Source organism: Pseudomonas sp. PSB18 (assembly GCF_014596565.1).
Lineage (GTDB): Bacteria > Pseudomonadota > Gammaproteobacteria > Pseudomonadales > Pseudomonadaceae > Aquipseudomonas.
The window spans coordinates 57,672-115,342 of sequence record NZ_NOIN01000010.1; the positions used below are offsets into that span (position 1 = coordinate 57,672).

Genomic DNA, 57,671 nt, shown 5'->3' on the forward strand with positions numbered 1-57,671 from the left:
CACCGCGCTGGAGTTGAAGATATTGAGGCCCTTGTTCTCCATGGCGCCCATGTTGAAGTCGTTGACCGCGACAATCATGAAGATGTCCAGGTCGTATTCACGGCCGTACACCTCCTCGTCCCAACGCATGGACTTCTTCAGGCTGGTCATGGCGTGCTGGCATTTGTCGATGTTTTCCGGCTCGACGTAGATGCGCAGCGCCACGGTGCGTTCGGTCATGGTGGTGAAAGTGTCTTCGACGCACCACAGGTCACCGGCCACCAGGGCGAACAGGTAGGCGGGCTTCTTGAACGGGTCTTCCCAGGTCACCCAGTGCCGGCCGTCTTCGCCGGGGCCGCTGGCAATCGGATTGCCGTTGGACAGCAGCACCGGATAGCTGTGCTGCTCGGCCACCACGGTGGTGGTGAACTTGCTCATGACGTCCGGGCGGTCGAGGTAGTAGGTGATCTTGCGGAAACCTTCGGCCTCGCACTGGGTGCAGAACATGCCGCCGGATTTGTACAGGCCCTCCAGGGCCGTGTTGGTTTCCGGGTGGATCCGCACGGTGGTGTCGACCGTGAACGCCTGGGACTTGGGCTGCACGGTCAGGTGGCTGTCGTCCAACTGGTAATCGCCCGACGCCAGGTCGGTGTCGTCGAGCTTGATGGAGACCAGCTCCAGATGCTGCCCGTCGAGCACCAGCGGCGGCAGCCCGGCACCGCGCTCGGGGTTGCGACGCATCACCAGTTGCGCATGGACCAGGCTGTGGTCCTCGAACAACTCGAAGGTCAGGTGTGTCTCGTCGATCAGGTACTCGGGGGCCTGATAGTCCTTCAGGTAGATCATCTTCGGTTGTTCGGTGCGCATGGGTCGAATCCTTCTACTGATGCACGGCGAGCTGGTAAGCCGTGTATTTACGAATGTTGATCACGCCGGTGTCGAAAATCAGGTACTGGCCCTTGATCCCCAGCAGCGTGCCTTCGGCAATCGGGTCCTTGTCCAGGTTGAAGCTGACGATCTTGGCCGGATATTGCTCCACCGGATAACGGATCTCGAGCGGTTCGACGTCCGCTATGGTCTGGATCGCCTGCAGGCCGAATCGTTCCTGCAAGCCCTGCAATCCCGGGGCGCAACTTTCAAACAACGAATCGCGGATCCGCGGCAGATCCACCGCAACCGCATCGCCCTTGAGCAAGGCGCGCCAGTTGGTCTTGTCCGCCACCTGGCTGCGGAACAGGTCTTCGACGAACCCCGACTGCTGACGCGTGGCCACCCGCAGGATCGGCAACGCCTGGCTCGCGCCCTGGTCCAGCCAGCGGGTCGGCAGTTGCGTGGCGCGGGTAATCCCGACCTTCACGCCCGAGGAGTTGGCCAGGTACACCACGTGATCGGTCATGCAGAACTGCTCGCCCCACGCAGGCTCGCGGCAGGTGCCCGCCTCGAAATGACAGCGCTCGGGGCTCATGATGCAAATATCGCATTGCGCCAGTTTGGTCATGCAGGGGTAGCAATAACCCTGGCTGAAGCTGGTCTTGGTCCGGCGCCCGCAGTGGCTGCAGTGGATCGCGCCGAGAAACTCCAGGCGCACCGTACTGCCGATCAACGGGTTGACCGGCACCTCGACATCGCCCAGGCGAAAGGCATATTGAACGGTCGGCCCATCCAGGCGCGCCGACATCTTGCTGATTGCACCGCGGCCAATCTCGATCAATGGATGGCATCCGACTTGAACAGGATGTTCGGCACCTCGATCGACTTCGACTGGCACTCCTGCGGGCCCATGTAGCCGGTGCGCTCTTCTTCGGGCAGGTTCTGGATTTCCCAGGCGATCATCGCCTGCAACGACAACTCGCGTTGCTCGGCGGTGAGCTTGTTGCCATCGGCCCATTTACCGATTTCCACGGCCAGCTTAAGGCTCTTGTAGATATCGGGGGTGATGTTCTGGATCATTTCATTGAACGAGGACATGGGGTCTCCGCGCGTTCGTTTAAGTGCCAATAATAAAAAAGGTAAAGCTGACTATTGGGGCATTCGAATCATTGCCGGGGCATTTTACGACGGGCGAAGAGCCCGCCCAACAAGCCAGTGAGGCAACCGACGAGCAGGCCGCCGACATGAGCCCCGTTGGCGATTTCGCCGAAGCCGATCATCGAGACCAGCCCGGAAAGGCACAGCGCCAGCCACACCAGCATCATCACCAGGACCCCACGGGGCAAGTGATAAGCCGGGTTCGGCGCCAGCAGTTGATAGATCCAGCAGTGGCCCAGCAGACCGTACAACACCCCGGACAAGCCACCGAACAGCGTCGCCCCGCTGACAGCATACTGGACGAAATTGGACACGAGGCTGAACAGCAGCGTCAGCCCGAGCAGATTGATACTGCCCTGGCGCGCTTCGATCCGCCGCCCCAGCTCCCAGTACCACATGCCATTCATGGCGATGTGCAGGAAGCCGAAGTGAATCAGCATCGGTGTCACCAGGCGCCACCACTGCCCCGCCGCCAGGCTGTCGGCCAGGGGCGAGAACTGGATGTAGTCGCCGACGACGCGAAACTCCAGGAAGGTCAGCCACCGCAGTGCCTGGAGATTCTCCCCCAGCAGGGTCACCGCGCTGACAATCAGACTCAGCAACAGCACCAGGGTGGTGACGGGGCTGCGGGTCAGTTGTTCGACGATTCCAGGCCGCCGCGAACCAGTGCCCATGGCTGGGAGCTCCAACAGCTGCTCCGGATCGCCCACCGGAAAGCGTGCGTACAGGGAGCGCACGTCTTCACCGATCTCGTCCGGCACCCAGAGCACCTGCTCGCCCGCCTCTTCGCTGACGCGGTGAGGCACCTGCATGCGCTGCAACAGCTTGACGAAACCGCTCAGGTCCACCGCCAACGGCAGGCGCAACACCGCGACGAGGCTCATTTCACCATCTCCGGACGTTCCACATCGACCCAGACGAACTTGTGCGGGTCCAGCTGGGTTTCCTGGTCCAGGCGATAGGCGGCCAACTTGCCGTAGAGCACCGCGCTGTAGTCCAGGCACGCCAGGTTCGCGCGGATCGGCGCGGGTTTGCCGCTGCGCCAGTAGTGACCGACAAACAGCAGTGGCTCATCGGCGCCGTAGCGCAGCAGGTTGTTCTTTTCATCCGGGGACAGTGGCCTGCGTGCCACCGGCTCGGGCAAGGCATCGGGTTGGAACACGATGTCCCCGTAGGTTTTCGGATCGTCCTCCCAGAACTTGGTGCGGAAGAAGGAACGGGTCAGGCCATCGCCCCCGGTCAGGGTCATGCCGTGGGGCAGGCGCATGTCGGTGCCTCGCAGCAGGCGATCGAACACCGTGCAGGCGAAACTGCCCGCCTGCGCCGAAGCCTGGAGAAACGGTTCGTCGATCCGACCGTCCGGGAACAGGCCCCGCAACGGTTCGATCAGGCCGGCATCCCAGCAGGCATGCACCACCCGGAAACGACCGGCGTCGACAAACAGCGGCAGCTCGTAGAACCACTGGAGGAAGTCGTGCCATTCGTCGGGGTATTGCTCGAACTGGGTCAGGGTTTCCTTGAGCAGACGGGCATGGCGCGGCGTGTGTTCACGCACATGGCGCTGGCCGCTGCCGGGCGGTGCCGGCGTGCTCCAACCCAGGGCGTTGAACTCGTGGTTGCCCATGATGCACAACGCCTGGCCGGCCACCACCATGTCGTGGACGATGTGCAACGCCTCGCGGATCCGCGGCCCACGGTCGATGATATCGCCCAGGAACACGGCCATGCGCGACGGATGCCGCCAGACCCCGCCCTGCTTGTGGTAACCGAGTCGGTCCAGCAGGTGTTCCAGGGTCAGGGCGCATCCGTGCACGTCACCGATCAGATCGTAACTGCGCGCAGGATCGAGCATCAGTCGCCTCTACCTCCCAATCGACTGCCCCAGCCGAGCTTGGTCCGGCAGACTTCATAATAATTGTGATCCAGCGGATGGATCAGGCGCAGCTTCTGCGCCTTCTTGCTGACGGTGATGGTGTCGCCCGGCGCGCAGGTGAAATGGTTCTGGCCATCGCAGGACACTTGCGGGTAGATCTGCATATCCTTGGACACTACGATTTTCAGCTCACTGTTGCCATCGACCACGATGGGTCGCCCAGACAAGGTATGGGGGTACATGGGCACAATCACAATAGCGTCGAGCTTGGGGTGCATGATCGGGCCACCGGCGGACAGCGCGTAGGCGGTGGAACCGGTGGGCGTGGCGACGATCAGGCCGTCGGCCTTCTGGCTGCAGACGAACTGGCCGTCGATGTACAGCTCGAATTCGATCATGCGCGTGGATTTGCCGGGGTGCAGCACCACGTCGTTGAGGGCGTCGCCCTGGCCGATGGCCTCGGCGTGACGGCGGACCTCGGCTTGCAGCAGGAAGCGGTTTTCCACCAGATAATGGCCGTCGAGCACCTCGGCCACTTTGGTTTCCAGCTCGTCTGGGCGGATATCGGTGAGGAAACCGAGGCTGCCGCGGTTGATCCCCAACACCGGAATGTTGTGCCGCGCCAGGGCCCGTGCGGCTCCCAGCAGGCTGCCGTCGCCGCCGACCACGATAACCATGTCGCAGACCTCGCCGAGCATCTTGCGCGACGAGGTCTGCAGGCCATGGCCCGGCAGCACTTCGGCGATGGTATCTTCGAGGATCACATGCAGGTGCCGCTCCAGGAGAAAACGTTTGAGGCGGCGAACGGTGTCCAGGACCTGCGAACTGCCCAGGCGACCGATGATGCCGATATTACGAAATTGCTCCATGGGGCTCCTGCAAGGGTCTGCGGCGGGCGAAAAACCCGATTATGGGCGAAAGCGGCCCATAGACAAAATTCTTTAAGCCTTCCCTACAGGCTATGCTCGCAAAATGATCCTGTTTCCCGAATTGCTGGACCTGCCCCGCCGCTTGCGCCATCCCGAGGTGCGCGATCTTGCGTGGGTGATACTCGCCCCGCCGATGCTCATCGACACGCCCTGGCCCCAACGTCATCCCCTGACCGGCAGCGACTGGGTGCAACACCCCCATCGGCTGGAACATTGGCTGCAGCAGCTGGACCGCGACAGCTACCCGTTGCTGCACTGGCTGTCCCAGGGACGAACCCAGCGCCTGGGCCTCTATTACGAACGGTTATGGCAATTTGCTGTGCAACATGCGCCGGGCATCGAACTGATCGCCGCGAACCTGCCGATCCGCCGCGAAGGCCAGACCCTGGGTGAACTCGACCTGCTGCTGCGCGACAAGGACGGCATCCATCACCTGGAACTGGCGATCAAGTTGTACCTCGGACCGCAACAGGGTGATGGCCGGGACCCTGCGCAATGGCTTGGCCCGGGCTGCCATGACCGGCTCGACCGTAAACTGACCCATCTGCGGGAACACCAGCTACCGATCTCGGCACGCCCGGAGAGCCGTGAAGCCCTGGCGGCACTGGGCATTGAACCCTCGGGCCTCGAGCGGTTCCGCTCCGAACTCTGGCTGGGAGGCTACCTGCTCTATCCCTGGCCCGGACAGGCCGAACCGCCAAGTGGCGCGCACCCCAGACACCTGCGGGGCAGCTGGCTGCGCCACCGGGACTGGCCGGCGTTCATCGCCCAGCGTCCGCCGGGTCGCTGGCAACCCCTGCCCCGCGCCGCCTGGCTGGCCCCGGCCCACTATCCAGCGGAGCAGACCTGGAGCACCGCTCAACTGGACGCCTGGCGAACGGCCCTGGACCCGATGGCGCCTGCACAGTTGATGGTGCGCCTGAATGAAAACGCCGGAGGTGAGTGGGAAGAGGCCGAGCGGGTGTTCCTGGTGGCGGATCCGTGGCCGGATGTGCCGGGCAATGGTTGAATTCAGCGGTGCCTGAGCGGGCCCCATCGCGAGCAGGCTCGCTCCCACAATGGATCTCCAGTGAACACAAATTTTGTGATTGCCCTGGATCCCCTGTGGGAGCGAGCCTGCTCGCGATAGCGTCGCTACGGTCTAGAACGACAAGCGCAACGCCAACGCAGCCAACGTCACCAGCAACACCGGCACCGTCAACACCACCCCGACCTTGAAGTAATAGCCCCAGCCAATCCGGATATCCTTGCGCGCCAGCACATGCAGCCATAGCAGCGTTGCCAAGCTACCGATCGGCGTGATCTTCGGCCCCAGGTCGCTGCCGATGACATTGGCGTAGACCATCGCCTCCTTCACGGCACCGGTGGCATGGCTGGCGTCAATGGATAACGCACCGACCAGCACCGTTGGCAGGTTGTTCATGACCGACGAGAGCAACGCCGTCAACACCCCAGTGCCCATGGCCGCGCCCCACACGCCGTAACCGGCGAACACGTCGAGCCAGCGGGCCAGGGAGTCGGTCAGTCCGGCATTGCGCAAGCCGTAAACCACCAGGTACATCCCCAGGGAAAAGATCACGATCTGCCACGGCGCTTCCTTCATGGCTTTGCGGGTGGAGATCTTGTGACCGCGAGCGGCGACGGCCAGCAGCAACGCGGCGCAGACGGCCGAAATGGCACTGATGGGAATGCCCAGGGGCTCCAGGGCAAAGCACCCCAGCAACAGAATCACCAACACGACCCAGCCGGCATAGAACGTGGCGGTGTCGTGGATGGCACTTGCTGGATCGTCCAGTTGATGCGGGTCGTAGTCCCGCGGGATATCGCCGCGGAAAAACCACATCAGGATCGCCAGGCTGGCCGCCACGGCCACCAGGTTCACCGGCACCATCACCGCCGCGTAGCGGTTGAAGCCGATGCCGAAGAAGTCCGCCGAGACGATATTCACCAGGTTCGACACCACCAGCGGCAGGCTCGCGGTGTCGGCTATAAAGCCAGCTCCCATCACGAAAGCCAGAGTCGCCGCCGGGGAAAACCGTAGGGCCAGCAGCATGGAAATCACGATAGGCGTGAGAATCAGCGCCGCGCCGTCGTTGGCGAACAACGCCGACACCAGGGCACCGAGCAGCACCATGTACGCGAACAGCTTGCGTCCACTGCCCCGCCCCCATCGAGCCACGTGCAGCGCCGCCCAGGCGAAGAACCCCGCCTCGTCCAGCAGCAGGCTGATGATGATCAGCGCGACGAAGGTGCCGGTGGCATTCCAGATGATCTGCCACACCAGCGGGATGTCAGAGATCTGCACCACCCCGCTCAACAACGCCAGCAGCGCGCCGAACGTCGCGCTCCAGCCGACGCCAAGCCCTTTGGGCTGCCAGATCACCAGGGTAATGGTCAGCAGGAAAATCAATGACGCGACTAGCATGCGCTACAGCCTTGGAAAGAGAGATTGATAAGAAGCGTCAGCAGCAACGCGCCACCGGACGATCGGCCATCACCGCCAGGCGCTCGACATCCGCCGCCAGCCAGGCCGCATTAGCCGCCAACGCCTGCTCCAGCAAGGTGCTGATCCAGGCGGGCAATTGTGGATGCAGACGGTAGTAGACCCACTGCCCCTGCCGTCGGTCACTGAGCAAGTCGGCATGACGCAACTGCGCCAGGTGCCGGGAGATTTTCGGCTGGCTCAGGTCCAGCGCGGCGGTGAGCTCACAGACACACAACTCCCCCTCGCGAGCCAGCAGCAACGCAATGCGCGTACGGGTGTCATCGGCCAGTGCCTTGAAAACCTCGACGGGATTGTGGGGATTGGACATGACGGAAAAAAGTCTGGGGAAGCGAAGGACGAATATATGGAAATGCGAATATTCAGTAAAGCGGCGATTGGTGTTGGAAGCCCCCCCTGTGGCGAAGAGATAAATCCCCTCGCCACAAGTGTTTGTCTGCCTGAGTGCCGGGGACATCAAACCTTTTTATGCTGCTCCACCCACTGACCATAGGCATTGATGAATTTCTGCAGGAACGGCTTCACCGACTCCGACACATGCCCTGCCTCGTCGAACGCCGTGCCGGCATTGCTCAGGTAGCCTTCCGGTTGTTGCATGCACGGCACGTCGAGGAACACCAGGGACTGACGCAAATGATGGTTGGCGCCAAAACCGCCGATGGCACCCGGCGAGGCGCTGATCACTGCGCCCGGCTTGCCGCTCAGGCAGCTCTGGCCGTAGGGGCGCGAACCGACGTCGATGGCGTTCTTCAACGGTGCCGGCACGGAACGGTTGTACTCCGGAGTGACGAACAACAAGGCGTCGGCGGCGCCTACCCGCTGGCGGAAGGTGCTGTAGGCAGCGGGAGGCGAGACATCAATGTCTTCGTTGTAGAGCGGCAAGTCGCCTATCTCGACGATCTCCAGCTTCAGGTTGGCCGGCGCCAGGTCCGCCAGCGCCAGTGCCAACTTGCGATTGATCGACGCCTTGCGCAGGCTTCCCACTAAAACGGCCACTGTATAGACATTACTCATTGGAGGTTCTCGCTAGGGATCAAAGGGACTCTACTTATAGATGATCGGGCGGATTATTGGACCAGCGGAAAGCCGAAAACCTGCCGCCTGGACTATTTTTTTCTTGTAGGAAAACTTCCCGCGCGTGGGCAGGGTCTACAGAACCGTAAATCGAGTGATCTATTTCCAGAGGTTCTAAGCAATGGCAGCAGTACTTGTCGGACAATTTCATGCGCGGGACGCCGAAGGTCGCGTCTATTCGGTGCATGAGTTTCAGGAATCGACCCCGTCGCCGGACGGAAACGGCAAGGAGCCTGTCACCACTTACAAACTGGCCATCGGTGATCGCGTCAGCAAGCTCGATGAAGAAAGGTTTCTGCTGGTGCAGTCCGGTATTGAATTGGTGCGCGAACCCGAAACACAAATAGCTTTATGACATAAGCAGAAGTCATGCCCGGACTTGGGTTAGGATTCAGCCATTGAATGGCTCCCCCGCCGCACATGGACTTCTTGCATGCGACTACGCCACATCGAAGTGATCCAGGCGCTGCTGCAGACCGGCCACCTGGGCACGGCGGCCGAATGGCTGCAACTGCCGGTCGCTGAAGTCGAGTCGACCCTGCGCGATGCCGAAGCTCAACTGGGCTTCATGTTGTTCGCCAGCGTGCGCGGACGCTTGCAGGCCACTCGGGAAGCCCTTGAACTGCGCGACGGCATTACCGGCGTGTACGACGCCCTTGAGCCGGTGCAGCGCTTGGCCAGCAGTTTGAAACACTACCAGGCGCCGCCCCTGCGGATCATCTGCACCCCGCCACTGGCCCAGCAATTATTGCCCCGCAGCATGGCTGCCCTGCGCCGCCGCTACCCGGATGCGCCCTGCACGCTGCTGAGCCAACCGACCCGCGAGGTCGTCCGCAGCCTGCTGCTGCGCGACAGCGACCTGGGTCTGAGCCTGCACGACCCCGAGCACCCCGACATCCATTGCCAGATGATCGCCCAGGGCAAACTACAATTGCTGGCCCCTCACGGCTGGCTGCAGCCACGGCAAAAATACATTTCGCTTCAGGATCTGGCGGGGCAATCGCTGGTAGGGCTCGATGGGCAGGACCCACTGAGCCCCGCGTTCGACAATAAACTCGGAGCGCTGCGCCCGGCACCGGTGATCCAGATCCGCGTCCAGACCCACCAGATGATGCGCGCCATGGTCGAGGCCGGCGAAGGCCTGGCCATCGTCGATCCCTTTACCGCCTCGGGCGCCAAGGATGGCGGGTTGGACATATGCCCGGTGTCGCCCGCCATTCCCATCTGCCTCTACGCCCTGCGCCTGACCGGCGCGCCCGCGTCACCCACGATTCAATCGCTGCTGGAGCTGGTTACGGAACAAGCCGAGGCGTTGCTGAACCATTAACCGACATACCCAGCGGATCGTCGAACAACCGGTACCAGAACAACGCCACTTCGGCGGTATGCCGGTCAATGCCGCGATAGCGCAGCTGATCGATCCCGCCGAGCACATAACCGCAGCGCTCGTAGAGCCGACAGGCCCCCAGGTTGTTGTTCTGGGTTTCCAGCATGATCCCCGGCAGTTTTTTCTTGCGGCTCCAGAATTGCGCCACGTCGAGCAAGGCCTTGGCCACTCCATGACGCCGGGCCGGGGCATGCACCGCCAGTTCGTCGATGTGGGCAAAGCCGTTCCAGTTGGTGCTGATCACCAGATGCCCCACCGGCTGGTCGTCCAGGTAGGCCATGAAGATTTCGCTGTCCGGCGCGTCGTGGAAGCTGCTGAACTCTTCCGGGTCGATGCCATAGCACTTTCGATAGGGAACAATGGGCGTGACTGGCCATTGGCTCACGGGACGACCGATCTGCGCCGTGCCATAGGCGCTGACTTCGAAACTGAAATCACTGCCCCATATGTACGCAGCGAAGCCGTCATCGACGACCCGCACCGACAGGCCGGGGTGTTTGGGATTCATGACCGATTGCATACTGGGAAAGGTCCTCATTCCTTGAGCCAACCAACGGCACGTTGCAATCCATTGCCCTTGCCTCTCGAAACTGTGTACATCAAGCGGCTACCCATGGACTGCCGTTACCTCAGGTTAGAAGGTACTGGCGATTGTGGCGAGAAATGAACAATAAACAATGACACTACTACTCCCACAGGGATTCACATCAATTCCTCACTGACCGGCTTCAGCCAACTGAGTCCACAGTGCCGGGGCGCCGGCGGACTTGGCGATGGCTTCCAGGCGTGCGGCATGTTCGACCAGGTCGGTTTCGCTGGCACGGATGATCCGGGCGGGCCGACGGTCGGCGGGCAAACGCCGAATTTCGCTGGCCTGGGCGCCCGAGCCTTCGCCGGTCCCATTGCCGTCCGACGCGTTGCCGGCCAGGGACAGGCTGGTCTGGCCACCGGTCATCGTCAGGTAGACGTCGGCAAGAATCTCGGAGTCGAGCAAGGCGCCGTGCAGTTCACGGCCGGAGTTGTCGACACCATAGCGCTTGCACAAGGCGTCGAGGCTGTTGCGCTGTCCCGGATGCCGCTCGCGGGCCATCATCAGGGTGTCGAGGATCGTGCAATGCCGGGTGATGTCGGCCCGGTCGTGCTGGCCCATCAAGGCGAATTCGTTGTTGATGAAGCCAACGTCGAACGCCGCGTTATGAATGATCAGTTGCGCACCCTGGATGAACTCGAAAAATTCATCGGCCACTTCGGCGAAACGCGGCTTGCCCACCAGGAATTCGTTGGTGATGCCGTGGACGCCGATGGCGCCCTCGTCACTTTCGCGGTCCGGTTGCAGGTAGACATGGAAATGGCGACCGGTCAGCCGCCGACCGATCAGCTCGACACAGCCGATCTCGATAATCCGGTGACCATCGGTCACCGGCATGCCGGTGGTTTCGGTATCCAGTACAACAGATCTGTTGGCCATCAGTGTTCAGCTCTCAACGGGCGTGCTTGCAAAAGCGGGGATGGTAACACGCCCGAGGAGAACTGCCGCAGTCAGACCTGTGGGAGCAAGGCTTGCCCGCGATGCAGTCGATGCGGTCTTTGAAATAGAGGCGTCTGTTTCGCGAGCAAGCTTTGCTCCCACAGAGCCCCCCACCACAGAGCGCTTCGCTGAAGCATCAGGCCTGCTTGTAACCCCGCACCTCATCTACCCCACGGTTGGCCAACTGGTCGGCCCGTTCGTTGCCGTGGTGGCCGATGTGTCCGCGTACCCACTTCCAGGTCACGTTATGGCGACTGACCTGCTCGTCCAGCAGCTTCCAGAGGTCGGCATTCTTCACCGGTTCCTTCGCGGCCGTCTTCCAACCGCGCTTCTTCCAGTTGGCCATCCACTCGTTGATGCCTTTCATCACATACTGCGAGTCGGTCACCAGCAGTACGTCGCAGGGGCGCTTGAGCTCTTCCAGGCCGCGGATGGCGCCCATCAGCTCCATGCGGTTGTTGGTGGTATTGGCTTCGCCCCCCCAGAGCTCTTTTTCCACGCCCTTGCAGACCAACAGCGCGCCCCAGCCGCCCGGACCGGGATTGCCCTTGCAGGCGCCGTCAGTGAAGAGTTCTACGCTATCGCTCATGCCCATCCATCCAGAAAAAATGCAAAGGCCTGCTCGTCGGGACCGCCAACCTCCAGGTTGACAGTGCCGGGCAGGCCATCAGAAACGGTTATGGCTCGATATGGCGACGATTGACCTTGGCCATCGGCAAGGGAATCAGCTTGCCCATCGGCTCGCGTCGCACCTGGCGCACCGGGCGCAGCCCGACTGCGATCTTGCGCGCCACCAGCAGATAGAAGCCGCCACCGGACAGTTGCCAGTCGCCGGCCTTGCGTTCCCACCCGGCCAGGCGGGCTTGCCACTTGGGCGACGCAAGCGGCGGACGATAGCACCCGAAGCGGCGTTTCTCCAGCGCGAAGCCCAGCAGGTTGAGCCAGTCGCCCACTCTCGATGCCGAGATGCAACGGGCCTGGCGCAAGGCGTCATGGGCGAAGACATGGCGCAGTCCCCAACTGCTCCAGGGGTTGAGGCCGATGATCAACAGATGCCCACCCGGACGCACGCTGCTGGCGGCTTCACGCAGCAGGCCGTGGGGGGACAGGCAGAAATCCAGGCCGTGCTGCATCACCACCACATCGGCGGCGTGCTCGCTCAACGGCCAGGCCTGCTCCTCGCAGACGATCTCCACCCCGGGCAGTGGCGCGCCCAGGCGCACGTTGCGCTGGACCTGGGGTGCCGACGGCGGCGTCTGCGCCGACGGGCCGTAATGCACCAGGTAACCACCGAAAAAACGACCCAGCTCGTCTTCGAGCATGCGCCGTTCCTCTTCCAGCAAAAATTGCCCGACGGGGCCGGACAGCCATTCACGGGCTGCGCTGATCAATGCCAGCCAGTCGGGATCAGCCTGAGCGAACGCTTCGTCAGTCATTGCATTCTCCAACGCGTCAGGAAGTTCTAAGATGCGCCTTTGTTTTCCGCTTGGCGAATTCCGCGATGATACAGATCAGTGCCCTGCCCGCCTTCACCGATAACTACATCTGGTTGTTACAGGATCACTCCAGCCGCCGCTGCGCTGTGGTCGACCCCGGTGACGCCGCGCCAGTCCAGGCCTGGCTCGATGCCCATCCGGACTGGATCCTGAGCGACATCCTGATCACCCACCATCACCATGATCATGTCGGCGGCGTCCAGGCGCTGAAAAATGCGACGAACGCCACCGTCCACGGCCCCGCCAGCGAGAACATCCCGGCGCGGGACGTGGCGCTCGAGGACAACGACCAGGTCAAGGTGCTCGGCCTGGACTTCGATGTCTACGCCGTGCCCGGTCATACATTGGGGCATATCGCCTATTACCACCATGGTCTGTTGTTCTGCGGCGATACCCTGTTCGCCGCCGGTTGCGGACGGCTCTTCGAAGGCACGCCGGAACAGATGCACCATTCCCTTGGCCGCCTCGCTGCCCTGCCGGACGATACGCTGGTCTATTGCACCCATGAATACACCCTCAGCAACCTCAAGTTCGCCGCGGCGGTGGAGCCGGGCAACCCGGACATCGCCGCCCGCCTGGAAAAAGTCGGCCGGCAACGCAACGAGGGCATCATGACCCTGCCGTCGACCCTGGCCCTGGAAAAACTCACCAATCCGTTCCTGCGCACCGCTGAAACATCCGTTAAACAAAAAGCAGACGAACGGAACGGCCAGCGAAACGGGACGCCGAGTGAGGTTTTTGCGGCCTTGAGGGCTTGGAAAGATAAGTTCTAAGGCCCCCATCGACTGATACAAAAATTCTGAATGGTTGACCTGTTGGGGTGCGCTTTCTAGAATCGGCCGACATTTTTGCCCGGAACTTACTTCCAGCCAATGTCGTCATCCATACGCAGGTCCGTCCCGTCAGCTACATTGACCCGCCTGGCTCAAGCCATCGCGGTGGCTGTGTCCGCCATCCTGGCGGGCTGCCAGAGCACGGGCCAGATGCCCCAGAGCGACACGGCCAAGCCGAAGAATGTGGCGGCCCGCGCCAAGCAGAAGCCGGTCTGGCTCAGCGAGAAACCCACCCCCCAGGTGCCCCAGGACATCTGGGAGCGCATGCGCCAGGGCTTCCAGTTGCAGGAGACCGCCGGAGTCAACCCGCGTATCGAGCAACAGCGCCTGTGGTTCGCCAGCAACCCGTCGTTCCTCGAGGGCGCCGGTGAGCGCGGCAGTCTGTACATGCACTACATCGTCGAACGCCTCGAAGAGCGCAACATGCCGCTGGAGCTGGCGCTGCTGCCGGTGATCGAAAGCGCCTACAACCCCATGGCCTATTCCCGGGCCAACGCCGTGGGGCTCTGGCAGTTCATCCCGTCCACGGGGCGTTACTTCAACCTGCGCCAGACCCGCTTCTATGACGGGCGTCGCGACATCACCGCCTCCACCACCGCGGCCATGGATTACCTGACGCGCCTGCACGACATGTTCAACGGTGACTGGCTGCTGGCGCTCGCCGCCTACAACGCCGGCGAAGGCACAGTCAGCCGCGCCATCGAGCGTAACGAAAAGCTTGGCCTGCCCACCGACTACTGGAACCTGCCGCTGCCCGCCGAGACCCAGGCCTATGTGCCCAAGCTGCTGGCATTGTCCCAGGTGGTGCTCGCCCCCGATGCCTATGGCGTGAACCTCAACCCGATCGCCAACGAGCCCTATTTCCAGGTCGTCGAGATCAACCAGCGCATGGACCTGTCCAAGGTCGCGGCGGTGGCCAACATCGACGAGGACGAGCTGTTCCAGCTCAACCCGGCCTTCAAGCAGCGCACCACCATCGACGGCCCGCAGCACCTGCTGGTGCCCACGTCCAAGGCCCAGTTGCTGACCGCCAGCCTGTCGACCATGCGTCCAGAAGAACTGATCAGCCAGCACTCGCTCAAACCGGTTTTCGAAACCGCCGATGACAGCGAAGTGGAAGGGATCAGGCGCAGCTACCGGGTCAAGCGCGGTGACAACCTGGCCCAGATCGCCAAGGCCAACAACGTCCAGACCAAGGACCTGCAACGCTGGAACAAGCTCAGCGGCAACAAGCTCAAGGTCGGCCAGACCCTGGTGATGCAGGACGCCAAGGCGACCAAGGCCACCGGCAAGCGCATCAATACCGTAGTGGCCGCCAACAGCAAGGGCCAGAAGCAGCAACAGACCCAGTACAAGGTCCAGCAGGGCGACTCGTTGTACGTGGTCGCCAAGCGCTTCAATGTCGAAATGCAACACCTCAAGCGCTGGAATCCACGCATGGGCAAGGCCCTCAAGCCTGGACAGATGCTGACGGTCTATTCCCCTCACTGACCCACAGACCTGTGGAGCAAAGCCCTGTGGGAGCAAAGCTTGCTCGCGATAGCGGTGCACCAGCCAGAACAGTTGTCGACTGACACCCTCAATCGCGAGCAAGCTTCGCTCCCACAGGTTCGCGGCTTAACTGACCGGCATTCACCCCAGGCCTCCTTTTTCCTGCCGATACAAGCTGTTACTGTACAGGCCATAAAAGCCCAAGCCGCCTGGATCGGATACCAGACTTGATACGTCCCCTCCTCCTGCTCCTGATCAGCCTGGCCCTGAGCTTCCCCGCCAGCGCAACCATCAGCGAAAGCCATGGCTACGCACAATTCGGCACGCTCAAGTACCCGGCCAGATTCACCCACTTCGACTGGGTCAACCCGCAAGCGCCCAAGGGCGGTACCTTGCGGGTCATGGCGTTCGGCACTTTCGATACGCTCAATCCCTACACCTTCAAGGGCAGCAGCCCGGTTTCCACGCCCAATTTCCTGCAATACGGCATCAACGAGCTGAACGAGCCGCTGATGGTCGGCACGGGCCAGTACGCGCCCTCCGGCGATGAGCCCACGTCGAGCTATGGCCTGATCGCCCAGAGCGTGGAATACAGCGAAAACCGCAGTTGGGTGGTCTTCAACCTGCGGCCCGAGGCGCGGTTCCATGATGGCGTGCCGATCACCGCCTATGATGTGGCGTTCTCCTACCGAACGCTGCTCAAGGAGGGCCACCCGCAATACCGCACCAGCCTGCAGGAGGTGCTGCGGGTCGACATCCTCAATCCACTGAAAATCCGTTTTGTCTTCAAGCGCGCGGGCAATCCGTTGTTGATCCTGCGCCTGGGCGAGCTGCCTGTGCTGCCCCAGCATTACTGGGAGAATCGCGACTTCAAGGCCACCACGTTCGAGCCGCCCCTGGGCAGCGGCCCTTACCGGATCACCAAGGTCCAGCCTGGCCGCCAACTGGTGTTCGAGCGGGTCAAGGATTACTGGGGCAAGGACCTGCCGGTCAATCGCGGCAAGTACAACTTCGACCGGATGGAAGTGGAGTTCTACCGCGACAGCGACGTGGCCTTCGAAGCCTTCAAGGCGGGCGAGTTCGACATCTACATCGAGCACCAGGCCAAGAACTGGTCCAACGGCTACGATTTTCCGGCGGTCAACCGCGGCGATGTGATCAAGGCGCAGATTCCCCACCAGATCCCGACCCAGACCCAGGGCCTGTTCATGAACACCCGGCGCAGCACGTTTGCCGAGGTCAAGGTGCGCGAGGCCCTGGGGTTGATGTTCGACTTCGAGTGGACCAACCGCACGCTGTTCAGCAGCGCCTACAAGCGCACCCTCAGTTACTACCCCAACAGCGAATTCTCCGCCAGCGGCCTGCCGGTGGGGCACGAATGGCTGCTGCTCAAGCCGTACCGCGAACAACTGCCGCCCCGGCTGTTCACCGAACCCTTCAGCCTGCCCCATACCGATGGACGCGGCATTCCCCGGGAAACCCTGCGCAAGGCCCTCGGCTTGCTGAAAGAAGCTGGATGGACCCTCAACGGCCAGCGCCTGTTGAACGCCGACGGCAAGCCCCTGAGTTTCGAGATCCTGCTGGTGAACCCGAACCTGGAGCGCATCCTGCAGCCCTATATCGAGAACCTCACCAACATCGGCATCCAGGCCCGCCTGCGTACGGTGGATCGCGCCCAGTACAAACAGCGCCTGGACCAGTTCGACTTCGACATGGTCCTGCTGACCCTGAACCAGACGCTCAGCCCGGGTCTGGAGCAGTGGCAGTACTTCCACTCCAGCCAGGTCGGGGTCAAGGGCAGCAAGAACTACGCCGGCATCGCCAACCCCGTGGTCGACCACCTGCTGGAAAAGCTGCTCGCCGCCCAGACCCGCGATGAACAGGTCGCCGCCGGCAAAGCCCTGGACCGTGTACTGTTGTGGCAGCACTACTGCATTCCCAACTGGTATCTGAATTATCATCGCCTGGCCTACCGTAACCGGTTCGCCTTTGTCACCACGCCGCCCTACACCCTGGGCCTGAGCGCGTGGTGGCTGAAATCTTCGGAGAAAGATCAATGAAACCTTTACGCGCCCTGCTCCTGCAGGCTGGCGGCCTGCTTTTCGCCGGGCTCGCCTGTGCCGCGCCGCAGCACGCCGTGACCTTGTACAACGAGCCGCCGAAATACCCGGCCGACTTCAAGCATTTCGACTACGTGAACCCGGACGCGCCCAAAGGCGGGATATTCCGCCAGGGTGGCTTTGGTGGTTTCGACAGCCTCAACCCGTTCATCAGCAAAGGCGTGCCGGCCGATGACATCGGCCTGATCTACGACACCCTGGCCAAGCAAGGCCTCGACGAGCCCTTCACCGAATACGGCCTGATCGCCGAAAAGATCGAGAAAGCCCCGGACAATGCCTGGGTGCGCTTCTACCTGCGCCCCGAAGCCCGGTTCAACGACGGCCATCCGGTACGCGCCGAGGACGTGGTCTTCAGCTTCCAGACCCTGACCAAGGACGGCGCGCCGATGTTCCGCGGCTATTACAACGATGTCGCCGACGTCGTCGCCGAAGACCCGCTCAAGGTGCTGTTCAAGTTCAAGCACACGAACAACCGTGAACTGCCGCTGATCCTCGGCCAATTGCCGGTCTTGCCCAAGCATTGGTGGGCCGATCGCGATTTCAACAAGGGCAACCTGGAGATCCCCCTGGGCAGCGGGCCCTACCGGGTCACCGAGGTGAAAGCCGGGCGCTCGGTCCGCTATGAACGGGTCAAGGACTATTGGGGCAAGGACCTGCCGGTCAATCGCGGCTTCTACAATTTCGATGTACTGACCACCGACTACTACCGCGACAACACCGTCGCGGTCGAGGCGCTGAAAGCCGGGCAGTTCGATTTCTGGCTGGAAATGACCGCCAAGAACTGGGCCAACGCCTACAACATTCCGGCCGTCACCGAAGGGCGGCTGATCAAGGAACAGATTCCCAACGGCAACCCCACCGGCATGCAGGGCTTTGTCTACAATCTCCGTCGCCCGGTGTTCCAGGACGTGCGGGTGCGCAAGGCCCTGAGCCTGCTGTTGGACTTCGAATGGACCAATAAACAACTGTTCAACGGCGCCTATGCCCGCACCCGCAGTTATTTCGAGAACTCGGAAATGGCTGCCACTGGCCTGCCCGGCGAGGACGAACTGAAGATTCTCGAGCCCCTGCGCGGCAAGATTCCCGAGCAGGTCTTCACCGAAGCGTTCCAGCCTTCGATATGCGATGGCAGCGGCATGATCCGCGACCACCAGCGCCAGGCCTATCAATTGCTGCAGGAAGCCGGCTGGCGCATCGTCGACGACAGGATGGTCGATGCCCAGGGCAAACCGGTGGTGCTGGAGTTCCTGCTGGCCCAGACCGAGTTCGAACGGGTACTGCTACCGTTCAAGCGCAACCTGAGCGACCTGGGCATCGAGCTGGTGATCCGGCGGGTCGACGTTTCCCAGTACATCAACCGCGTGCGCTCCCGGGATTTCGACCTGGTGGTGGGGAGCTTCCCGCAGTCCAGCTCGCCGGGCAACGAACAGCGCGAGTTCTGGATGTCGGCCGCCGCCGACAAGCCCGGCAGCCGCAACACCATGGGTTTGAAGGATCCGGCCGTTGATCAGTTGGTGGAACAACTGATCAACGCCGATTCACGCAAGAGCCTGGTCGCCCACGCCCGGGCCCTGGATCGCGTGCTGCAATGGGGCTACTACGTGATTCCCAACTGGCACATCAAGACCTGGCGCGTGGCCTACTGGAACCACATCGGCCACCCGAAAGTCACGCCGACCTATGACATCGGCACGACCACCTGGTGGGTCAAGCCGGACACCAAGCCTGCCGATGAAGTAAAGCAAGTGATCGAACAACAGAACAACGCTGCCCCGGCGAGCGTGGAGTAACCCGATGCTGGCTTATATTTTCCGGCGGCTGCTGCTGATTATCCCGACCCTGTTCGGCATCCTGCTGATCAACTTCGTCATCATCCAGGCCGCGCCCGGCGGGCCGGTAGAGCAGATGATCGCCAAGCTCGAAGGCTTCGAAGGCGCCACCAGCCGCATCGCCGGCGGCGGCGCGGAGGTATCGGTGGCCGGCTCTTCCTATCGCGGCGCCCAAGGCCTGGACCCGGCACTGGTCAAGGAAATCGAGCGCATGTACGGCTTCGACAAGTCGGCGCCCGAACGCCTGTGGATCATGATCAAGAACTACGCCCACCTGGATTTCGGCGACAGTTTCTTCCGCGACGCCAAGGTCATTGACCTGATCAAGGAAAAGATGCCGGTGTCCATCTCCCTCGGACTGTGGAGCACGCTGATCATGTACCTGGTGTCGATCCCGCTGGGGATCGCCAAGGCCACGCGGCATGGCAGCCATTTTGACGTGTGGACCAGTTCGGCGATCATCGTCGGCTATGCGATTCCGTCATTTCTGTTTGCCATCCTGCTGATCGTGGTGTTCGCCGGAGGCAGCTATTTCGACTGGTTCCCGTTGCGCGGGCTGACCTCGAACAATTTCGACCAGTTGAGCTGGGGCGGCAAGATCCTCGATTATTTCTGGCACCTGGCCCTGCCGGTGACCGCCCTGGTGATCGGCAACTTCGCCACCATGACCCTGCTGACCAAGAACAGCTTCCTCGATGAGATCAACAAGCAATACGTGGTCACCGCCAAGGCCAAGGGCCTGACCCGCAACCGGGTGCTCTACGGCCACGTGTTCCGCAACGCCATGCTGCTGGTGATCGCCGGTTTTCCTTCGGCGTTCATCGGCATCTTCTTCACCGGCTCCTTGCTGGTGGAGGTGATCTTCTCCCTCGACGGGCTCGGGCTGATGAGTTTCGAAGCGGCCATCAACCGCGATTACCCGGTGGTCTTCGGCACCCTGTTCATCTTCACTCTGCTGGGGTTGGTGGTGAAACTGATCGGTGACCTGACCTATACCTTCGTCGATCCACGCATCGACTTCGAAAGCCGGGAGCATTGAGATGAACCTGTCCCCTCTCAATCGCCGCCGGTTCGAACTGTTCAAGGCGAACAAACGTGGCTGGTGGTCGCTGTGGTTGTTCATGATCCTGTTCGTGCTCAGCCTGGGCGCCGAACTGATCGCCAACGACAAGCCCCTGGTGGTGCATTACGACGGCGGCTGGTATTTCCCGGCCCTCAAGCGCTACCCGGAAACCACTTTCGGCGGCGAATTCCCGCTGGAAGCCAACTACAAGAGCCCGTATATCCGCGAATTGCTGGCGGCCAAGGATGCCTGGGTACTGTGGGCACCGATTCCGTTCAGCTACCAGAGCATCAACTACGACCTGAAGGTCCCGGCCCCCGCACCGCCCTCCGCGGTGAACTGGCTGGGCACCGACGACCAGGGGCGTGACGTGCTGGCCCGGGTCATCTATGGCTTCCGCATTTCAGTGCTGTTCGCCCTGACCCTGACACTGCTCAGCTCGATCGTCGGCGTCATCGCCGGCGCCTTGCAGGGGTTCTATGGCGGTTGGGTCGACCTGGCCGGCCAGCGGTTCCTGGAGATCTGGTCCGGCCTGCCGGTGCTTTACCTGCTGATCATCCTGGCCAGTTTCGTCCAGCCCAATTTCTGGTGGCTGCTGGGGATCATGCTGCTGTTCTCCTGGATGAGCCTGGTGGACGTGGTACGCGCCGAGTTCCTGCGCGGGCGCAACCTCGAATACGTGCGGGCCGCCCGGGCCCTGGGCATGCAGAACGGCGCGATCATGTTCCGGCATATCCTGCCCAACGCCATGGTTTCGACCATGACCTTCATGCCGTTCATCCTCACCGGCGCCATCGGCACCCTCACAGCCCTGGACTTCCTCGGCTTCGGCCTGCCGGCCGGCGCGCCGTCCCTGGGCGAGCTGGTGGCCCAGGGCAAATCCAACCTCCAGGCGCCCTGGCTGGGCATGAGCGCGTTCGCGGTACTCGCGATCATGCTGAGCCTGCTGGTGTTCATCGGCGAGTCCGCTCGCGATGCCTTCGATCCGAGGAAGTGACATGAACCAGGACAATCTGATCGAAGTCCGCGACCTGGCGGTGGAATTCGTTGTCGGGCAACACCGCCAGCGCGTGGTCGAGGGTGTCAGTTTCGACATCAAGCGCGGCGAAACCCTGGCCCTGGTGGGGGAAAGCGGCTCGGGCAAATCGGTGACCGCCCACTCGATCCTGCGATTGCTGCCCTACCCGCTGGCCCATCATCCCACCGGCGTCATCCAGTATGCCGGGCAGAACATGCTGGGGCTGAAGGAAAAAACCATCCGTCACATCCGCGGCAACCGGATCGCGATGATCTTTCAGGAGCCGATGACGTCCCTCAATCCGCTGCACTCCATCGGCAAGCAGATCAATGAAGTCCTCGGCCTGCACAAGGGCCTGACCGGCAAGGTCGCGACCCGTCGAACCCTGGAATTGCTGGAACTGGTGGGCATTCCCGAGCCGCACAAGCGCCTCAAGGCCCTGCCCCACGAACTGTCCGGCGGCCAGCGCCAGCGGGTGATGATCGCCATGGCCCTGGCCAACGAGCCGGAACTGCTGATCGCCGACGAGCCGACCACCGCCCTGGACGTCACCGTCCAGCTGAAAATCCTCGATCTGCTCAAGGATCTGCAGGCACGATTGGGCATGTCGCTGCTGCTGATCAGCCACGATTTGAACCTGGTCAGAAGAATTGCGCATCGCGTATGTGTCATGCAGCGCGGTTGCATCGTCGAACAGGCATCGTGCGCAGAGTTGTTCCGCGCGCCGCAGCATCCGTACACTCGGGAACTGCTGGCCGCCGAGCCCAGCGGCAACCCGGCAAACAACGTGGTCGGCCCGCCGCTGTTGCAGGTCGAGGACCTGAAAGTCTGGTTCCCGATCAAAAAAGGCCTGTTCAAGCGCACGGTGGATTACATCAAGGCCGTGGATGGCATTCGCTTCAGCCTGCCCCAGGGCCAGACCCTGGGCATTGTTGGCGAGAGCGGCTCCGGCAAGTCGACCCTGGGGCTGGCGATCCTGAGGCTGATCGGCAGTCAGGGCGGGATCCGCTTCGAAGGCAAGCAGTTGGACAGCCTGACGCAGCAGCAGGTACGACCGCTGCGCCGGGAGATGCAAGTGGTGTTTCAGGACCCGTTTGGTAGCCTGAGCCCGCGGATGTGTGTGGGGCAGATCGTCGGTGAAGGCCTGCGGATCCACAAGATCGGCACCGAAGCCGAACAGGAACACGCGATAATCGCGGCATTGAAGGAGGTAGGCCTGGACCCGGAAACCCGGAACCGCTACCCCCATGAATTTTCTGGAGGGCAACGGCAGCGTATCGCCATTGCCCGGGCCCTGGTGCTCAAGCCGGCGTTGATTCTACTGGATGAACCGACGTCGGCCCTGGACCGTACCGTGCAACGCCAGGTGGTGGAGCTGTTGCGGTCGCTGCAAACCAAGTACAACCTGACGTACCTGTTTATCAGCCATGACCTGGCTGTCGTCAAAGCGCTGAGCCACCAATTGATGGTGGTCAAGCATGGCCAAGTGGTCGAACAAGGTGATGCCCGCAGCATATTCGCCGCGCCGCAACACCCCTATACACAGCAGTTGCTGGAGGCCGCCTTCCTGGCCCCACCAACTGCCGAATAACCTGAAAGAGGAGCAACACATGGGTTTTCTCGCCGGTAAGCGCGTACTGATCGTCGGTGTCGCCAGCAAGCTGTCCATCGCATCCGGCATCGCCGCCGCCATGCATCGCGAGGGCGCTGAACTTGCCTTCACTTATCAGAACGACAAACTCAAGGGTCGTGTCGAAGAATTCGCCCAAGGCTGGGGTTCGAGCCCTGAGCTGTGCTTCCCGTGCGACGTGGCCAGCGATGAAGAAATCGCCAAGGTCTTCGAAGAACTGAGCAAGAAGTGGGACGGCCTGGACTGCATCGTGCACTCCGTGGGCTTCGCCCCGGGCGACCAGCTGGACGGCGACTTCACTGAAGCCACCACCCGTGAAGGCTTCCGCATCGCCCACGACATCAGCGCCTACAGCTTCGTCGCCCTGGCCAAGGCCGGCCGCGAGATGATGAAGGGCCGCAACGGCAGCCTGCTGACCCTGTCGTACCTGGGCGCCGAGCGCACCATGCCGAACTACAACGTCATGGGCATGGCCAAGGCCTCCCTGGAAGCCGGCGTGCGCTACCTGGCCGGCTCCCTGGGCCCGGACGGTACCCGCGTCAACTGCGTCTCGGCCGGTCCGATCCGCACCCTCGCCGCTTCCGGCATCAAGAACTTCCGCAAGATGCTGGCCGCCAACGAAGCGCAAACCCCGCTGCGTCGCAACGTCACCATCGAAGAAGTCGGCAACGCCGGCGCCTTCCTGTGCTCCGACCTGGCGTCGGGCATCAGCGGTGAAATCATGTACGTGGACGGCGGCTTCAACACCACCGCCATGGGCAACATCGAAGAATAATCTTCGCCGCGCCTGAAAAACGCCGCTCGTCCTGAAGAGGACGAGCGGCGTTTTTCATTCCCGATTCCGCAGCCACCCCATCCCCCTTGTGGGAGCGAGCCTGCTCGCGATGGCTATCTGTCAGTCGCATCAGTATTGGCTGAGCCACCGCTATCGCGAGCAGGCTCGCTCCACAGGGTTTCAACGGGTCGGGCGACTCGTGGGGGCATTTGCCGGCGAGGGCCTATACACTGCGACACAGGTTCAATAAGAGGCGCCGACCGATGAAGCCCATCCCCCAGGATTCCGCCCCCCGTTTCTGGCGCGATGCAGCCTTGCCCTTCATCGAAGCCCGGGCTATCGCGGATGGGCGCAAGGTCTGTTACTCGCGGCATTCCCACGACCATTTCTCCATCGGGGCGATCACCGCCGGATGCAGCACCTACGTGCATGAGCAGTCGAACTTCAAGGTCGAGAGCGGCACCGTGGTGCTGATGAACCCTGGAGATGTCCACGCCTGCAACCCGATTGACGATCAGCCATGGTCATACGTGATGCTCTACGTCGACACCCTGTGGCTAAGGGACCTGCAGCGACGGATCGGCTTTGACGAGCAGCTGGAATTCCAGGGTTTTGCCACTACCCACAGCCGCGACGCCGAGCTGTTTGCCGCACTGCAAGGGTTGTATGAGCAGTTGGTGGATGAACGGCTCGCCCCTTCGTCCAAACAGGCCGCCGCCGAGGCGTTCTTTACCGATCTGCAGCAGCGTCTCAACCCGGCGGGGCGTCCGGACCGGGGCAGCCATCCAGGGTTGATGCGGGCGGCGCAGTTTATCCATGACCATTGCACCGAAGCCTTGAAGCTCGAAGACATCTGCGCCGCCGCGCAACTGTCGCCGTCGTACCTGAGCCGCGCCTTCAAGCGCCACTACGGGATGACGCCCCACGCCTTCCTGGTCAATCGCCGGATCCAGTTCGCCCGCCGGCAATTGCGCGAAGGCAAGCTGATCGCCGACGTCGCGCTGGACAGCGGATTTGCCGATCAGGCGCATTTCCAGCGAGCCTTCAAGCAGCACCTGGCGGCGACGCCAGGGCAATATCGAGGCTGACACGAGGCCATCGGGTGATCCCCTCGCCACAAAAAGCTTGCAAGTCAAAACACCCGTGACACCTCAAGGCAGCAACAGGTACATCGCGCTGGCTACCAGCAACCCCGCCATCGTCCGGTTGAACCAGCGCATGGTCGCCGGATTGCCCAACCAGTTGCGCAGGAAACTGCCGGCATACGCCCAACAGCCCACCGAGACGTAGCAGATCACCAGGTAGACGGCTGCAAATTGCCAGACCAGCCTCGCTTCGCCATCGGCGACGAAGGCACCCATCCCCGCGACACAGGCCAACCAGGCCTTGGGATTGAGCCATTGCATCAGTGCTCCATGAAACATCGAGGGCGCGCGCCCTTCGTCCGAGCTTCCCAGGTGTCCGTTATCCCGTGCCAGCTTCCAGGCCATGAACAACAGGAACGCCACGCCACCCAATTGCACCACTCGCGTGAGGCCGGGCCAGCGCTGCAAGACTTCATGCAAGCCCAGCCCCATCAGCACCAGCAGCAGGACAAAGCCCAGGGTTGCACCGGCCACATGGCGCAACGTCGCCCGAAAACCGTACCGGGCCCCGGAGCTGAGGGCCACGATATTGACCGGACCTGGCGTGATGGAGGCGACAAGCGCAAACGCCGCCATGGAGAAAAACAGAGTCATCGCATACCTTCTTCATGTTGGTGAGGGGGTGCTCACAGTAAATCTGCGCAAACCGCAGGTATTGCACAAAACTGCCCCATCGCAACCACGCGGTATCCGGTGATTTTTTCGTAAACTGTATGCGAATCCGGCCAGTGGAGCCGATACTGTGCGGCTATCTCAGTCAGGCGTGCCCTATGTCCTTTGCGGTATTGCGATTCATTGGCTTCATTCTCGGTATTTTCCTGATCACACTGGCCGCGAGCATGGTGATTCCGCTCATCACGTTGATGATCTATGGGCGAAACGATGACCTCTCGGCATTCCTGTGGTCGAGCCTGATCACCTTCACCTGTGGCATCGCGCTGGTCGCTCGCGGACGGCCCGCACACACGCAGATGCGCCCTCGGGACATGTACCTGTTGACGACCGCCAGCTGGGTCGTCGTCTGCGTGTTCTGCGCACTGCCGCTGGTGTTCATCCAGCACATCAGCTACACCGACGCCTTTTTCGAGACGATGTCAGGCATCACCACCACCGGCTCGACCGTCCTGACCGGGCTGGACAGCGCATCCCCCGGCCTGTTGATCTGGCGCTCGATGTTGCACTGGCTTGGCGGGATCGGCTTTATCGGCATGGCGGTAGCGGTCCTGCCGCTGCTGCGGGTCGGCGGCATGCGACTGTTCCAGACCGAGTCGTCGGACTGGTCGGAAAAAGTCACTCCGCGCTCCCACGTCGCAGCGAACTACATTCTGTGGATCTATATAGGATTGACCGCTGTGGCGACCCTGGCCTTGTGGCTGGCAGGCATGACGCCTTTCGAAGCGATCAATCATGCGATGTCCCTGATCTCCACGGGCGGCTTTTCCACGTCGGACGCTTCCCTGGGACACTGGCCTCAACCGGCGATCCATTGGGTGTCGGTCGTCGTCATGATGGCCGGTTCGCTGCCATTCACCTTGTATGTGGCCACCTTGCGCGGCAACCGGCGAGCCTTGTTCAAGGATCAGCAAGTCAGGGGTTTTGTCGGCTTTCTGGTCGTCACCTGGCTCGTGGTAGGCACATGGCTGAGTCTGAACAGTGACTACACATGGTGGGATGCGGTCCGTATCGTGGCCGTCAACGTGACGTCCGTGGTCACCACCACGGGCGTTGCGCTGGGTGACTACACCCTATGGGGCAGTTTTGCCTTGTTGCTGTTCTTCTACCTGACGTTCGTCGGCGGCTGTTCCGGATCAACCGCCGGCGGCCTGAAGATCTTTCGCTTTCAGGTGGCCGGAGCCCTGCTGATGGGCAACTTGAAACAACTGATCCATCCCCGGGCCGTGATTCAGAAAAAATACAACAACCATCCCATCGATGAGGAAATCGTTCGCTCGCTGCTGACGTTTTCATTCTTTTTCACCATCACCATCGGCGCTATCGCCCTGGGACTGGCACTGATCGGACTGGACTGGACAACCGCCTTGACCGGCGCGGCCACCGCCGTGTGCAACGTGGGGCCGGGGCTGGGATCGATCATCGGCCCGGCGGGTAACTTCTCGACATTGCCGGATGCCGCAAAATGGCTGCTGACCGTTGGCATGCTGCTGGGTCGCCTGGAGATCCTCACCGTCCTGGTGCTATTCACGCCGGTGTTCTGGAAGTATTGAACAGACCCGGAAAATTCACTGTCGATTTTTCGGTGGAGCTGAGCAGGGCACGGTTCTATGCTCAGCCCCATGAACAGACAAGACTCGCTGCTCCCACCCCACGCCGAAATGGTCCGCGCCATGCTCGAACGGGACACCGCCTACGAGGGGGTGTTCTTCACCGCGGTCAAGACCACCGGCATTTTCTGTCGCCCAGCCTGCACGGCGCGCAAACCCAAACCGGAGAACGTGGAGTTCTTCGCCCATGCTGACGACGCGCTATCGGCCGGCTACCGCGCCTGCCTGCGCTGCAAGCCCCTGGACGCTGCCGCCATCGCACCGGACTGGATCCAGGCGCTGCTCAAGGCCGTCGATGCCGAACCCGATCTACGCTGGACGGACGCCCTGCTGCTGGAACAACGCATCGAACCCTTGAAACTGCGGCGCTGGTTCAAACAGCATTTCGGCATGACCTTTCACGCCTACCTGCGCACCCGGCGCCTGGGCATTGCCCTGGGTGGCATCAAGGAGGGCAATTCCATCGACAACGCGGCGTTCGATTCGGGCTACGAGTCCCTGAGCGGCTTTCGCGATGCGTTCGTGAAGTCTTTCCACATCACCCCCGGCCGGGCCGCCCAGAGCGAACCCCTGTTGTTCACGCGCCTGACCACACCATTGGGGCCAATGCTGGCCATGGCCGAACGACGCGGACTGGTGCTGCTGGAGTTTCTCGACCGCCCGGCCCTGACCCGGGAAATCGAGGAACTGCAACAGCGCTACGGCTACACCGTCGCGCCGGGGCACAACGCACACTTGCAGCAGATCGAAACCGAACTGACGGATTATTTCGCCGGGAACCTCACGACATTCAACGTCCCGTTACACATGCCTGGCAGTGCATTTGCCATCCGGGTCTGGGGCGAACTGCAAAAAATCCCTTATGGCGAAACTCGCAGCTACGGTGCCATCGCCGCCATCCTCGGTAGCCCTGGCGCCAGCCGCGCCGTAGGGTTGGCCAATGGTCAGAATCGCCTGGCCATCGTTGTACCGTGCCATCGGGTAATCGGTGCGGACGGCTCCCTGACCGGCTATGGTGGCGGGCAACCGCGCAAGGCCTTCCTGCTGCGACTGGAAAAAGCCGCCATGCAGATTTCCCTGCCCCTGGCGTTCTGACCATCCCGAGGACACAGACCCGATGCCCGTGCCGTACCACGATGCCAGCGTCTTTCTTGCCAACCTCGATGAAGATTGGCGGCGTCACGTCGAAACGACCGGCCCTTGCCTGCTGCAGCCCAAGCCGGCCCGCGATCCCTACGAAGTCCTGGTGCGGGCCATCGCCTACCAGCAACTGCATGCCAAGGCGGGCGATGCGATTTTCGGTCGACTGCTGGCGTTGTTCCCGACGCAGCCGTTCCCCAAACCGGAGCAGATTCTGGCGACCGACTTCGAGCTGCTACGCGGTTGCGGATTCTCCGCCAGCAAGATCGCAACCATCCAGGGCATCGCCCAGGCGGCCCTGGACGGTGTGGTGCCGGATTACCCGACAGCGTTGGCGATGGACGACGAAGCCCTGATCGAACGCCTGGTCACCCTGCGCGGCGTCGGTCGCTGGACCGTGGAAATGTTGTTGATCTACAGCCTGGAGCGACCGGACATCCTGCCAGTAGACGACTTCGGTGTACGCGAAGGCTATCGGCGCCTGAAGGGCCTCGAACGACAACCCGGTCGCAAGCAGATGATCGACATCGGCCTGGCCTGGAGCCCCTATCGGACGGTGGCGGCGTGGTACCTGTGGCGGGTGCCGGTGCCTGGCCGTGGGACCGCGTGATCGTTCTTCGCGAGCAGGCTCGCTCCCACAGAGGATCGCATTTCAATGTGGGAGCGAGCCTGCTCGCGATGGCGTCAGACCTGTCGAACGCTGACCGTCTACGCTGTCCAGGATCATTCCATCCCCTCGGAGGCTCCCATGCAGCTTGAAGGTTCCTGCCATTGCGGCGCGGTGTCATTCAGCCTGACCTGTGCCCACCCCTACCCTTACCAGCGCTGCTACTGCTCGATCTGTCGCAAGACCCAGGGCGGCGGCGGTTTCGCGATCAACCTGGGCGGCGATGCCCGCAGCCTCAAGGTGCGCGGTCGTCGGCACATCTCGATCTACCATGCGAAGCTCAAGAACGAAGGCGATAAACGCGCCCACCGCAGCAGTGCCGAACGGCATTTCTGCTCCCTCTGCGGTTCGGGATTGTGGCTGTTCAGCCCTGAATGGCCGGAATTGATCCACCCTTTCGCCTCGGCCATCGACACGCCACTGCCGGTTCCGCCGGAGCACACCCACCTGATGCTTGGTTCCAAGGCTCCCTGGGTGGAAGTCGAAGCGCACCCGGGAGACCAGCGGTTCGAGGTTTATCCCGAGGAATCCATTGCCCAATGGCATGAGCGCCTGGGGTTGAAGGCTTAAGGCCCCATCGCGAGCAGGCTCGCTCCCACATGGAAACGCATTCCCCCTGTGGGAGCGAGCCTGCTCGCGATGGCGTCAATACCGACAACGCTGCACTACAGCGCCGGCACACCACTGTGAAAACGAAACTCCACATCCGGCGACGCGATCAGGTCCCGCTCGGCCTCACGCACCTTGTCGATCACCTGGGCGATGTCCTTGGCATCACCATACTGGTAGGCCAGTTTCAGGTAACCCTGGAAATGCCGGACCTCGCTTTTCAGCAGGCCGAAATAGAACTTGCCCAGCTCTTCGTCCAGGTGCGGCACCAATGCCTCGAAGCGCTCGCAACTGCGGGCTTCGATGAACGCACCGACCACCAGGGTATCCACCAGCTTGACCGGCTCGTGGCTGCGCACCACCTTGCGCAGGCCCGAGGCGTAACGCCCGGCGGAGAGCTGGCGCAGGCCAACCTTGCGCTTTTTCATCAGGCGCATGACTTGCTCGTGGTGCACCAGCTCTTCCCGGGCCAGACGCGACATCATGTTGATCAGATCGACATGGGAATGGTACTTGGCGATCAGGCTCAGGGCGGTGCTGGCGGCCTTGAACTCGCAGTTCTTATGGTCGATCAGCAACGTTTCCTGATCGGCCAACGCAGCCTGGACCCAGGCATCGGGGGTGCGGCAGCCAAGGAATTCGTGGATTTCGGGAAGGATCATGGGGCTCACGGGCAAAAGGTAGTCGAGCGAAGGGCGCCGATTATACCGGCCTGCCCCCAGACCACCAGTCACCGTCGTTGATATGCGTCAAGTCGCAGACGCTTCATAGCAACTAGAACTATAGTTGAGCAACGCCACGCGCTTTCATCTGGAGACACCGATCATGCAAGCCATTCGCAGCATCCTGGTGGTCATCGAACCCGAGCACTCGGAAAGCCTGGCGCTCAAACGCGCCAAGTTGATCGCCGGCGTGACCCAGGCTCACCTGCACCTGTTGGTGTGCGACAGAAAGCACGACCATGCCAGCATGCTCGGCGTGCTGAAGGCTGCATTGCTGGCCGATGGCTACAGCGTGACCACCGAACAGGCCTGGAACGAAAGCCTCTACGAAACGATCATCGACGTGCAGCAGGCCGAAGGCTGCGGACTGGTGATCAAGCAGCATTTCCCGGACAGCCCGCTGAAGAAAGCCCTGCTGACGCCAACGGACTGGAAACTGCTGCGCCATTGCCCGACCCCGGTATTGCTGGTGAAAACCGCAGGTTCCTGGCGGGACAAGGTGATCCTGGCCGCCGTTGACGTGGGCAATGCCGACGGTGAACACCGGCACCTGCACACCACCATCATCGACCACGGCTATGACATCGCCCGCCTCGCCAAAGCCCACTTGCATGTCATCAGCGCCCACCCTTCGCCGATGCTCTCGGCGGCCGACCCGACGTTCCAGCTCAAGGAAACCATCGAGGCCCGCTATCGCGAGCAATGTCGCTCGTTCCAGGCGGAGTTCGACATCGATGACCAGCACCTGCACATCGAGGAAGGCCCGGCGGACGTGTTGATCCCGTTCATGGCGCACAAACTGCAGGCGGCGGTGACCGTGATCGGCACCGTGGCCCGCTCCGGGCTGTCAGGGGTGCTGATCGGCAATACCGCCGAAGCGGTGCTCGATACCCTGGAAAGCGACGTGCTGGTGCTCAAGCCGCAGGAGGTGGAGGATCATCTGGTGGAGTTGGCGGTGAAGAACTGAAACACCACCCTTGTGGGAACTACCTTTGTGGCGAGGGGATTTATCCCCGCTGGGGTGCGCAGCAGCCCTGAAACCAGCCGCCTCGCTGTGTCAGATAGATTGAGCTCACAGTGATGGGGCTGCTACGCAGCCCAGCGGGGATAAATCCCCTCGCCACAAAGAATGTCAGCGGGCCACAAGGAGCACAGTCTCAACCGCCAAACCCGTCCTTCAGGAACCCCGGCGCGATGTAGCGCTGGTAATGCGCTTCGGACAGCAGGAAAAACTCCCGGTCGATGGCGTCCCGCAGGTCCGGCAGTTCCCAGTCGCGGAATTCCGGCAGCAGCACCATGCCATAGGCTTCGAGGTTGTTGATCACCCGGGCACCCCGAGCGATCAACTGATAAGCCCAGCAATATTCCGACTGGTGCGCCACAAAGCGGATCTGACGCGCGACCAGTTGCTCGCGCAGCAGGCCGGGGTCGAACACCTCGAGTTTCGCCACCATGACCTGCACCAGCAGTTGCTCCAGGCGCATCCACACCGCGCGTTTCTCGTCCTCGTTGTAGCCGTTCCAGTGAATCACCTCATGGTGGAAGCGCTTGCAGCCACGGCACACCAGGTCACCGTAGACAGTGGAGCAAAGGCCGACGCAGGGGGTCTTGATGAGCTGGTTGGGCATAACGGAACGCACACGCAAAAGCAGGACAGGCCGGCATGTTAGCCCTTTGTCTAAGATTGATCACCCCTCAAACTTCCCGGCCCAACTTACCTTTAATTTTTTTTTCCCGTAGAATCAGCCAGCCTTTTAAGGCGCCAATGTCCGTTAGAAGCTGTTTTCAAAGCGTCACGAGCACAGTCGTTCCTTCAGAACGGTGTTGGCGAAGGGTCTTTCCAGCGGGGAAAGCCCAACGCCAACCCTCATCAGCTCCCCGTTCTGCAGGCGTAAAACTTTGAAAGCAGCTTCTGTGAGGAACCCCGGAAACCCTGGCATGGTGGCCCAAAAAGCCCCCGACGCGCATGGGTACCGCGGGTTTCTGGATGAGCGTCCCGGACACCCATTTGGGACCACTGATGAGGGTAATACTGTGCTTGAAGCCTACCGCAAACATATCGAAGAGCGTGCAGCACTGGGTATCGTTCCCCAGCCGCTCAACGCCGAACAAACCGCAGGCCTGGTCGAGCTGCTGAAGAATCCCCCGGCTGGCGAAGAAGCTTTCCTCGTTGACCTGATCACCAACCGCGTTCCACCGGGAGTCGACGAAGCCGCCTACGTCAAGGCCGGTTTCCTCTCCGCCCTGGCCAAGGGTGAAGTCCAATCCCCTCTGCTGGACAAGAAGCGCGCCGTTGAACTGCTCGGCACCATGCAGGGCGGCTACAACATCGTGACCCTGGTGGATCTGCTGGACAACGCCGAGCTGGCGCCAGTGGCCGCCGAAGAACTCAAGCACACCCTGCTGATGTTCGATGCCTTCCACGATGTGGCTGAAAAAGCCAAGAACGGTAACGTCCACGCCAAGGCCGTGCTGCAATCCTGGGCTGACGGCGAGTGGTTCAAGAAGCGTCCGGTACTGGCCGACAAGATCAGCCTGCGGGTCTTCAAGGTCACCGGCGAAACCAACACCGACGACCTGTCCCCTGCCCCGGACGCCTGGTCGCGCCCTGACATCCCGCTGCACGCCCTGGCCATGCTGAAAATGGCCCGTGACGGCATCGTTCCGGACGAGCAAGGCAAGACCGGCCCGATGAAGCAGATCGAAGAGATGCGCAACGGCGGCTTCCCGATCGCCTACGTCGGTGACGTGGTCGGTACCGGTTCCTCGCGTAAATCCGCCACCAACTCGGTGCTGTGGTTCTTCGGCGACGACATTCCGTACGTGCCGAACAAGCGCGCTGGCGGTTTCTGCTTCGGCAGCAAAATCGCTCCGATCTTCTACAACACCATGGAAGACGCCGGCGCCCTGCCGATCGAATTCGACGTGTCGAACATGAACATGGGCGACGTGATCGACCTGTACCCGCACGCCGGCAAGGTCTGCAAGCACGGTACCGACGAAGTCATCACCACCTTCGAAATGAAGACCCCGGTCCTGTTGGACGAAGTCCGTGCCGGTGGCCGTATTCCGCTGATCATCGGCCGTGGCCTGACCGAGAAGGCGCGTGCCGAGCTGGGCCTGCCGCCGTTCGACCTGTTCAAGAAGCCTGAAGCCCCTGCCGCCAGCACCAAGGGTTTCACCCTGGCGCAGAAGATGGTCGGCAAGGCGTGCGGTCTGGCAGAAGGCCAAGGCGTACGTCCTGGCACCTACTGCGAACCGAAGATGACCACCGTGGGTTCCCAGGACACCACCGGTCCAATGACCCGTGACGAGCTGAAAGACCTGGCCTGCCTGGGCTTCTCCGCTGACCTGGTGATGCAGTCGTTCTGCCACACCGCGGCGTATCCAAAGCCGATCGACGTGACCACCCACCACACCCTGCCTGACTTCATCATGACCCGTGGCGGCGTTTCCCTGCGTCCGGGCGACGGCATCATCCACTCGTGGCTGAACCGCATGCTGCTGCCAGACACCGTCGGTACCGGTGGTGACTCCCACACCCGTTTCCCGATGGGCATCTCGTTCCCGGCCGGTTCCGGCCTGGTGGCGTTCGCCGCTGCCACCGGCGTCATGCCGCTGGACATGCCGGAATCGATCCTGGTGCGCTTCAAAGGCAAGATGAAACCTGGTATCACCCTGCGTGACCTGGTTCATGCCATTCCTTACTTCGCCATCCAGAACGGCCTGCTGACTGTCGAGAAGAAAGGCAAGAAAAACGCCTTCTCCGGCCGCATCCTGGAAATCGAAGGCCTGGAAGGCCTGACGCTGGAACAGGCTTTCGAGCTGTCCGACGCGTCGGCCGAACGTTCGGCTGCCGGTTGCACCATCAAGCTGTCGAAAGAGTCGATCACCGAGTACCTGCAGTCCAACATCACCCTGCTGCGCTGGATGATCGGCGAAGGCTACGGCGATGCCCGCACCCTGGAACGTCGTGCCCAAGCGATGGAAGCCTGGATCGCCAACCCTGAGCTGATGGAAGCCGATGCCGACGCCGAATACGCTGAAGTCATCGAAATCGATCTGGCCAACATCAACGAGCCTGTGCTCTGCGCGCCGAACGACCCGGACGACGCCCGTCTGCTCTCCAGCGTGGCTGGCGAGAAGATCGACGAAGTGTTCATCGGTTCGTGCATGACCAACATCGGTCACTTCCGCGCTGCGGGCAAGTTGCTGGATCAGGTCAAGGGTCAGCTGCCAACCCGTCTGTGGCTGTCGCCGCCGACCAAAATGGACGCTCACCAACTGACCGAAGAAGGCTACTACGGCATCTACGGCAAGGCCGGTGCACGCATGGAAATGCCAGGCTGCTCGCTGTGCATGGGTAACCAGGCACGCGTCGAGCCGAACAGCACCGTGGTGTCGACCTCGACCCGTAACTTCCCGAACCGTCTGGGCGACGGCGCGAATGTCTACCTGGCTTCGGCCGAGCTGGCGTCCGTTGCATCGATCCTGGGTCGCCTGCCGACCGTCGAGGAGTACATGGAATACGCCGGCAAGATCGACAGCATGGCAGCGGACGTGTACCGCTACCTGAGCTTCGACCAGATCGCCGAGTTCCGTGAAGCGGCTGCAAACGCCAACATCCCGGTCGTTCAAGCCTAAGGCTTCGACGCTCGACTGAAAACGCCGCCCTTCTTGCGAGGGGCGGCGTTTTTTTATGCCTGGGCTTTTGATGCAAGCCGGACCGCCGCTATCGCGAGCAGGCTCGCTCCCACAGGGGATTTGGGGTGGACACAGTTCCCGAGAACACCTCAGAGCCTGTGGGAGCCGAGCTTGCTCGCGATGGCGGCGGCACATCCAGCATCACCGCAACTGCCCCACCGCATTCGCGAGCAAGCTCGGCTCCCACAGGGATTTGTAGTGTCAAGCCGTGAGGGAATAGACCAACGCGGTAATCGCCACCAGGCCCACCGATACCACGAAGACATTGGACGCCTGGCCGCGGTAGCGGGCCATGGCCGGGACCTTGCGGATGGCGTACATCGGCATGAGGAACAGGATGGCCGCGATCACCGGGCCACCCAAGGTCTCGATCATGCCGAGGATGCTCGGGTTGAGCGTGGCGACGATCCAGCACACCAGCAACATGAACACCGCCGTCAGGCGGTCCAGGGTCTTGGCTGCCGGGCGACGGCCGCTCTTGACGATCAGGCCCTTGAGGCCTTCACTGGCGCCGATGTAGTGCCCCAGGAACGACTTGGAAATCGCCACGAAGGCAATCAACGGCGCCGCAAACGCGATGGTCGGGTTGCTGAAATGGTTGGCCAGGTACGACAGGATCGACAGGTTCTGTGCTTTCGCTTCGGCCAGTTGCGCCGGCGACAGGGTCAGTACGCAACTGAACACGAAGAACAACACCATCACCACCATCAACACATGGGCACGGGACAGGATCTGCGCGCTGCGCTGTTCGGCGCCCTCCCCATAGCGGCGTTTCTGGTCCACCGCGAACGCCGAGATGATCGGCGAGTGGTTGAACGAGAACACCATCACCGGAATCGCCAGCCACAGGGTGTGCAACAGTGCCGAAGGAGCCGGCAGCGTGGAAGCAGTGCTCAGGATACCGCCGCTCCAGTGCGGGATCAGGAACACCGCCAGGAACAGCAGCGCAACGATAAACGGGTAGACCATCAGGCTCATGGCCTTGACGATCGCCTGCTCGCCACACCGCACCACCGCCAGCAGGCCCAGGATCAACACCAGGGACAGCACCGCGCGGGATGGCGGCTGGATATGCAGTTGATGCTCCAGGAAGCTGCCCACCGTGTTGGTCAGCGCCACGCTGTAGATCAGCAGAATCGGGAAAATCGCAAAGAAGTACAGCAAGGTGATCAGCGCGCCGGCCTTGATGCCGAAGTGCTCCTCCACCACCTCGGTGATGTCCGCCCCATCACGACCGGACAGCACAAACCGAGTCAGGCCCCGGTGCGCGTAGAAGGTCATGGGAAATGCCAGCACTGCCAGGATCAGCAAGGGCCAGAAACCGCCCAGGCCGGCATTGATCGGTAGAAACAGCGTACCGGCACCGATGGCGGTACCAAACAGGCCCAGCATCCAGGTCGTGTCCTGGCGACTCCATTGACTGAGGGTGGCTGGGGCTGTCGATTCAAAGCGCTCTTCGACGCTATTGGCCTGATCATTCATCCGGTCGGATCTCCGCTTTCCGGTCATATGTACCCGGCCGGGACGAGTCGGAAAAACCCGACAGGCAGCGCCCTGGCCGAAACAGGGGCGCGATTGTCCGGGATTAGCGAGCAGAAGCAAAGGCTTAGCTGAGGAGCGGTGGTGCGAATCAGATCAGGCGAGACATGGAAGCGACGGTTAGAAATCATTAAAAACTGTCAGCCCTGACAGTAGACGCCCCAAGCCCAAGCCCTAACCTATCGGAGCAAGACCGAAGGTTGTATGAGGCGCTTTATACATTGCCCCATTTCTCCGGTCATTTTCCTATACCACCGGAGAAGAGAAATGGCCGATTTGACCATCAATACCCCTATTCAGAACGGTACGATATTCCCCAGGACCTGCCTCACCGGGACAGGCCCGGCCAATACGCGTGTAGTGCTCTACGAGGCCAGCGTCGGAGGCAAGGAATGGGGCAGCGCAACAGTCGATGCCTTCGGCAACTGGATGATCAAACCCAGCGCTGATCTTCAGCCAACTATCGGCAAGAACAATGGGATGTTCGGACTGATCGTGGCGCCTGGCGAGGATTCGAGATACTGGTCGAATACCGTTTTCGTCAATATTGCCAGCACACCACCGGCCGACACGAACCAACCACTGAAAATCCTGAGCCCTGCCGCAGGCGCTACTATTTACCCGAGGTCCAGCATTTGCGGTACGGGACCTGCCAATACCCAGATCAAACTTTACGAGGCTGGGGTCGGTGGGCGCGAATGGGGCAATACGACCGTGGACGGGTACGGCAACTGGATGATAACTCCCAACGCAGATCTTGTGCCGACACCCGGTAAAAACGGCGGTATGTTTGGAATGGTTGTAACGCCAGACTCAGTAGCATGGTCCAACATCATCCAGGTCAATATCGCCAAGGCAGCGCCGGTCAGCCCGAACCAGCCCCTCACGATCCTTAACCCAAAGGACGGCGCTACCACACTCGCACGCCCCTACATTGCCGGAACAGGACCCGCCAACACTCCGATAACCCTCTACGAAGCCGGAGTCGGGGGGCATAACTGGGGCACCACGGTGGTGGATGCCTATGGCAACTGGATAATGACGCCCAACGCAGATCTTGTACCGACACCCGGTAAAAACAATGGCAAGTTCGGGTTGCTGTTCTCACCTGACCAAACCTCTGGCGTATGGTCCAATGCCGTCTTTATCAATGTTTCCAACACAACGGTGTAGTCCCGAACGTTGACGCAAATAATCTCAGGCAAAAAGGTGGCTGATCTATCGCCATTTAACGCCAGCTCCTACACTCAGGAATATTCTCCAAGCGCTTGCCGGAACAAGGCAAGCCTTGGAATTTGCCCGAGAATCCTCAGGAGCCCAGCATGACCGCAACCGTCCTGGTACTGGTTGAAACCGTCAACGACTACCTGCCGATCCTCGAACGCCAGGGTTATCACCTGGAGCTGGCACCTACGCCGGCCGAGCGCAAAGCGGCGATTTTCGAGCATGGTGAGCGATTCAATGCGGTGCTGACACGCGGCCCCCTGGGTCTGACGGCCGACGAAATGGCCGCCATGCCCAATCTGCAGATCATCTGCGTGATCGGTGCCGGTTACGAACAGGTGGACCTTCAGGCTGCCCGCAACCGCGGCATCGTGGTCACCAACGGTGCCGGGGTCAATGCGTCGTCGGTGGCCGACCACGCCATGGCGCTGTTGCTGGCGCTGGTGCGCGACATCCCCCGGGCCGACGCCTGTATACGCCGGGGGGAATGGACGAAGGTCATGCGCCCTTCCCTGGCGGGTAAACGGCTGGGCGTGCTGGGCCTTGGCGCGGTGGGCATGGCGATTGCCAAGCGCGCGGCCCTGGGTTTCGACATGAGCGTGAGCTACCACAGCCGACGGGTACGCGACGATGTGCCCTACACTTTCTGCGCCACGCCCACGGAGCTGGCCCGGGTATCGGACTTCCTGATCGTTGCCACGCCCGGAGGGCTCGACACTCGGCGATTGATCAACAAGCAGGCCCTCGATGCGTTGGGCCCCAAGGGTTTCCTGGTGAATATCGCCCGGGCTAGCGTAGTCGCCACCGACGAACTGATCAGCGCCCTGGAACATCGACGCATCGCCGGAGCGGCCCTGGACGTGTTCGATCACGAACCCGAAGTGCCCGAGGCACTCAAGCACCTGCCCAATGTGGTCCTGACGCCCCATGTCGCCGGCCTTTCGCCGGAAGCGACCCGAGGCACGGTGGAATTGGTGGGCCAGAACCTGAATGCGTTCTTTTCCGGCAAACCGGTGCTGACGCCGGTGCCAATGCCGGAGCCGAACTGATCAATGAACCGATGTGTTCGCGGTACCTGTGGCGAGGGGATAAATCCCCTCCCCACAAAAGCCATTCACCAGTACTAGCACAACTCAAAGAACCCCCAACAACGTCCACAACCGCCGGGACTCGGCATCGGCGCTGATCAGTTCTCCCAGCAACTCGCTCAACGGCTTGTTGCCCCACTCCACGCCCCGCCGGATCAGGTAGGGCACCGGGCTGTGGGGTTCGGTGCGCGACAGGTAGCCGGCGATGACCAGCAACTGCCGGTAGGCCTCTTCACGGCTGGCCGGTTCCTGGAAGACTTGGGCCGGCGCTGTACCCGCCTGGGGCTGGACAACCGATGGGGTGGCTGCGGATGAGGCTTGCGCCGGCATGACAGTGGGTTGTTGCGGATGCATCGCGATGAACTCCTCTACCAGTGCCAGCAAGGCCTGTATCACGTCCTGCAAGGATTTGTAGCCCGGGGCCAGGTTGCCCAGGTAAGCGTCGCTCCAGGCTTCAAGCCGTTGCAAATGCTGCTGGCTCAACATGAGGCTGCCCTGGCGATGCAGCCAGAACGACAACGGTGTGCTGCGAATCAGTTCGTCGAGTTTTTTCTGATCGCTGCGCGCCGCTTCCGCCGAGGCCTTGGCGTTCTTGCTGTCGTTGGCCTGCACTTGCTGGCGCTGCAAGCGTTGCCAGTCGTCGAGACTGAAGCCATCGAAGGCCGAGTCGCGGCCATTGAACAGCGGCACCCGCGTCAACAGTACCTCGCTGTAGCGCCGGGCCAACCATTCCAGCGGGATCACCCGCCATGACTGGTCACCCTCTTCGGCCTGGGGATGCAACTGCTCGGGGTAGCATTCACACAGGCCCGCCACCAGCGCCAGGCTGCCCGGCAAGCCCTCCAGCCCCGCCAGGTGCAGCCAGGCCTCCCCCAGCCAGGCGCTGATCATCAGGTCCTTGCTGCGTTCGAGCAGCAGCGTGGTGGCGAGTTTTTCCAGCTCCGGCCATTGGGCGCGCTTGATCTGGGACTGCCACACCCCGGTGGGCAGGCTGGTGTCGTCTTCCCGGCGCAACTCCCGCAGCTGATCGTATTCCAGCTCATAACGCAGATCCGGCCCGCAGGGCGATTCGGCGCTGATTGGCTCGAGCAACTGGCTGATCAACTCGGGCAAGGGGGAGATAGGTACGCTCACAGGCCCTCCTCACGGGTAGCGATGGCGGGGCTCGACGAGGTCGCCATGAAAGGTGAACGGGGTGCCTGGGTCGGCAGCGGCGGCATCGACAGCGGCAGCTTCGAGCCCTGGCTCATCAACGACAGGCGCAGGAACATCAACGTTTGCTGCGTCGTGCGGGCCAGGAGCTGGGCCTGGGCCGGGCTCTGGGCGGGAATCTGGCCCGTTACCGGCAGTTGCAGGGTCAGCGGGAAATCGGTGTAGTCGACATTCGGCTGGCGTTGCACCGACACCAGCGAACGCATCAGGCGCAGCAACGACCATGGGCCCTGGTATTCCCAACCAGCTTCCAGGTCGCGTACCACCAGGTTCGGCTGCAACGGGTCGTTGGCCGGTCGCTGGTAACCGTTGCGGGCCCAGCGCAGGGTCAGCCGCACGGGCTGCCCGACCATCCAGCGCAGGTTCTGCTGGGCGTCGCCGGGGTAGTTGATCTGTTGGTTGCCGGCGTTCAGTGCCCAGGCAATCACCTGGTCGGCGCCGCGCTCCTCGTTGCGGTCGGTGCGCCAGCGCACGTCCATTTCCACGCCGAGAAGGCCACTCTTGTCCCGCACGAACAGCGGCCCCAGCCAGGTACCGGCCTGTTTCAACCGGTTGAGAAAATCCTCGGCAGCCAGGCGCTCCGGTGTCTGGCTCAGCGCCAGCCCGGCCTGGGCCAAGGGCAGGCGTGTGTCGATCAGTTCCAGCAGATGCTGTACCCGCGCCGGATCGGCGTCACTGGCCCGCAGGTCCTGGGAAAATGGAAAGCGCCCGGCCAGGTACTGGTTGAAGTAATTGGCCACATCGTTCCAGGCCGTCGCCGCCTGGTTCTGTTGCAGGTACAGGCACCGTTGCAGGGCTCCCTGTTGCAAGCTGACGGCGCGCTGGGCCAGGTCGCCACGGCCGCCGGACAGGTTGGAGGTCTGCAGGATTTGCGCGCAGGACGAGGTGTCCATCTGGTTGAAGTCCCGGCTCACCAACTGCTCCAGCTGCGCCGCCGAACTGGCCGGGTTCTGGCTCTTGTACTTGAGCAACTCGTCATTGATCGCCATGAACCGCGACACCCGGTCGTGTTCCAGAGCCGAGAGGTCATCCTGCTGGACGATCAACCATTCCAGAGCCGGCATGCGCTGCTCGGCGATCTGCACCATGGCGTCGAACTGCTGGTTCAGGCTCAGTTTCAGACCTTGTGGATCGCTGGCCCCGTAGAGCTGCAAACCGAAATTCTTCGAACCGTCCCAGCGCTGGACATCGGCCCGCTGGCTGAACAGGGGCTGGGCTTCGATTTCGTCCAGGCCACTCTTGATCTGCGCCAGGGCACGACGGTTGAGCAGGCGCTGGAAGCGCGTCGCCAGGTCGGCACGGTGCACGTCCATGAACGCCTTTTGCAGCGCGACGGCCTGGGTGGTCTGGACATTGAAGCCCATGCCCGGCAACTGTTCCTCGCTTTCATCCAGGCTGAGCCACATGGCCCGGGCCGCGGCCCCTTCAGCCGCCTGGATCAGGGCATCACGGTAGTCCGGCGGAATGCGCGGCAGTTCCTCGTTGGCGTAGCTCTTGTAGCTGGCGAAGTAGTTCAGGGCAACGCTGAAATCATCGCTGCCGTCGCCTTGCCCCTTGGCATCGGCGCTGCCGCCAGAGGGGTCCTTCTGCAGGGCCAACGCCACGAAGTCGCGCTTGAACAAGGCTTTCACCGCGTCATCCAGGGCTGTGACGTGCTCCTGCAACACCAGCAAACCACTGCCCTGCTGCACCAGCAGGTTGTCCCGGGAGCCGCTCTGGACGATCCACTGGTCGCGAAAGCTCTGTTGCAGCTTCGCCGCCTGGCTCTCCAGATCCTGGGCAAGCTCCGGCCCCAGCAAGGTGCTGTGGCTGACTTTGTCCATCATCTGGGTGTAACCGGGCACCAGGTCCTGGCCCTTGCCCCGCCCCCAAGCCGCGTTGGTCAGGTTGACCAGGGTCTGCAGATCGTCGACCAGGGCCATCAGGTCTTCCAGCTCGCTCAACGAGTTGCCGCCCCCCGCCTCCAACCGCTGCAGGTGCAGCTTGAGGTAACCGGCCTGACGCACGAAGTTGTCCGCCAGAAAGTAATGATCGAGCCAACGCTGCATCAGGCCGGTGAAGTTATCGCCGATCACCGTGCGTGCAGCGTTCAGGTCCAGCCCTTGCAAGTCCTGTTGCGAGCCCATGCCTTGTGCATCGAACAGCACCCGGTTGTAGAACCGCGCCCGGCTCAGCGTGCCGGCGTTGAGACTCAGCGACAGGGCGTTATTGCTCAATTGCACCAGCTCATCCAGCGGTGCCTTGGGGTTGCTCACCGCCTGGCTGAACATCTGATTCTGCTGCTCGAGGCGCACGGCGCGCTCCACCAGATCCTTGGCTTTCACGTAGCTCTGCCATTGCGCCGGGTCTTCGCTTTCCACGTTGCCCCGCCGCTCGGTATTGCGGATGACCTTGAGCTGCTCCAGGTCCGCCGCCAGCAGGTCACGCAGGGGCAAAACCCAGTGATGCCGGGCGGTCAGGCGCAAACCCTGCTCCAACTGAGTGTCCACGGAGGAGAACCACGAGGTGGGAAACACCACCGCGACGTAGCGCCAGCGCGGGGCTTTCTCCAGCATGTTCCAATAGGTCTGCACGTTGTAGCGGGTCGGTTCCAGTTGCGGTTGGTCAGGGTCGATCGCCAGGTAGTTCTTATGGGTGCGCAAGATCAACTGCGACAACCCCTCGGCTTCTTCCACCGAATCGCGCCAGACCCAGAGCATGCCCCCCAGCCAGACCAGGCCGACCACCAGCGCGACCACGCCCACCAGTCGGTGCCAACGCTGGCGCAAACGCAACAGGCGCGGCACGGGTTGGGCCAGGCCGCGTTCGGCGACAAAACGCCGCGCCCACAATTGCCGGGCGAACACCGTCTGGCGCAGGACCTTGTCGCTGGCGGCAAACCCATCCCCGGTGACGGCCGGCGCCTGGCTCGCGGTGAAGTACACACCGCGAAAGCGTGGCGCCTCGCCCTGGGCATTGCCCTGGAACACCGGCTCCAGGAGGATCTGCAAGGCCCGCCGCAACCCCTCGAAGCGCTCCGGCAACCCATACAGATCGCCGCTCAACTGCCCGGAAAGGGCGCCGATTTCGATGATCGACTGCGACAGCGCGGCGTTGACCTGATCCAGCGCCTGATCGCTCCAGTGCGACTGCCAGGCCGCGTCGGGTGAGTACGGCGACGACCAGCCCAGCGTCGATTCCCGGGCCTCGGCGGGCAATGCGCTGACCAGTTCCTGGAACCCGGGCAGCTCTTCCATTCCAGTAATCACCACATACACCGGCAGGCTCAGGCCGAACCGCTGCAGCAGGTCGATGAAGCAGCGGCGGACTTTAAGGCTCAGCTCGGTGGTGTGCTCGATATCGTCGAGCCTGCCGAACGGCACGGTCCAGATCACCGCATCCATCGGCCGTCGGCTGCGCAGTCGCAGGATCAGCCCCAACAACCGCCACCAGTTGCCCCGTTGCCGGTTCATGCCTTCATCGGGCAGGAACAGCGCCTGGGGCACCACCAGCACCGCCCCCTCGGCATCCGACCACCAGCGCCCGAACCACGCGGCCTTGTCCGTCGGCTGCAAATGCCACTGGGTGCACAGCTGGGCCCCGTCGGTCTCGTTGCCGAGCATCAGCAGCCAGGGGATCTGGTAGCGGTCCCGGGTGCCCTGCTCCTGCTCCATATGACGGACCGCCCCGTAGAAACTGCGAATCGCCGCGCCGCCCTGGGTCCGCAGCCACCAGATCAGCGCCGCGATCACCAGCACCACGACGATGACCAGCACCGCCAGGGCGAGGATGCTCACGGGGCTCATGAGTCCTGCTCCTGGACCACCGACTCGTTCAATTGCAACACCGGCTCGAGCTCCGAGCGGATGTCACGCCAGAACACCTGTCCCAGCCCGGTCAGCAGCAACACCATCGCCAGGATCGCCAGCCCCAGGCGCAACCCGTCCGGCAGTGATGTCTGCGCCGGCATGCGTACCGGCGGGGCCGTCGCCGACATTGCCAGGCGCTGGCTGACGTCGACATAGTCCGGTTCATGCTGCCAGGCGAACGTGAACAGCGCCGCGCGCCATTTTTCATGCTGGATCTGGCCGGGCTCGCCGCGCAGGCGCCCCTGGAACCCGAGGATCAGGCATTGCAGGTAGACGTTCGCCAGATCCCGGGTGCCGGGCATCTGCTCATCCAGCAGTTTCTTGATGGCCGCGGGCAGGCGCTCGCCGGCCTGGCGGCTGGAATACATGCGAGATTCAAGGGGATGCTGCTGCCAGGCCAGTTGCCCCGGCCAAGGGGTGAACAGCAAGGTTTCGTCCACCAGGGCGACGAAGGCGTAGACCAGCGCCTTGACCTGTTCGGTCGCCGAGTCGCCGACAGTGGCAAAGGCCATCCGCCACAAGCGTTGGGCGCTACGCCCGGAAAACTCCACCACCCGGCTGACCAGGGCCGCGGAGTCGTTGTCCTTGGGCAAGTCCTGCCATTCCTGGAACCACTTCAGCCAGACCTGACGAAACGCGCTGCTCAGCGGCGCCTCGTGCAGACTCCGGATCGCCCCGCCACTTCCGTCAGGCATACGACTCCCCTTTTGCGATCAGGCACTTTCACCGACTTGCGCGACAAACAACACCACCTGCCACGGGCTGCTGGCCTGGGTCGACGCCGGCGCCACGATGTGCAACGGCAGTTGCCCGTCGAACCACTGGCCGCTGGCAGCTACCACGAACAACCGGGTGTCGTCGCCGACGCTATAGGCCACCTGTTCGTTGCGGCTCATGGCCTGATGGGGCAGACCGCTCATGCGCTGCCGGCTCAACAACGGAACGTGTGGCGCGGAGGCGATGATCGCGCCGCGCAACCAATCGGCGGCGGCTTGCTCGCTGGCGCCGTTGGGCATGCGCAGGCCGATCACCAGGCGTTGGCTCGGCTGGTCGTCGGGCAGTTGGATGGAGAACACCTGCTCATCGCGCTCGAAAGCCAGGCTGCGATAACCGGCGCGGACCAGCTCCAGAGTAGTGTCGAGCCAGTCGAGCAGCGGTTCGTACCCGCGTTGCAATTCGAGGAAATCCAGCGGCGCAAACGCCGGCACGCCGGCCAGCGGATCGAGGGCCGACCAGGCACCGGCCAGCCCCAGCAACAAGCCGTACAGCGCCTGGGGGGTCGCCACCCGCGTGTTCAGGCTGCCTTCGACTTCCGGCAGGCGCGCCCACAACGCGGTCATCTGCCGACGGATCTCCAGCGCATCGTCCTGGTTGCCAGCCGCCTGGGCCTGGCGCAACCGACCGGCGAGGAACAGGCACTTTTCCCGGGCCCGGGCACACAGCCCGGCCACCCGCCGACCGAGCGCCGATTCGGGCAACAGTACCGGGGTGGGTGGCGTATAGGGCATCCGCAGAAAGCCGCCGCCTTCTTTGCGAATGCGCAGCAGCGGCAGGCAGATCGAATCGGCCTTGCTCAGTTGCGTGCACAGCCGCGGGTTCGGACGCCAGACGGTGATCGATTCGGGAAACTCACCGCTGGTGAGGTCCGGCAGCGCATCGCCGACCACCGATTGCAGGCGCCCCTTGAGCGGCAGCAATTGCCCGGCGCGCCAGAGTGGGCTGATCGCCAGGTACACGGTGACGGTGGCATCGTCGGTCTTGTTGACCGCCTCGGTGATGTCCAGCTCCAGCGTCAGCCCGACACCGGCCTGAAGATTGACCGGCAAGCCGTCCGGCAAGGTGCCCTGCAACTGCAGCAACCGCACCTGCCCGGCGCTGAGGGCCGAAGGGTCGACCTCCAGTTGACTGACACCCCAGAACCAGGGATTGCAGGCGGCCGCGACATGGGCGGCCAGGGCCTCGGCACGCAACCCTTGCAGTTGAAAATGTTGGGGCAACAGTTGCATGCCCTCATGCCAGCACACCGCGTCAGGTAACAGACTCATACGACTCCCTTCGACATCCCAGTGTCGCCGCACAAGGCGGCCCGCGGTCATTCAAGGCTGACTGGCATTGAGTTGGCCGTCATCGACGAGGCGCATCTCACGACTGTCGAACTTCAGCCAGGCCTTGCGCTGATCGTCCAGCCGGAGCCGGTGGGCTCCGGGTGTGTTATAGCTGGCGAAGACCAAAAGTCCAGCGGCGCGCCGGCCCTCCAGCGGGAAGGGTTGGCGGTCGATGAACTGCCCCGGAACCAGCTCCAGCCCCCACACCGACATGAGTTGACGATAGTCGCGCTGGAACTGTTCGCGCTCGGCGAACCACTGGCGGGCGGTGATCGCCGACAGTTGTTTGAGCAGGTCGGGATCATTCACCGCGATGAAATCCACGGCGATGGGCGTGTCGTCGTTGGCGCCGGACGCGACGTCGAGGGTCAGGCTGTCCAGGTCGACGCTGGGCGCAAAAAACGAGCAACCGCTGAGGGCCAAGCTGAAAAAAAATCCATAAAAAAACACACGCAAAATGAATCTTCCTTTTCGTCGCGGTCAAAAATTGTTTTTGCTTGCATTTTTATAGACCTGTTCTAGCGTCTTGGATAGTTCGACCTGCACGGTCGAATGGACCAGGTTCGTCAAGGGAATGACAGGTTTTCTGCCCCCCATTTGCAACCTGCGGATCAGCAAGGGAATGCGATGAGCGGGCCTCCCGATGCATTGCTCCCCACATGCATCGGAGTCGGCCGCCATGGCAGAAAGTACCCAGCACAAGCTCGACAGAGTCCGTCCTCCCCGCGTCCAGATCACCTACGACGTGGAAATCGGCAATGCCATCGAAAAGAAAGAATTGCCACTGGTCGTCGGCATTCTGGCCGACCTCTCCGGCAAGCCATTGGATCCGCTGCCCAAGCTCAACGAGCGGCGCTTCACGGAAATCGATCGCGACAATTTCAACGAGGTCCTCGCCTCCATCGCGCCCCGCGCCACGCTCCAGGTGAACAACACCCTCAGCGGCGACGACAGCAAGCTCAACATCGAACTCAACTTCCGCCACATCGATGACTTCGACCCGGTCAAGGTCGTGGAACAGGTCACGCCGTTGCGCCGCCTGTTCGAAGCCCGTCAACGCCTGCGCGACCTGCTGACCAAGCTCGACGGCAACGATGACCTGGACAAGTTGCTGCGCGACGTGATCGTCAACACCGAAGGCCTGCAAGAGATCAAGTCGGCCCGGCCCCAGGACGCACCGCAAGAGTTGCCGACCGTGGCCGCCAACGATGATCCGGCTCCGGCCGAACCACAGGCCTGATCGTGTTCATCACTCAAGGGAGATAAAGCCATGCCTGCTTCATCCAGCGCTCAAACCAGCGAGAGCACGACCCAGACCCTGTCCCTGCTGGACAAGATCATCGCCGAAGGCCGTATGGCCCATGACGACAGCCAGCAGGATTATGCCCGCGACATGCTGGCCGAATTCGCCACCCAGGTCCTCGACGAAGGCATGGCCATCGACAAGGACACCGTGGCGATGATCAACGACCGCATCAGCCAGATCGACCAGTTGATCAGCGCCCAGCTCAACGAAGTGCTGCACCACCCTGACCTGCAGAAACTCGAAGCGTCCTGGCGTGGCCTGCACCTGTTGGTGCAGAACACCGAAACCAGCACCCGGCTCAAATTGCGCCTGCTCAACGTTACCCAGAAAGAGCTGCAGAACGATCTGGAAAAAGCCGTCGAATTCGACCAGAGCGCACTGTTCAAGAAAATCTACGAGGAAGAGTACGGCACCTTCGGCGGCCACCCGTTCAGCCTGCTGGTGGGCGACTACACCTTCGGCCGGCACCCGCAGGACATCGGCCTGTTGGAGAAACTCTCGAACGTCGCCGCCGCGGCCCACGCCCCGTTCATTGCCGCCGCCAGCCCACGCCTGTTCGACATGACCAGCTTCACCGAACTGGCAGTGCCTCGGGACCTGTCGAAGATTTTCGAGAGCCAGGAGCTGATCAAGTGGCGCTCGTTCCGTGAAAGCGAAGACTCGCGCTACGTGTCCCTGGTACTGCCGCACTTCCTCCTGCGCCTGCCCTATGGCCCGGACACCCGGCCGGTGGAAGGCATCAACTACGTCGAAGACGTCAACGGCACCGACCACAGCAAGTACCTGTGGGGCAATGCGGCCTGGGCGCTGTCACAACGCATCACCGAAGCCTTCGCCAAATATGGCTGGTGCGCGGCGATTCGCGGTGCCGAGGGTGGCGGCGCGGTGGAAGGCCTGCCGGCCCATACCTTCCGCACCAGTTCCGGCGACCTGTCGCTCAAGTGCCCGACCGAAGTGGCGATCACCGACCGCCGCGAGAAAGAACTCAACGACCTGGGGTTCATCGCCCTGTGCCACAAGAAGAACAGCGACATCGCGGTGTTCTTCGGTGGCCAGACCACCAACCGGGCCAAGGTCTACAACACCAACGAGGCCAACGCCAACGCACGGATCTCGGCGATGTTGCCCTACGTGCTCGCGGCCTCGCGTTTCGCCCACTACCTGAAGGTGATCATGCGCGACAAGGTCGGCAGCTTCATGACCCGCGACAACGTGCAGACCTACCTCAACAACTGGATCGCCGACTACGTGCTGATCAACGACAACGCGCCCCAGGAAATCAAGGCGCAGTACCCGTTGCGCGAGGCCCGGGTGGACGTGACGGAAGTGGCCGGCAAGCCCGGGGCCTACAACGCCACGGTGTTCCTGCGACCACACTTCCAGCTTGAGGAACTGACCGCCTCGATCCGCCTGGTGGCGACCCTGCCGCCTCCGGTGGCTGCCTGACGGCTGAAACCTGAGGCAATGCCGAACGCCATCCTGTAGGAGCTGCCGAGTGCAACGAGGCTGCGATCTTTCCCCAGACACTTGAGTCGTGAGCGAAAGATCAGAAGATCAAAAGATCGCAGCCTTCGGCAGCTCCTACGGGGCATCGTAATTTTCTGGAGTTCCACACCATGGATGCAATCATTCTCGACCTCGGCGGCGACATCAAGGGCGACAGCCTGCTGGAGGGTTTCACGGACAAGATCGAGGTCATGTCCTACAGCCACAACGTGGCGATGCAAGTCACCAACGACGTCAGCAACTCGGAGCGCACCTCCGGTCGACCGCACATCGGTGAGTTCACCCTGACCAAATTCATCGACAGCTCCACCCCTTCCCTCAACGAATATTGCTGCGCCGGCAAACCGATCCCGCAAGCTGTCATCACCATTGGCCGCAACGCCGCCGAAGGCAGCGGCAAGATCATGCCCTTCATCGTCTACACCTTGACCAACGTCGTGCTGTCCAACGTCAGTGTCAGTGGCGGTACGGGCGGCAAACCGGTGGAAACCCTGTCGCTGAACTTCACCAAAATCAAATGGGAACTCACCGCCCAGAAAGACGACGGCACCAAGGAAGGCACGGCGGGCACCACTTGGGACCTGGCGGCCAACAAGATGACCAAGTAAGGACGCTGCCGCCATGGCTGGTTTCGGGCTGCGCCCACCGCTGTTCGAACGCCTGGCCAGCCAGGGGGATGAACACGGCCGGGTGTTCGACCGGCAGGCGCTGCAGGACTCGGTCCACGCCGAACTGCAGCGCCTGTTCAACACCCGGCGCGGCCCTCGGACACTGACCGAACCGCCGAGCATCCTGGATTACGGCATTGCCGATTGGACCGCGTTGCAACAGCAGCGCAGCGATGACCGGCGCCTGCTGACCCGAGAGATACACCAGGCCATCAGCCATTTCGAACCACGTCTGCAACTGGGCGAGGTCCAGGTCGTCCCGGTACCGGGCCACCCGCAACAACTGGGCATACGGCTGTCGGGGGTGCTCCGTGGCGACCCGCACTCATGGCCCGTGGCATTTGTCATCGAGCACGCCGGCGACGGTCTTGAGGTGCGACATGAGCGACTCGATTGACCCGCAACTGTTGGATTACTACCAGCGCGAACTGACCTGGCTGCGCCATGCCGGAAGTCTGTTCGCCGAACGCTACCCCAAGGTCGCCCGGCGCCTGGAGCTGTCCCCCGGCGAATGCCCGGACCCGCACGTCGAGCGGCTTCTGGAAGGCTTCGCGCTGCTGGCCGCCCGGCTGCAACGCCGGCTGGACGACGACTACGCCGAATTCAGCGATGCCCTGCTCGAACAGCTTTATCCCTTGGCCATGCGCCCGCTGCCTTCGTGTGCAATCGTGCAGTTCGAGCCCGACCCGAGCAAAGGCAACCTCGACGATGGCTACCCCCTGCCCCGGGACACACCGCTGTTCGTCACCACGGATAAGGGCCAGAGCATTCACTTTCGCACCACCGCCGCCGTGCACCTGTGGCCGCTGGAAGTCAGCGAAGCGGTGCTGCTGGGCAGTGACGAAGCCCAGGCGCTGACCGGCGTAGTCCAGGCGCGTTCGGCCTTGCGCCTGAACCTGCGCTGCCTGGGTGAACGCCAATGGTCGACCCTGGAAATCGACACCCTGCGGGTGCACCTGGCGGCTTCGCCGATGATCAATGCCTGGCTGTACGATCTGCTCGGCGCCCACACGGTCAAGGTCCTGGCCGGCCCGCCGGGCAGCGTACCGGAACCACTGGCCGGCCTGCCCCGGATCGTCGGCTTCGCCAGCGACGAAGCGCTGCTGCCGGATGAGGATGGCGTGCATCCGGGCATGCGTCTGCTGGCGGAATACTTTGCCTTCCCCGACAAGTTCGGTTTCTTCGACCTGCCCCTGGCCGGAGCGACCAGCGACAGCTCATCCCTGTACCTGTACATCGTCTTCGATCGCGCCCCCGCCAATCGCCTGCAGCTCCAGGCCAGCGACATCGCCCTGGGCTGCGCGCCGGTGATCAACCTCTTTCCCAGGACCAGCGAACCCCTGCGCCCGGACGGCACCCGCAGCGAATACCGGTTGGTGGCTGACAGTCATCGGGAAAACAGTGTCGAAATCCACAGCATCCGCACCATGCGTGCCACGTCCAGCCAGGGCGTGCGCAAGGTGCCGGCCTACTATGGCAGCCAGCACGGCAACGACCAGACCTGTTATTGGCATGCGCGCCGGGTCAGCGGCATGAGTCCGAACCGGCTGGGCACCGACTTGATGGTCAGCCTGGTGGACACCCAACTCGACCCGCTCGCCGATACCCGCGACTACAGCCTCACCGCCGAATTACTCTGCACCAGCCGGCACCTGGCCCAGAGCCTGCCGGCGGGTACGCCGCTGGGCTTCGAACGTCCGGGCCCGGTGGCCTGGGCCCGCCTGCGCAACTCGCCGAGCCCGCAGAGCCTGCCGCGGCTGGACGGAGAATCGCGCTGGCGGCTGGTGTCGCAATTGACCCTCAACCATTTGTCCCTGGTGGAAGGCCCCCAGGCCCTGGATGCGCTGCGCGAGATTCTGGAGCTGCACAACCTGCGAGACGAGGCCAGTGCCCGCCGCCAGATCGAGGGAGTCATGGGCCTGGGCTGCGACCGGGTGATCGCCCATGTCGGTGAAGACGCCTGGCGCGGCTGGCGCAACGGCCTTGAAGTGCGCCTGCAACTGGATCCGCAACATTTCGTCGGCAGCAGCGCCGTGCTGTTCTCCGGCGTACTGGCGCAGTTCTTTTCACTGTATGCCACCGCCAATCGCTTCGTGCGCACGGTGCTGGTCCAGTCCGACAGGGAGGTGAAGACATGGCAACCCCAAGCCGGCAAACCCCTGACGCTCTGAACCTGAGCCAACGCCTGCGCCGCGATCCACAGCGTTTCGAATGGCTCCAGGCCCTGTTGCTGCTGGAGCGCGAACATCCCCAGGCCGAACCGCTGGGCAGCGGTACCGCGCCCCACGCCGAAGCGTTGCGCCTGCGAGGACCGTTGACGCCGCTGTTCGCCGCCAGCGAAGTCGAGGACCTGAGCGAGGAAGCCGGTTCGCCGCCCGTGCTGACCACACCGATCTTTGGCCTGGGCGGGCCCGACGGCCCGCTGCCCTACGCTTATCAGGAATGGCTGCAACAACGGGTACGGGCGCGGGATCATGCACCCGCGGAATTTCTCGACCTGTTCCAGCACCGGCTGCTCAGCCTGCTCTACAAAGTCATGCGCAAGCACCGCATTGCCCTGGGTTTCACCCACCCGGGCGCCTCCGCCGTGCAGGCACAACTGCGGGCCCTGACCGGCCTGCTGCCCAAGGCCTTGCAGGAACGCCAGGCCGCTCCCGATTCCGCCGCGCTGGCATGCAGCGCGCTGTACGCCGACGGCCGTCGCTCCCTGGCTGGGTTCGCGGCCATTGTCCGCGAGCAGTTCGGGCTGCCGGTGGAACTGACCGCCTATGAAGGCGGCTGGCGCGAAATCCCGTCGGCCAGCCGCAGCCGCTTGCAACCGGGCGGCCGCAACTTGCGCCTGGGTCGCAGCGCGGTGGCCGGCACCCGGGTTTGGGACGAGCATGCCGGCGTGCGCCTGACCCTCGGTCCATTGAGCGCAGCCCAGGCCAGCGGATTGTTGCCCAACGGTGAAACCCATCCGTTGCTGGCCAGCCTTTATGCGCTGTATTTCGGTCCCGACCTGGATTGCACCCTGGTGCTGCTGATCCGTGGCGCCGGTCCACTGCAACTGGGCCATCAGGCCCCGCCACGACTGAACTGGAACGGCGGCCTGCAACGGCAATCGAGCCTGGCCCTGCAACGGATCGAAACCCGCCTTCGTCAGCCGGAGATCGCCTGAATGGAATTGGCCAGCCTGATCGGTCGCCTCAACCCGGACAACCGTCGCGCCCTGGAACGGGCCGCCCAGCGTTGCCTGCAACGCAGTCATCATTACGTGGAAATCGAGCACCTGCTGCTGGAATTGCTGGACATTGAAGGCGGTGATTTCGCCTGTCTGCTACCGCGTTTCGGCCTTGAGCGTGACGCGGTGGCGGCGGAAACCAACAAGGCCCTGGACCTGTTCAAATCCGGCAGCACCCGCACACCCGCCCTGTCGGCGCAAACCATCGGCCTGCTGGAAGACGCCGTGGTCCAGGCCAGCGTGCTGGGCCTGGACAGCATCCGTTCGGGACTCTTGCTGCTGGCGCTGCTGGACCGCGATGAGCGCCGCAGCCTGTTGCTCAACAGCGCCTCGTCGCTGCTGCGCATTCCCCGGGACGCCCTGCGCGCCCATCTGTTGGAATGGACCGAAAGCTCCCGGGAACATGTCGGCGTTGCCCGTCCGGCGAAACCCGGGCAAGCAACGCAAAAGCAGGATCCGGTACTCGACCAGTACACCCAGGATCTGACCGACGATGCCCGCAACGGCCGCATCGACCCCATCGTCGGGCGCGACGGCGAGATCCGCCAATGCATCGATATCCTGCTCAGGCGCCGGCAGAACAACCCGATCCTGGTAGGCGCACCGGGGGTCGGCAAGACCGCCGTGGTGGAAGGCCTGGCCCTGCGCATCGCCGCCGGGGATGTGCCGCCGTCGCTGCAGGAGGTCACGTTGCGGGTGCTCGATCTCGGCCTGTTGCAGGCCGGCGCGGGGGTCAAGGGTGAATTCGAGCAACGCCTCAAAGGCGTGATCGACGCGGTACGCAGCGCCGAGAAACCGATTATCCTGTTCATCGACGAAGCCCACACCCTGATCGGTGCCGGCGGCGCAGAGGGCGGCAGCGACGCGGCCAACCTGCTCAAACCGGCCCTGGCCCGGGGCGAGCTGCGCACCCTGGCCGCCACCACCTGGCTGGAATACAAGAAATACTTCGAGAAAGACCCGGCCCTGGCCCGCCGCTTCCAACTGGTGCAGGTCGAAGAGCCGGACGAACTCACGGCCGTGGAAATGCTCCGTGGCGTGGCCAGCAAATTGGAACAGCACCATGGCGTGCAAGTGCTGGATGCGGCAATCCACGAAGCGGTGAAACTCTCCCACCGCTACATTTCCGGACGACAACTGCCGGACAAGGCCATCAGCGTGCTCGACACCGCCTGCGCCCGGGTCGCCCTCGGCCAGCACGATGTACCGCCCACCCTGGAAAGCCTGCGGCATCGACAGAACAGCCTCAAGGACGAAGTCGAACGCTTGCGCCGGGAACAGGCCACGGGCCTGGACCATCGCGAACGCATCACCCTGCTGGAGAGCGAGTCCACCGACAATGTGCAGGCCATCCGCGAACTGGAAACCCGCTGGGGCGAAGAACGCGAAGCCGTGCGCGAACTGCTCGACACCCGGCGCGAACTGCTGGCCCTGAGCGAACGCGCCGACAGTGAAAAAGCCGACACCGAAGTCGATAACCGCATCGATCACCTGGCCGCCGAACTGCTGCGCCTGGAAGCCGGCCTCGATGCCATTCGCCAGGACGATCCACTGGTGCCCGAACAGGTGGACAGCAAGACCGTGGCCGCTGTGATCGCCGGTTGGACCGGTATCCCCGTGGGCAAGATGCTCGCCGATGAAGCCCATGCCGTGCGCACCCTCGGCCAACGCATGGGCCTGCGAGTCATGGGCCAGGGCACCGCGCTCAATACTATCGCCCAACGCCTGCAGGCCTACCGCGCCGGCCTTACCGATCCGCAAAAACCGGTAGGCGTGTTCCTGCTGGTCGGCCCCACCGGGGTGGGCAAGACCGAAACCGCCTATGCCCTGGCCGATGCCTTGTACGGCGGCGAACGCAACCTGATCAGCATCAACCTCTCGGAGTACCAGGAAGCCCACACCGTCAGCCAACTCAAAGGCGCCCCGCCCGGCTACGTCGGCTACGGCAGCGGTGGCGTACTCACCGAAGCGGTGCGGCGCAAACCCTACTCGGTGGTGCTGCTGGACGAAATCGAAAAGGCCCACCCGGACGTGCTCGAAGCGTTCTACAACGTCTTCGACAAAGGCCTGATGGAGGACGGCACCGGCCTTGTCGTGGATTTCAAGAACACCGTGATGCTCGCCACCAGCAACGTCGGCGCCGAATTGCTGCTGGACACACCGGCCGCGCAACTGGGCAGCGATGCCTTCAACGAAGCCTTGCACAAGGTGCTGCTGCAAGCGTTTCGTCCGGCGTTCCTGGCGCGCATGACCGTGGTGGCGTATCGACCGTTGGATGAGGCGACGCTGGAAGGGATTGTGTTGGCTAAGTTGGAGAAACTGCGTGGGCGCTACAAGGCGGCAACGGGCAAACAGTTCGAATTCGATGCCGGGATCGTCAAGGCGGTGCTTGCCAAGTGCAGCGCAGCGGGGGCGCGTGATGTCGAGAATGTGTTGATGACCCAGGTGACGGGGAAGTTGGCGGAGTGGGTGTTGGAATAATTTCATTGTCGCTGGAGGAAATAACATCATGTTGAAAGCAAGTCTCGAACAGCACAATCGCCACCTTCGTCCCACTTTTCCCACTGCCCATACTGGCATTGAGACCTTCGACTTGAGTCTTGAACTTGATCGGGACTTGTTGGCATTGGTCGAAGGCACTACCCATCGTGCCTACTACCTGCCCTGGAATATGGACTCGGGCCTTTACGTCGATCTCCCCGCGCATCCGACAGGCAATGATCCCCTGTTGTTTCTCACCGCAAACCTGACGGGATGCTGCGTGGGCATTCAGAACTTCGGTGGCTTCATCAGGGTCAGGCACTACAACCTGTACACCTCGGGCAATCAAAATCCGGTCTTTTCCCAAGACGATCTTTTCCGTTATGGCACCAACATTTCCTGGTTGTTGCCTTCGGATAAATACAATGTCGGCGCGATACAACGGGCGGCCCCCTATACCCATCAGGGTCCTTGGGCCGAAGCAGTCTTGTGGGGCGAGTACGTCGCCACTTATTGGCCGTTCACATCGAAATGGCACTTTTACTACCAGAACGGAAACAGCAACAAAGTTATCCATGAACTGAATTATCAATAGCGGCAGGTCGCTCGATGCCCCGTTCCACCGACAGCAACACCACCCTCTCCCTCACCGCCGCCACGCTGTCGGCGCTGTACCCTGAATCGCTGTCCGGCGAAGAAAGTCTCAATGCCCTGGGCTCGCATGTCCTCAATGGCGTCGTCGACGGCGCCCCGCTGACACTCGCCAGCGCAGTCGCCAGCCATGTCACCACCACCCTGCACAAGGACGCCCTGCTGCGCCCGCTGGATTGGCTGGTCGCCGAAATCCGCCAGTTGCCTGCCGATGCCACCGCCGAGCGCTATCAGCTGTTGCTCAGGCCCTGGCTCTGGTGGCTGGGCCTGGCCAGCAACAACCGGGTGTTCCAGAACCTCGCCACGTCGGACATCGTCACCACGATCTTCAAGGCCCACGCGTTTACCGATTTCCAGCTCAAGCTGAGCGGCAGCTACACGCCGAGGGAGTATTGCGTGCAGTACGGCGAAACCGATCTGGCCTTCGTTTCCCGGCTGTTGGAAGAAGATGGGATTTTCTGGTTCTTCAGCCATGAAGCCGGCAAGCACACCCTGGTGTTGGCCGACAGCAACGACGCCTTCGCACCGATTCCCAACGGGCCGACGGTGAACTATCTCGGACAGGGAATCGGCGAGCGGGAGCTGCATGGCATTCGCTCGGGGCACGTGTCCCTGCAAGCGGTGGCCGGGGTCTATCAGTCAACCGATTATGAATTCACCACGCCGACGACCTCGCTCTACAGCCAGGCCGAAGCCGTGGCCGGCCCCAGCTCGATGTACGAACATCCGGGCGGCTACAACGCCAAGGCCCAGGGCGATGCACTGACCAAGCAGCGGGTGGACGGCTTGCGCAGCCAGGCGCAGCGGTTTGTCGGTGAAAGCGATTGCCGCTGGCTGGTGCCGGGGTATTGGTTCACCCTCGCCGGCCACGAAGACCCGTCGTTGAACATCGACTGGGTGGTGACCTCGGTGAGTCATGAAGCCAGCCACGACAGCTACCGCAATCGCTTCGAAGCGATTCCCAAGGCCACGCCGTATCGACCGGCCCGCCTCACACCGAAACCGCGCATGCACACCCAGACCGCGTTGGTGGTGGGCAAGGCCGGCGAAGAAATCTGGACCGATGAATACGGACGGATCAAGTTGCAATTCCCCTGGGACCGCACCGGCAAGAACGACGAAACCTCGTCCTGCTGGGTGCGGGTGGTCCTGCCCTGGAGCGGCAAGGGTTTTGGCATGCAGTTCGTGCCCCGGATCGGCCAGGAAGTCATCGTCACGTTCATCGATGGCGACCCCGACCGTCCGCTGGTGACCGGCTGCGTCTACAACGGCGACAACGCCCTGCCTTATGCCCTGCCGGCGAACCAGACCCAATCCGGGATCAAGACCAACTCGTCAAAGGGTGGCGGCGGCTTCAACGAGCTGCGCTTCGAAGACAAGAAGGATGCCGAGGAGGTGTTTCTCCAGGCGCAGAAGGACTTCAACATCAACGTGCTCAACGACACCACCGCCACCGTCGGCCACGACGAAACCCTCACGGTACAGAACGCCCGCACCCGCACGGTCAAGGATGGCGACGAGACCGTCACCCTGGAGAAAGGCAAGCGCAGCGTGACGATCCAGACCGGCAGCGACAGCCTCGACGTGAAAGACACCCGCACCGTGACCGTGGGCTCGGACCAGACCCACAGCACCGGCGGTAACTACACGCACAAGGTCACCGGCAACTACGAGCTGACCGTGGACGGCAACCTGACCATCAAGGTCAGCGGCACCCTGACCCTGCAAAGCGGCGGCAGTTTCGCCATCAAGAGCGGCGCGGACTTGGCGGCCCAGGCCAGCACGTCCATCAGCCAGAAGGCCGGCACGGCGTTGAGCAACCAGGCCGGCACCTCGCTGGAGAACAAGGCCGGCACCACCCTGACCAATGACGCCGGCATCAGCCTGGTCAACAAGGCCGCCGCTGAACAGACGGTGGACGGCGGTGGCATGTTGACCATCAAGGGCGGCCTGGTGAAGGTCAACTGACAGGAGCGCAACGATGGCCTCGAAGAA

General features: G+C 62.5%; 52 protein-coding genes (2 of these 52 cut by a window edge). 30 read left to right on the forward strand and 22 right to left on the reverse strand.

Annotated features, from left to right (window positions below; all coding sequences use genetic code 11):
* The 6 genes from pepN to CGA22_RS21755 form a co-directional block, all read right to left on the reverse strand.
* Positions 1-846, reverse strand: partial view of an aminopeptidase N gene (gene pepN, locus CGA22_RS21730; RefSeq protein ID WP_041024164.1) — the beginning only. The gene continues 1,812 nt to the left of window position 1, outside the view; only the first 846 of its 2,658 coding nucleotides appear in the window; its start codon is at positions 844-846; its stop codon lies beyond the left edge, outside the window.
* Positions 847-859: 13 nt separating this feature from the next.
* Positions 860-1,690 (reverse strand): DUF2797 domain-containing protein, encoded by an 831-nt coding sequence (locus tag CGA22_RS21735; protein WP_041024165.1) that lies wholly within the window; start codon positions 1,688-1,690, stop codon positions 860-862.
* Positions 1,687-1,947: a YeaC family protein gene (locus CGA22_RS21740; protein WP_041024166.1), complete on the reverse strand. Its 261-nt coding sequence runs from the start codon at positions 1,945-1,947 to the stop codon at positions 1,687-1,689. Before CGA22_RS21740 ends, CGA22_RS21735 begins: the two co-directional genes overlap by 4 nt.
* 68 nt (positions 1,948-2,015) lie before the next feature.
* Positions 2,016-2,891: a rhomboid family intramembrane serine protease gene (locus CGA22_RS21745; protein ID WP_041024167.1), complete on the reverse strand. Its 876-nt coding sequence runs from the start codon at positions 2,889-2,891 to the stop codon at positions 2,016-2,018.
* Positions 2,888-3,862, reverse strand: coding sequence for a metallophosphoesterase (locus CGA22_RS21750; RefSeq protein ID WP_177329286.1), 975 nt, complete (start codon positions 3,860-3,862; stop codon positions 2,888-2,890). Before CGA22_RS21750 ends, CGA22_RS21745 begins: the two co-directional genes overlap by 4 nt.
* Positions 3,859-4,749 (reverse strand): NAD(+) kinase, encoded by an 891-nt coding sequence (locus CGA22_RS21755; protein ID WP_024776985.1) that lies wholly within the window; start codon positions 4,747-4,749, stop codon positions 3,859-3,861. The genes CGA22_RS21750 and CGA22_RS21755 overlap by 4 nt, the downstream gene beginning before the upstream one ends.
* Positions 4,750-4,852: 103 nt before the next feature.
* Between CGA22_RS21755 and CGA22_RS21760 the strand changes: the two genes are divergently transcribed.
* On the forward strand, positions 4,853-5,818 hold the full coding sequence (locus CGA22_RS21760; protein WP_188258702.1) for a DUF1853 family protein: 966 nt from the start codon (positions 4,853-4,855) through the stop codon (positions 5,816-5,818).
* Positions 5,819-5,950: 132 nt separating this feature from the next.
* On the opposite strand, the gene CGA22_RS21765 is transcribed toward CGA22_RS21760, so the two are convergent.
* The 3 genes from CGA22_RS21765 to CGA22_RS21775 form a co-directional block, all read right to left on the reverse strand.
* On the reverse strand, positions 5,951-7,234 hold the full coding sequence (locus tag CGA22_RS21765; protein WP_041024169.1) for an arsenic transporter: 1,284 nt from the start codon (positions 7,232-7,234) through the stop codon (positions 5,951-5,953).
* Between the two features lie 37 nt (positions 7,235-7,271).
* Positions 7,272-7,622 (reverse strand): metalloregulator ArsR/SmtB family transcription factor, encoded by a 351-nt coding sequence (locus CGA22_RS21770; RefSeq protein ID WP_041024170.1) that lies wholly within the window; start codon positions 7,620-7,622, stop codon positions 7,272-7,274.
* A gap of 146 nt (positions 7,623-7,768) precedes the next feature.
* Positions 7,769-8,326: an NADPH-dependent FMN reductase gene (locus tag CGA22_RS21775; RefSeq protein WP_041024171.1), complete on the reverse strand. Its 558-nt coding sequence runs from the start codon at positions 8,324-8,326 to the stop codon at positions 7,769-7,771.
* A gap of 181 nt (positions 8,327-8,507) precedes the next feature.
* Here CGA22_RS21775 and CGA22_RS21780 point away from each other — a divergent pair, with 181 nt between their 5' ends.
* Positions 8,508-8,741: a hypothetical protein gene (locus tag CGA22_RS21780; RefSeq protein WP_041024172.1), complete on the forward strand. Its 234-nt coding sequence runs from the start codon at positions 8,508-8,510 to the stop codon at positions 8,739-8,741.
* Between the two features lie 78 nt (positions 8,742-8,819).
* The gene (locus CGA22_RS21785; RefSeq protein ID WP_041024173.1) at positions 8,820-9,713 is read left to right on the forward strand and encodes a LysR family transcriptional regulator; all 894 of its coding nucleotides are present in this window, start codon (positions 8,820-8,822) and stop codon (positions 9,711-9,713) included.
* On the opposite strand, the gene CGA22_RS21790 is transcribed toward CGA22_RS21785, so the two are convergent.
* The 4 genes from CGA22_RS21790 to CGA22_RS21805 form a co-directional block, all read right to left on the reverse strand.
* A complete protein-coding gene (locus CGA22_RS21790) occupies positions 9,679-10,293 on the reverse strand; it encodes a GNAT family N-acetyltransferase (protein ID WP_041024174.1) in 615 nt (204 codons plus the stop codon). The two genes, CGA22_RS21785 and CGA22_RS21790, sit on opposite strands and share 35 nt — an antisense overlap.
* 195 nt (positions 10,294-10,488) lie before the next feature.
* Complete coding sequence (dnaQ, locus tag CGA22_RS21795) at positions 10,489-11,241, reverse strand: DNA polymerase III subunit epsilon (RefSeq protein WP_041024175.1); 753 nt, start codon at positions 11,239-11,241, stop codon at positions 10,489-10,491.
* A gap of 196 nt (positions 11,242-11,437) precedes the next feature.
* Positions 11,438-11,890, reverse strand: coding sequence for a ribonuclease HI (rnhA, locus tag CGA22_RS21800; RefSeq protein WP_041024176.1), 453 nt, complete (start codon positions 11,888-11,890; stop codon positions 11,438-11,440).
* A gap of 88 nt (positions 11,891-11,978) precedes the next feature.
* Positions 11,979-12,737, reverse strand: coding sequence for a class I SAM-dependent methyltransferase (locus CGA22_RS21805; RefSeq protein WP_041024177.1), 759 nt, complete (start codon positions 12,735-12,737; stop codon positions 11,979-11,981).
* A 65-nt stretch (positions 12,738-12,802) separates the two neighbouring features.
* Between CGA22_RS21805 and gloB the strand changes: the two genes are divergently transcribed.
* From gloB to CGA22_RS21850, 9 genes are all read left to right on the forward strand, one after another.
* A complete protein-coding gene (gloB, locus tag CGA22_RS21810) occupies positions 12,803-13,570 on the forward strand; it encodes a hydroxyacylglutathione hydrolase (protein ID WP_041024178.1) in 768 nt (255 codons plus the stop codon).
* 99 nt (positions 13,571-13,669) lie between these two features.
* Positions 13,670-15,121 (forward strand): transglycosylase SLT domain-containing protein, encoded by a 1,452-nt coding sequence (locus CGA22_RS21815; RefSeq protein ID WP_041024179.1) that lies wholly within the window; start codon positions 13,670-13,672, stop codon positions 15,119-15,121.
* A gap of 227 nt (positions 15,122-15,348) precedes the next feature.
* Positions 15,349-17,181 (forward strand): extracellular solute-binding protein, encoded by a 1,833-nt coding sequence (locus tag CGA22_RS21820; protein WP_041024180.1) that lies wholly within the window; start codon positions 15,349-15,351, stop codon positions 17,179-17,181.
* Complete coding sequence (locus CGA22_RS21825; protein WP_041024181.1) at positions 17,178-19,031, forward strand: extracellular solute-binding protein; 1,854 nt, start codon at positions 17,178-17,180, stop codon at positions 19,029-19,031. Before CGA22_RS21820 ends, CGA22_RS21825 begins: the two co-directional genes overlap by 4 nt.
* A gap of 4 nt (positions 19,032-19,035) precedes the next feature.
* Complete coding sequence (locus CGA22_RS21830; RefSeq protein WP_041024182.1) at positions 19,036-20,109, forward strand: microcin C ABC transporter permease YejB; 1,074 nt, start codon at positions 19,036-19,038, stop codon at positions 20,107-20,109.
* Between the two features lies 1 nt (position 20,110).
* Positions 20,111-21,130 carry an ABC transporter permease gene (locus tag CGA22_RS21835; protein ID WP_041024183.1) on the forward strand — a complete coding sequence of 340 codons (1,020 nt, stop codon included), beginning with the start codon at positions 20,111-20,113 and terminating at the stop codon, positions 21,128-21,130.
* 1 nt (position 21,131) lies between these two features.
* A complete protein-coding gene (locus CGA22_RS21840; protein WP_041024184.1) occupies positions 21,132-22,742 on the forward strand; it encodes an ABC transporter ATP-binding protein in 1,611 nt (536 codons plus the stop codon).
* Between the two features lie 19 nt (positions 22,743-22,761).
* A complete protein-coding gene (gene fabI / locus CGA22_RS21845) occupies positions 22,762-23,556 on the forward strand; it encodes an enoyl-ACP reductase FabI (RefSeq protein WP_003202751.1) in 795 nt (264 codons plus the stop codon).
* Positions 23,557-23,819: 263 nt separating this feature from the next.
* On the forward strand, positions 23,820-24,644 hold the full coding sequence (locus CGA22_RS21850; RefSeq protein ID WP_041024185.1) for a helix-turn-helix transcriptional regulator: 825 nt from the start codon (positions 23,820-23,822) through the stop codon (positions 24,642-24,644).
* Positions 24,645-24,707: 63 nt separating this feature from the next.
* Here CGA22_RS21850 and CGA22_RS21855 read toward each other — a convergent pair whose 3' ends face one another.
* Positions 24,708-25,295 (reverse strand): LysE family translocator, encoded by a 588-nt coding sequence (locus CGA22_RS21855; protein WP_041024186.1) that lies wholly within the window; start codon positions 25,293-25,295, stop codon positions 24,708-24,710.
* A 176-nt stretch (positions 25,296-25,471) separates the two neighbouring features.
* On the opposite strand from CGA22_RS21855, the gene CGA22_RS21860 reads away from it, so the two are divergent.
* From CGA22_RS21860 to CGA22_RS21875, 4 genes are all read left to right on the forward strand, one after another.
* Positions 25,472-26,926, forward strand: coding sequence for a TrkH family potassium uptake protein (locus tag CGA22_RS21860; protein ID WP_041024187.1), 1,455 nt, complete (start codon positions 25,472-25,474; stop codon positions 26,924-26,926).
* A 69-nt stretch (positions 26,927-26,995) separates the two neighbouring features.
* A complete protein-coding gene (locus CGA22_RS21865; RefSeq protein ID WP_041024188.1) occupies positions 26,996-28,078 on the forward strand; it encodes a bifunctional transcriptional activator/DNA repair enzyme AdaA in 1,083 nt (360 codons plus the stop codon).
* 22 nt (positions 28,079-28,100) lie between these two features.
* Complete coding sequence (locus tag CGA22_RS21870; RefSeq protein WP_041024189.1) at positions 28,101-28,733, forward strand: DNA-3-methyladenine glycosylase family protein; 633 nt, start codon at positions 28,101-28,103, stop codon at positions 28,731-28,733.
* 138 nt (positions 28,734-28,871) lie between these two features.
* Positions 28,872-29,360 (forward strand): GFA family protein, encoded by a 489-nt coding sequence (locus CGA22_RS21875; protein ID WP_041024190.1) that lies wholly within the window; start codon positions 28,872-28,874, stop codon positions 29,358-29,360.
* A 95-nt stretch (positions 29,361-29,455) separates the two neighbouring features.
* On the opposite strand, the gene CGA22_RS21880 is transcribed toward CGA22_RS21875, so the two are convergent.
* Positions 29,456-30,061, reverse strand: a complete 606-nt coding sequence (locus CGA22_RS21880) for a tRNA-(ms[2]io[6]A)-hydroxylase (RefSeq protein WP_041024191.1) — start codon at positions 30,059-30,061, stop codon at positions 29,456-29,458.
* 163 nt (positions 30,062-30,224) lie between these two features.
* On the opposite strand from CGA22_RS21880, the gene CGA22_RS21885 reads away from it, so the two are divergent.
* Positions 30,225-31,088 carry a universal stress protein gene (locus CGA22_RS21885; RefSeq protein WP_041024192.1) on the forward strand — a complete coding sequence of 288 codons (864 nt, stop codon included), beginning with the start codon at positions 30,225-30,227 and terminating at the stop codon, positions 31,086-31,088.
* 190 nt (positions 31,089-31,278) lie between these two features.
* On the opposite strand, the gene CGA22_RS21890 is transcribed toward CGA22_RS21885, so the two are convergent.
* Complete coding sequence (locus CGA22_RS21890; protein WP_041024193.1) at positions 31,279-31,749, reverse strand: DUF1289 domain-containing protein; 471 nt, start codon at positions 31,747-31,749, stop codon at positions 31,279-31,281.
* A gap of 406 nt (positions 31,750-32,155) precedes the next feature.
* Between CGA22_RS21890 and acnB the strand changes: the two genes are divergently transcribed.
* A complete protein-coding gene (gene acnB, locus CGA22_RS21895) occupies positions 32,156-34,765 on the forward strand; it encodes a bifunctional aconitate hydratase 2/2-methylisocitrate dehydratase (RefSeq protein WP_041024229.1) in 2,610 nt (869 codons plus the stop codon).
* 261 nt (positions 34,766-35,026) lie between these two features.
* Here acnB and CGA22_RS21900 read toward each other — a convergent pair whose 3' ends face one another.
* Entirely contained in the window at positions 35,027-36,307 is a 1,281-nt protein-coding gene (locus tag CGA22_RS21900; RefSeq protein ID WP_041024194.1) for a serine/threonine transporter, read from the reverse strand.
* Positions 36,308-36,631: 324 nt separating this feature from the next.
* Here CGA22_RS21900 and CGA22_RS21905 point away from each other — a divergent pair, with 324 nt between their 5' ends.
* Together CGA22_RS21905 and CGA22_RS21910 are read left to right on the forward strand one after the other, a co-directional pair.
* A complete protein-coding gene (locus CGA22_RS21905; RefSeq protein WP_041024195.1) occupies positions 36,632-37,537 on the forward strand; it encodes a hypothetical protein in 906 nt (301 codons plus the stop codon).
* 149 nt (positions 37,538-37,686) lie between these two features.
* Positions 37,687-38,637, forward strand: a complete 951-nt coding sequence (locus CGA22_RS21910; RefSeq protein ID WP_041024196.1) for a 2-hydroxyacid dehydrogenase — start codon at positions 37,687-37,689, stop codon at positions 38,635-38,637.
* 84 nt (positions 38,638-38,721) lie between these two features.
* On the opposite strand, the gene tssA is transcribed toward CGA22_RS21910, so the two are convergent.
* The 5 genes from tssA to CGA22_RS21935 are packed head-to-tail and all read right to left on the reverse strand — an operon-like array spanning position 38,722 to position 46,297.
* On the reverse strand, positions 38,722-39,810 hold the full coding sequence (gene tssA / locus CGA22_RS21915; RefSeq protein WP_041024197.1) for a type VI secretion system protein TssA: 1,089 nt from the start codon (positions 39,808-39,810) through the stop codon (positions 38,722-38,724).
* Positions 39,807-43,673: a type VI secretion system protein gene (locus tag CGA22_RS21920; protein ID WP_041024198.1), complete on the reverse strand. Its 3,867-nt coding sequence runs from the start codon at positions 43,671-43,673 to the stop codon at positions 39,807-39,809. Before CGA22_RS21920 ends, tssA begins: the two co-directional genes overlap by 4 nt.
* Complete coding sequence (locus tag CGA22_RS21925) at positions 43,670-44,431, reverse strand: DotU family type IV/VI secretion system protein (RefSeq protein ID WP_041024199.1); 762 nt, start codon at positions 44,429-44,431, stop codon at positions 43,670-43,672. The genes CGA22_RS21920 and CGA22_RS21925 overlap by 4 nt, the downstream gene beginning before the upstream one ends.
* A gap of 18 nt (positions 44,432-44,449) precedes the next feature.
* Positions 44,450-45,781: a type VI secretion system baseplate subunit TssK gene (gene tssK, locus CGA22_RS21930; protein WP_041024200.1), complete on the reverse strand. Its 1,332-nt coding sequence runs from the start codon at positions 45,779-45,781 to the stop codon at positions 44,450-44,452.
* 51 nt (positions 45,782-45,832) lie between these two features.
* On the reverse strand, positions 45,833-46,297 hold the full coding sequence (locus CGA22_RS21935; RefSeq protein ID WP_041024201.1) for a hypothetical protein: 465 nt from the start codon (positions 46,295-46,297) through the stop codon (positions 45,833-45,835).
* 223 nt (positions 46,298-46,520) lie between these two features.
* On the opposite strand from CGA22_RS21935, the gene tssB reads away from it, so the two are divergent.
* The 10 genes from tssB to CGA22_RS21985 form a co-directional block, all read left to right on the forward strand.
* Positions 46,521-47,081, forward strand: a complete 561-nt coding sequence (tssB, locus tag CGA22_RS21940; protein WP_041024202.1) for a type VI secretion system contractile sheath small subunit — start codon at positions 46,521-46,523, stop codon at positions 47,079-47,081.
* Positions 47,082-47,111: 30 nt separating this feature from the next.
* Entirely contained in the window at positions 47,112-48,593 is a 1,482-nt protein-coding gene (gene tssC, locus CGA22_RS21945) for a type VI secretion system contractile sheath large subunit (protein WP_024776583.1), read from the forward strand.
* A gap of 170 nt (positions 48,594-48,763) precedes the next feature.
* The gene (locus CGA22_RS21950; RefSeq protein WP_024776584.1) at positions 48,764-49,261 is read left to right on the forward strand and encodes an Hcp family type VI secretion system effector; all 498 of its coding nucleotides are present in this window, start codon (positions 48,764-48,766) and stop codon (positions 49,259-49,261) included.
* Between the two features lie 13 nt (positions 49,262-49,274).
* A complete protein-coding gene (tssE, locus tag CGA22_RS21955) occupies positions 49,275-49,718 on the forward strand; it encodes a type VI secretion system baseplate subunit TssE (RefSeq protein WP_041024203.1) in 444 nt (147 codons plus the stop codon).
* Entirely contained in the window at positions 49,702-51,492 is a 1,791-nt protein-coding gene (gene tssF / locus CGA22_RS21960; protein WP_041024204.1) for a type VI secretion system baseplate subunit TssF, read from the forward strand. Before tssE ends, tssF begins: the two co-directional genes overlap by 17 nt.
* Positions 51,456-52,481, forward strand: a complete 1,026-nt coding sequence (gene tssG / locus CGA22_RS21965; RefSeq protein ID WP_041024205.1) for a type VI secretion system baseplate subunit TssG — start codon at positions 51,456-51,458, stop codon at positions 52,479-52,481. The genes tssF and tssG overlap by 37 nt, the downstream gene beginning before the upstream one ends.
* Positions 52,482-55,025: a type VI secretion system ATPase TssH gene (tssH, locus tag CGA22_RS21970; RefSeq protein ID WP_041024206.1), complete on the forward strand. Its 2,544-nt coding sequence runs from the start codon at positions 52,482-52,484 to the stop codon at positions 55,023-55,025.
* Between the two features lie 28 nt (positions 55,026-55,053).
* Positions 55,054-55,620, forward strand: coding sequence for a hypothetical protein (locus tag CGA22_RS21975; protein ID WP_041024207.1), 567 nt, complete (start codon positions 55,054-55,056; stop codon positions 55,618-55,620).
* 14 nt (positions 55,621-55,634) lie between these two features.
* Complete coding sequence (gene tssI / locus CGA22_RS21980; protein ID WP_041024208.1) at positions 55,635-57,644, forward strand: type VI secretion system tip protein VgrG; 2,010 nt, start codon at positions 55,635-55,637, stop codon at positions 57,642-57,644.
* 13 nt (positions 57,645-57,657) lie between these two features.
* Positions 57,658-57,671, forward strand: partial view of a toxin-antitoxin system YwqK family antitoxin gene (locus CGA22_RS21985; protein ID WP_041024209.1) — the 5' portion only. 529 nt of this gene lie beyond the right edge of the window; the window shows 14 of its 543 coding nt (coding positions 1-14); it begins with the start codon at positions 57,658-57,660; its stop codon lies off the right edge, out of view.

Coding starts and splice junctions, on each gene's coding strand:
- CGA22_RS21840 (WP_041024184.1), top strand. CDS start 21,132: ATGAACCAGGACAATCTGATCGAAGTCCGCGACCTGGCGGTGGAATTC.
- CGA22_RS21770 (WP_041024170.1), bottom strand. CDS start 7,622: ATGTCCAATCCCCACAATCCCGTCGAGGTTTTCAAGGCACTGGCCGAT.
- dnaQ (WP_041024175.1), bottom strand. CDS start 11,241: ATGGCCAACAGATCTGTTGTACTGGATACCGAAACCACCGGCATGCCG.
- rnhA (WP_041024176.1), bottom strand. CDS start 11,890: ATGAGCGATAGCGTAGAACTCTTCACTGACGGCGCCTGCAAGGGCAAT.
- CGA22_RS21880 (WP_041024191.1), bottom strand. CDS start 30,061: ATGATCCTTCCCGAAATCCACGAATTCCTTGGCTGCCGCACCCCCGAT.
- CGA22_RS21815 (WP_041024179.1), top strand. CDS start 13,670: ATGTCGTCATCCATACGCAGGTCCGTCCCGTCAGCTACATTGACCCGC.
- tssE (WP_041024203.1), top strand. CDS start 49,275: ATGGCTGGTTTCGGGCTGCGCCCACCGCTGTTCGAACGCCTGGCCAGC.
- CGA22_RS21850 (WP_041024185.1), top strand. CDS start 23,820: ATGAAGCCCATCCCCCAGGATTCCGCCCCCCGTTTCTGGCGCGATGCA.
- CGA22_RS21740 (WP_041024166.1), bottom strand. CDS start 1,947: ATGTCCTCGTTCAATGAAATGATCCAGAACATCACCCCCGATATCTAC.
- tssF (WP_041024204.1), top strand. CDS start 49,702: ATGAGCGACTCGATTGACCCGCAACTGTTGGATTACTACCAGCGCGAA.
- tssC (WP_024776583.1), top strand. CDS start 47,112: ATGCCTGCTTCATCCAGCGCTCAAACCAGCGAGAGCACGACCCAGACC.
- tssG (WP_041024205.1), top strand. CDS start 51,456: ATGGCAACCCCAAGCCGGCAAACCCCTGACGCTCTGAACCTGAGCCAA.
- CGA22_RS21865 (WP_041024188.1), top strand. CDS start 26,996: ATGAACAGACAAGACTCGCTGCTCCCACCCCACGCCGAAATGGTCCGC.
- CGA22_RS21855 (WP_041024186.1), bottom strand. CDS start 25,295: ATGACTCTGTTTTTCTCCATGGCGGCGTTTGCGCTTGTCGCCTCCATC.
- CGA22_RS21745 (WP_041024167.1), bottom strand. CDS start 2,891: ATGAGCCTCGTCGCGGTGTTGCGCCTGCCGTTGGCGGTGGACCTGAGC.
- CGA22_RS21835 (WP_041024183.1), top strand. CDS start 20,111: ATGAACCTGTCCCCTCTCAATCGCCGCCGGTTCGAACTGTTCAAGGCG.
- tssK (WP_041024200.1), bottom strand. CDS start 45,781: ATGAGTCTGTTACCTGACGCGGTGTGCTGGCATGAGGGCATGCAACTG.
- CGA22_RS21900 (WP_041024194.1), bottom strand. CDS start 36,307: ATGAATGATCAGGCCAATAGCGTCGAAGAGCGCTTTGAATCGACAGCC.
- CGA22_RS21875 (WP_041024190.1), top strand. CDS start 28,872: ATGCAGCTTGAAGGTTCCTGCCATTGCGGCGCGGTGTCATTCAGCCTG.
- tssI (WP_041024208.1), top strand. CDS start 55,635: ATGCCCCGTTCCACCGACAGCAACACCACCCTCTCCCTCACCGCCGCC.
- fabI (WP_003202751.1), top strand. CDS start 22,762: ATGGGTTTTCTCGCCGGTAAGCGCGTACTGATCGTCGGTGTCGCCAGC.
- CGA22_RS21975 (WP_041024207.1), top strand. CDS start 55,054: ATGTTGAAAGCAAGTCTCGAACAGCACAATCGCCACCTTCGTCCCACT.
- CGA22_RS21780 (WP_041024172.1), top strand. CDS start 8,508: ATGGCAGCAGTACTTGTCGGACAATTTCATGCGCGGGACGCCGAAGGT.
- gloB (WP_041024178.1), top strand. CDS start 12,803: ATGATACAGATCAGTGCCCTGCCCGCCTTCACCGATAACTACATCTGG.
- CGA22_RS21890 (WP_041024193.1), bottom strand. CDS start 31,749: ATGCCCAACCAGCTCATCAAGACCCCCTGCGTCGGCCTTTGCTCCACT.
- CGA22_RS21775 (WP_041024171.1), bottom strand. CDS start 8,326: ATGAGTAATGTCTATACAGTGGCCGTTTTAGTGGGAAGCCTGCGCAAG.
- CGA22_RS21760 (WP_188258702.1), top strand. CDS start 4,853: ATGATCCTGTTTCCCGAATTGCTGGACCTGCCCCGCCGCTTGCGCCAT.
- CGA22_RS21860 (WP_041024187.1), top strand. CDS start 25,472: ATGTCCTTTGCGGTATTGCGATTCATTGGCTTCATTCTCGGTATTTTC.
- CGA22_RS21910 (WP_041024196.1), top strand. CDS start 37,687: ATGACCGCAACCGTCCTGGTACTGGTTGAAACCGTCAACGACTACCTG.
- CGA22_RS21925 (WP_041024199.1), bottom strand. CDS start 44,431: ATGCCTGACGGAAGTGGCGGGGCGATCCGGAGTCTGCACGAGGCGCCG.
- CGA22_RS21830 (WP_041024182.1), top strand. CDS start 19,036: ATGCTGGCTTATATTTTCCGGCGGCTGCTGCTGATTATCCCGACCCTG.
- CGA22_RS21885 (WP_041024192.1), top strand. CDS start 30,225: ATGCAAGCCATTCGCAGCATCCTGGTGGTCATCGAACCCGAGCACTCG.
- tssH (WP_041024206.1), top strand. CDS start 52,482: ATGGAATTGGCCAGCCTGATCGGTCGCCTCAACCCGGACAACCGTCGC.
- CGA22_RS21905 (WP_041024195.1), top strand. CDS start 36,632: ATGGCCGATTTGACCATCAATACCCCTATTCAGAACGGTACGATATTC.
- CGA22_RS21765 (WP_041024169.1), bottom strand. CDS start 7,234: ATGCTAGTCGCGTCATTGATTTTCCTGCTGACCATTACCCTGGTGATC.
- CGA22_RS21870 (WP_041024189.1), top strand. CDS start 28,101: ATGCCCGTGCCGTACCACGATGCCAGCGTCTTTCTTGCCAACCTCGAT.
- CGA22_RS21805 (WP_041024177.1), bottom strand. CDS start 12,737: ATGACTGACGAAGCGTTCGCTCAGGCTGATCCCGACTGGCTGGCATTG.
- CGA22_RS21785 (WP_041024173.1), top strand. CDS start 8,820: ATGCGACTACGCCACATCGAAGTGATCCAGGCGCTGCTGCAGACCGGC.
- CGA22_RS21825 (WP_041024181.1), top strand. CDS start 17,178: ATGAAACCTTTACGCGCCCTGCTCCTGCAGGCTGGCGGCCTGCTTTTC.
- CGA22_RS21950 (WP_024776584.1), top strand. CDS start 48,764: ATGGATGCAATCATTCTCGACCTCGGCGGCGACATCAAGGGCGACAGC.
- tssB (WP_041024202.1), top strand. CDS start 46,521: ATGGCAGAAAGTACCCAGCACAAGCTCGACAGAGTCCGTCCTCCCCGC.
- CGA22_RS21790 (WP_041024174.1), bottom strand. CDS start 10,293: ATGCAATCGGTCATGAATCCCAAACACCCCGGCCTGTCGGTGCGGGTC.
- CGA22_RS21755 (WP_024776985.1), bottom strand. CDS start 4,749: ATGGAGCAATTTCGTAATATCGGCATCATCGGTCGCCTGGGCAGTTCG.
- CGA22_RS21920 (WP_041024198.1), bottom strand. CDS start 43,673: ATGAGCCCCGTGAGCATCCTCGCCCTGGCGGTGCTGGTCATCGTCGTG.